The following is a 55,536-nucleotide window of genomic DNA, read 5'->3' on the forward strand; positions in this document are numbered from 1 at the left end:
CACAAGATGAAATACACTTGGATGAAAGCAAAGCGTCGGGATAAAGTGGTTCTTGAACAGGATGTCGCTGAAATTCTCGATGGATTTGGCAAAAAATATAAGTTTGAATTTTAAGTATTTAACTTATTTGAAATTGCTTAACGTCGACTTGCCAATTGCCTGGAATCGATGGCACACGCGGGCAATAAAGGAATCGGCACAGCAACTCCATGGAGCCGAAAAGTGGCTACGTGAACAACCTTCTCGCGTTTTCATGGATGCGAAGTGTGAAAGTGCATTCCCTCTGGCCATCGGACCAACCAATCTCCTTCGCTTCCATCTAGTCGCCGTAACAAAGAACTCGGCAATACCAGCTCAACGATATTTCAACGGCCAGAGTTCAGGCTCATTGATGCTGGTGCCTCATCTTGCAGACAGCGACGTTAGCAAACTGCCCTTTGTAATAAATGATATCGATCCTCGGAAGACATTTGTCCACGTTCTGGATGAGCTGACGCTTAGCCTGCTCCTTGAAGAACTCGACACAACGGCAGATTTCGTCAAGTACCTGAGCGCGAAGGAAGCCTTCATTAGGTCCGGGATCTTGCAATCGTCACCTGGAGAAGAGGAACTTCTAGCCCATTACATTCTGAGCGGAGGCCTGATCGTAGATGATCCCCTCCGTCTCCCGCTTCGAATACCGAAAGATATTGAGCAAATTGCACTGAGCGAAGGCTTGTGGAACGACTACGCATCCTCCCCGCAGAGGATGAAAATGCGAGAGGCGAACAAAGTTAGCTACTTCTGGGACAAACTCATTGAGAATTTTGCGGAGCATATCGCTGCTGGTACGGTCGCCCTTGAGCAAGATCAGCCCACTGCAAATCACGAACGGGTGGTCAGGTTGCTAGCGAAGGAAAACCGCTTTGGTCGCCGAATACTTGCCGAGCAATTCATCGAGAAGCTCCGGACAACGCCAGCGGCCGCGCGCAGCTCCAGAATGTGCCCCTCTCCGCTAAACGACGGTTCGGTCTTTGTTCTCGTTCTCTTTCCGCGCGAGAAGGACCAAGACTACTCAGAGTATCGAAGTCAGCGTGTGAATCTTCTGCATGCCTATGCGGCGGTTATTCAGTACCGGCACCCAAATTTCAAGATGATCATTTTGATTGGAATGGAGCCGCAAGATTGTGAGGGCCGCTCGGAAGACATTCTCGCGATTGAATGCGGAGAACTCACCGAGGAGGAACGCATACACGCTCAAGAACTTATTAGTGAGGGCCGAATTCTCGCAGATGTAACCAGTATTCAGCACCACTCCAGCCTCGCTCCCCGAAAGCAACGCCCGAATGGCATAACGGCCCCGGCTCTTTCAAAAACAAAGATGGGCAGAAATAATCCTTGTACGTGTGGGTCCGGACTGAAGTGGAAAAAGTGTTGCATGCCAGCGCATAGGAATGCCTAACTCGAATGTTGGATAGCGAAGATCATCCGCAAGCACGCCGCCACGAATGGCCCCAGGACTGCCTCGAACTGGCTGGGCGTTTTGCCGACTTTCCCTTGCGCGAAGACAGCGCAGCGCCTCTGCCCGCCGATGTGAGCCTGCCGGGCTTGCAGTGGCTCAACTGGCACAACACCGCATGACGCCGAGGAACACCCCGGCTCGCATCAACGCAGCGTCACCGCCGGCGCCGTCAACCGCTGCATCCCCTCGCCCACCGTCACCGCCCCCCGCCCGAACAGCGCCTCATGCGCCCCCAGCACCGGCGTGACACAACAATCCGCGCCCGCGAACCGCTCGACCCACACCGCCAGCGGCCGGCTGCCAATCAGCGCCCCCAGCTCGTCGATCAGCGCCCGCGCCGCCTCGCTGCCCGGCGCTTCCCCGAGGCTCCAGTGCCGCGCGGCCCAGTCCTCACGCCCGACCACCGCGCACACGCCCTGCCAGAACTTCAGCTCCAGCGCCCCGACCGCCAGCCAGCGGTTGTCGGCGCAGCGGTAGAGGTTGTAGCAAGGCACGCCACCGTTGAGCAACGACGCGCCCGGTGCGGGGGACTCGCCGTCGGCCAGCGCGTCGGTGCCGAGGATCACCTGGTGCTGGCGCACCGCGTCGGTCATCGACACATCGACCCAGCGCCCCTGCCCCGTCCACTGCGCGCCGAGCACGGCGGCCAGCGTGCCGATCGCCGCGGTCTGCGCGCCGCCGAGCTGGTCGGCGATCTGCAGGTGGCTGAAGACCGGGCGGCCGTCGGGCGTGCGCGTCTGGTCGACCACGCCGGCCAGCGACAGGTAGTTCAGGTCGTGCCCGGCCGCCAGCCGCAGCGGCCCCTCCTGCCCGTAGCCGCTGATGCTGGTCAGCACGATGGCGGGGTTGATCGCCCGCAGCGCCTCGTAGCCCAGGCCGAGCCGCTCCATCACGCCGGGCCGGAAGCCTTCGACAACCGCGTGCGCCTCGGCGACCAGCGCGCGCAGCGTGGCGAGCTGCTCCGGTTGCTTCAGGTCGAGCACGAGGCGGCGCTTGCCGTGGTTGACGACGCGGTAGAAGTGCGAGACGCCGTCTTCGCCCGGGCCCATGTAGGCCGCGTCATCGCCCGGCAAGCCGGGTCGGCCGGGCAGCGGCGGCTCGACCTTGAGCACCTGCGCGCCCAGGTCCGCCAGATGCTTGCAGGCCATCGGGCCGGGCAGCAGGCGCGACAGGTCGAGCACGCGCAGCGGCGCGAGCGGGTGCTGGCGTTCATCGGCAGCAGGCGCTGCGTGGGCCTGGATGGGCTCGGCGGCGGACCAGTGGGCAGACCAGATGGCGGACATGGGCGAACCTTTGTGTCGGATCAGCGGATCAGCGGGCGAGTTCGGTGCGCATCGCGTCGATCACGCGGGCGTAGTCGGGCGTGTTGAAGATGGCGCTGCCGGCGACGAAGGTGTCGGCGCCCGCATCGGCGACGCGGCGGATGTTGTCGATCTTGATGCCGCCGTCCACTTCCAGCCGGATGTCGCGGCCGCTGGCGTCGATGATCTTGCGGGCCTTCTCGATCTTGCGCAGCGCGCTGTCGATGAAGCTCTGGCCGCCGAAACCGGGGTTCACGCTCATGATCAGGATCAGGTCCACCCGGTCGATCACCCACTCCAGCACGTCCAGCGGCTCGGCCGGGTTGAACACCAGACCCGCTTTCACGCCCTCGGCCTGGATGAGCTGCAGCGTGCGGTCCACGTGCGCCGAGGCGTCGGGGTGGAAGCTCACCAGATCGGCGCCGGCCTTGCAGAAGGCTTGGGCCAGTGCGTCGACGGGCGACACCATCAGGTGCACGTCGATCGGGGCGGGCGTGCCGTCGGGCTTGACCGAGTGCTTCTTGAGCGCCTGGCAGACCATCGGCCCGAAGGTCAGGTTGGGCACGTAATGGTTGTCCATCACGTCGAAGTGGATCCAGTCGGCGCCGGCGGCGAGCACGTGTTTCACCTCGTCGCCCAGACGGGCGAAGTCGGCGGACAGGATGGAGGGGGCGATGCGGTAGGTGGGGGTCGTCATGCCCCGGATTCTAGGGAACAGACGGGTTACAGCGTGGCCGCAAGGGCTGTTTCAGGCGCCCGGAGCGGCGGGTTCGCGCCACTGTTTCAGATGCTGACCGGCATCGACGAAGACCGTCTGTGCCGTGACGCGCCGCGCGTCCAGCAGCCACGCGACCGCGTCGGCCACCTCCTCGGGCGCCACCGCGCCTTGCAGCGGTGTCGCCCGCGCCGCCGCCTCGAACGCAGCCAGGTCCGCGTCCGGCAGCGGCAGTGTCGGCCCCGGTGCCACCGCGTTGACACGGAACGGCGCCAGCGACAGCGCCAGCCGTGGCAGCGCCGCGTGCATCGCGCCCTTGGACAGGCAGTAGCTCAGGAACTGGTCGTGCAGGTTGGCGACGTTCTGGTCGAGCACCATCAGCGCCTGCCCGCGGGGAAAGCGCCGCGCCGCCGCCAGCGTCAGCAGCAGCGGCACCTCGTAGTGCACCGCGTGGTGCATCCGGAAACGCGCCAGCGTCACCGAGTCGCGGTCGTCGTTCTCGAAGGCGCTGGCGTTGTGGACCAGCGCCAGCTCGGCCTCGGCGGGCAGCGTGACCAGCAGGGTCTCGAACGAGGCGAGCGTCGCGGCGGTGTCGGAGAAATCGGCCTGCCAGACGCCCATCGGCCCGTGCGGCGGCGGGTTGAGCAACTGGTCGAGCGCCTCGGCACGGGCGGTGCCGCGGAAGGCGTGCAGCAGCACGCGCCAGCCGCGGGCGGCCAGCGCCTCGGAGATCGCCCGGCCGACGCGCGCATGCCCGCCAGTGACGAGGGCGATGCGCACCGGCCCCGCGCTCACGCGAGCGCCCGGGCAGTGGCGTCCACCTTCATCAGCAGGTCGCGGTCGACCGGTGTGAAGAAACCGATGCTCTCGACGCCGTCGTAGCGCTCGGTCTTGCGCACGCGCACGTCCACGCGCTCGACATGCTCGCTGGCCAGCACGCGGCGACCGATCTTCAGCGCCAGCGATTCCTGCAGGATGTGGTGCCCCTCGGCCAGCGTGGTGGCGATGGCGTCCACCGCGGCCATGTAGTCGTAGGGCATGGCGTAGCGGTCGAGGTAGAGCGCCGGGTTGAAGAACAGGTGCACGCGCAGGTCGATCACCACGCCCTGCGCCACGCCATGCTCGTCCGGCGCGCAGCCGATCTGCGCGCGGGCCTGGTAGCCGTTGATCTCGAAGTAGGGAGCGGTCGGGGAGGCGGACATGTCAGGCGGTCACCTCGAAGCCCGCGTCCTCGACCGCGGTGGCGAGCTGGGCGGACGAGACCTGCGCCTCGTCGTAGCGCACCTGCGCCTGGCCGGGCGTCAGCGTGACGTTGACGGATTCGACGCCGGGCAGCGCCTGCAGCACGGCGGTGACGCTGCGCACGCAGCCGCCGCAGGTCATGCCGGTGATGGGGAGGGTGAGGTCGGTCATGGTCGGGCCTGTCGGATCGGGGTCGATTCGGGATGGAATCGGATCGGAAATCAGTATAGGACGCACCGCAGCAGGCCCTCGCCGCCACGGGATTTCGCGCCCTTGTCCTACAGCAAGGCGAAGTCGGGGCTGACGTGGACCAGGCACTCCGCCACCCAGGATGGACCCAGGCACCGCCGCGTCCGGTGGGGCCCGGAATCCCGCCCCTGTTGCCCACCGCCTTGTCCCCGATGCCCGCCATGCCACCCCTCGCACACGCCAAGGCCGATCCCGCGGCGCCCCCCACCCCCGGGTGGTCGTGCTGGATCCTGCTGGGGCGCCGCGCGGTCGAGGCCTGGATCGACGACCGCGCGGCCAGCATGGGCGCGGCGCTGGCCTACTACACGCTGTTCTCGCTGGCGCCGCTGCTGCTCATCGTCATCTCGGTGGCCGGGCTGGTGTTCGGACCGGAAGCCGCCCGCGGCGAGATCGAGTCCCAGATGCGCGGCCTCATCGGCGAGGCCGGCGCGGTCTCGCTGCAGGCGCTGCTGGCCAGCGTGAACCGCCCGACCGACGGCCTGGTGGCCACGCTGTTCGGCCTCGGCCTGATGCTGGTGGGCGCCACCACCGTGTTCGCCGAGCTGCAGGACACGCTCGACCACATCTGGCGCGCGCCCGCACGGCCGGCCAGCGGCCTGTGGAGCCTGCTGCGGGCACGGGTGCTGTCCTTCGGGCTGATCCTGGGGGTGGGTTTCCTGCTGGTCGTGTCGCTGCTGCTCAACACCGTGCTGGCGGTCGTGCAGCACTGGTGGGCACCGGGATTGAGCGAGGCCTTTGCCGGCGTGGCGGGGCAGGTCGCCAGCTTCGCGCTGATGACGCTGCTGTTCGCGATGATCTACAAGATCATGCCGCGCGCCCGCATCGACTGGACCGACGTCTGGATCGGCGCACTGGTGACCGCGGGCCTGCTCACCGCGGGTCGCCATGTCATCGGCCTGCTGATCGCCACCAGCGGCGCCGCAGCGGGTTATGGCGCGGCCGGCTCGCTGGTGGTGCTGCTGCTGTGGGTCTACTACTCGGCGCAGATCTTCCTGCTGGGGGCGGAGTTCACCTGGGTCTATGCCCACGCGCTCGGCTCCTACCGCGGCATGGTGGCGGAGCGGGCATGACCCCGCGCTGGCGCCCCGGCCGCCCCCTGCTCGGCGGGCTGGGCCTGCTCGCGCTGCTCGGCATCGGCTTCGCCTGGGGCGAGTGGGCGGGCTGGCCGTGGCTGGCGCCGCCCCTGGCGCGTGTCCTGAGCGACCGGCTCGGGCGCACGGTGCAGTTCGGCGCGGACGGAACCAGCCGGCTGCAGCTCCATCTGCTCGGCGGAGTGCGGCTCCAGGCCGACCGGCTGCAGGTGGCGCCACCCGCCTGGGCCGCCAGCCGCCCGCCCACGCTGGACGCGCAGACGGTGCAGCTCGACCTGCGCTACCGCGATCTGCTGACCGGCTGGCGTGGCGGCGATCTGGTCGTGCAGCGCCTGCAGGCGGGGAGTCTGGCGCTGGACCTGCTGCGCGACCAGGACGGCCGCGCCACCTGGCAGATCGGCAACGGGGCGCCCGACACGGACGTGCCGCCGCCACCGGTGCAGGTGCGCACGCTGGCCGTGCAGAACGGCACCGCGCAGTTGCAGGACGACACCCGGCAGCTGAAGCTGGCGCTGGACTTTTCGCTGGCGCAAGGGGCGGCCGGCCCGGGCATCCAGGCCAGCGCCACTGGCCGCTTGCGCAAGGAGGCCCTCACCGCGGCGCTGCACACCGAGGGTCCGCTGCCCTGGGTGTCGGGGGCGGATCCCGTGGAGACCGGGCTGACGTTCAACCTGCAGGTCGGTCAGGCCGCGCTGGCCTTCGACGGGCGGGCCGGGAGCCTGTCGACGCTGGAGGGCCTGCGCGGCACCTTCGGCATCGGCGGGCTGTCGCTGGCGCCGGTCGGCCGGGCGCTCGACCTGACACTGCCGGCCACCCATCCCTTTGCCGCGGCCGGCAGCGTGGCGCACCACGCGAACCGCTGGGATCTGGACATCGTGCTCGCCACCGTGGGCCGCAGCAGCGTCCACGGGCAGGTGCACCACGACACCGTCGGCGGGCGGGGCCGGGTGACCGGGTCGCTCGTCAGCCCGCTGTTCCAGCTGCGCGATCTGGCGCCCGCGATCGGCGCAGCCCCCGCCGGCACCCCCGCCCCGGCCGGACGCCGCCACCGCACCCTGCCGGACCGCCCCTTCGACCTGGCCGCGCTGCGGGCGATGGACGCCGATGTGCAGCTGTCCGTGGCGCGGCTCGACCTCGGCACCCCGGCGCTGCAGGCCGTGCAGGCACTCGATACCCGGCTGCGGCTGGACGCCGGCGTGCTGGTGCTGGACGCGCTGACCGCCCGACTGGCCGATGGCCGGGTGACTGGCCGCCTCCAGCTCGACGGCCGGCAGACCCCCGCCCGCTGGGACACCACCCTGCAGGTGCGCGACCTGCGGCTCGAACACTGGGTCCGCGCCGTGAACCGACCGGGCCAGCCGCCCTATGCCAGCGGGAAGCTCGGCATGACCCTGCAGGTGGCCGGGCGCGGACGCTCGACGGCCGAGCTGCTGGCCACGGCCAACGGGCGCGCGGTGCTGCTGTGGACGCAGGGCACCATTTCGCACCTGCTGGTCGAAGTGGCTGGACTGGACCTGGCGCAGGGGCTGGGGGTGCTGCTGGTCGGCGACGATGTGCTGCCGGTCACCTGCGGCGCGGCCGATCTCCGGATCCACGACGGACAACTGACCCCGACCCTCCTGATGGTGGACACCCGCGACTCCACGCTCTGGGTGGAAGGCCAGTCCTCGTTCGTCAACGAAACGCTGGCGCTGACGGCGCGGGTGCATCCGAAGGATTTCAGCCCGCTGAGCCTGCGCTCGCCGCTGCGGGTGGAGGGCACGTTTGCCGCACCCCGGGTCCAGCTCGAACGCGGCGCGCTGCTCGCCCGGCTCGGGCCGGCGGCGCTGCTGGCGCTGGTCACGCCGCTGGCGGGGCTGCTGCCGCTGCTGGACATGGGGGGCGACAGCGGGGCGCCCGCGGTCGCTGGTTGCACCCGGCTGGTGCACGGGCAGGCCGGGAAGGCGGTACCGACACCAGCCAAGCGGCGCTGAACTGGACGCGGGTCCGCTGTCGGACGGCGCCGACACGGCGGCGGCACGCTGGCCGATGGTGCGCAGGCCATCCGGCGCCTACGCTGAGGCCATGCATTGCCAACGACTGAAAGGACTTCCCATGGACTCCACCCGCACCTCCACCACTCCCGTCGCCACCGCCTCGTCTACCCGTCTGCGCTGGGCCGTGCTGGCCGCAGCCTCGTCCCTGGTGCTGCTGGCCGCCTGCGGCAAGCAGGACGACCGCACCGTCGGCCAGAAGGTCGATGCCGCGGTGAACTCCGCCGAACAGAAGACCGACGCCGCTGCCGAAAAGATGCGCCAGGAAACGGCCGATCTGAAAGCACGTACCGGGGAAGCGCTCGACAAGGCCGCCGACAAGACCTCCAATGCAGCCGATGCGGCGGTCCAGAAGGCCCAGGACGCCGCCATCACCACGTCCGTGAACGCCGAGCTGGCCAAGGACCCGACGCTGAGCGCCCTGTCGATCAACGTCGACACCACCGCTGGCGCCGTGACCTTGCGGGGCACCGCACCGAGCACGGTGGCACGCGAGCGGGCCACGGCACTGGCCAAGGCCGTCAAGGGCGTGCACAGCGTCGACAACCAGCTGCTGATCAAGGGCTGACCATCCTCCATCGATAACCGCGTCACCGGCAGGGGTCCGGGAGCGCCATGCGGCTGCAGAAACAGCATGCGCCGCATGATCTTGTTTGCACCACAGGAGATCGCACCATGGACAGCCTCTTCCATTCGATGAAGGAACTCTTCGCCCAGCTGGGCCTGGACGACGATCCCGCCGCCATCCGCGCCTTCATCGCGCAGCACCGGCCGCTGCCACTGGAGACCCGGCTGTTCGACGCGCCGTTCTGGTCGCCCTCGCAGAGCGCGCTGATCCGTGAGAAGCTGCAGGAGGACGGCGACTGGTCCGTCCTGATCGACACCCTCAACACCCAGTTGCGCGCCAGCCCGGCCTGAGCCCGGAATCCAGATGAAGAAGGTCGCCATATGCCCATGTCACGACGTCCCGCTGTCCGCCTCCCCTTGGCCCTGGGCTTGGCGGTGCTGGCCCTCACCGGCCTGAGCGCCTGCGGTGAAACCGCGCGGCTCACCGTGCGCGACGGCACCGGCCCGAATCCGGTGCTGCCGCCCCCGGTGCGCACGCTGCTGCCGACGGCGGTGATCGCCCCGGCGGTCGGCTGGCCAGCAGGTCAGATGCCCACACCCGCGCCCGGTCTGGCGGTGCAGGCCTTCGCCGAGGGGCTTGACCACCCGCGCTGGCTCTACCGCCTGCCCAACGGCGACATCCTCGTCGCCGAGACCAACGCCCCCGCCAAGCCCGCCGAGACGGGGCTGCGCGCCTGGGTGACCCGCTACCTGATGGGCCGGGCCGGCGCCCGCGCACCCAGCGCCGACCGCCTGCTGCTGCTGCGGGACGCCGATGGCAATGGCCAGGCCGAGACGCGGCACGTCTTCCTCGCCGGGCTGCATTCCCCGTTCGGCATGGCGCTGGTCGACGGCCGGCTGTACGTGGCCAATACCGACGCCGTGGTGTCGGTGCCCTACCGCGACGGTGACGTGCAGGCCAGCGAGGCGCCGACCCGGCTGGTCGGCCTGCCCGGCGGCCCGCGCAACCACCACTGGACCAAGAGTCTGATCGCCAGCCCCGATGGCCGCCACCTCTACGTCGGCGTCGGCTCGAACAGCAACGTCGCCGAGAACGGCCTCGCCGAAGAAGCCGGACGGGCCGCGGTCCACGAGATCGACCTGCCCGGCGGCGCATCGCGCATCTTCGCCAGCGGCCTGCGTAACCCCGTCGGTCTGGCCTGGACGCCAGGCGCCGCGCCCCGTCTGTGGACCGTGGTCAACGAGCGCGACGAACTCGGCAGCGACCTCGTGCCCGACTACCTCACCGCGGTCGAGCCCGGCGCCTTCTACGGCTGGCCCTGGAGCTACTACGGCGACCACGTCGACACCCGCGTCCAGCCGCCCAACCCGGCCGCCGTCGCCCGCGCACGCCGCCCCGACTACGCGCTCGGCCCGCACACCGCCTCGCTCGGCCTGGCGTGGCTCGACCAGGGACCGCTGCAGGCCGTGCTCGGCACCGGCATGGTCGTCGGGCAGCATGGCTCGTGGAACCGCCAACCGCCCTCGGGCTACCAGGTGGTCCACGTGCCCTTTGTCGACGGCCGGCCGAGCGGCTGGCCCCGCACCGTGCTGGACGGCTTCCTGGACGAGACCGGGCGGGCCCGCGGCCGGCCGGTCGGTGTGACGCAGGACGCCAGTGGTGCGCTGCTCGTGGCCGATGACGTGGGCAATGTGGTCTGGCGCGTCACGCACCAACCGTGACACGCGCCGGAAACCTTGCGTCTATCATCCGCCCATGCCGCATCCCCAGTTCACCTGCACCGTCCTCCCCGCCTACCTCGCCGAACACTCGGACACGTCGAAAGGGATCTACGCCTTCTCGTACACCATCACGGTGGTCAACACCGGCGACACCGTGGCGCAACTGATCGGACGCCACTGGGTCATCACCGATGTCGCCGGCCACACCGAGGAAGTGCGCGGACTGGGCGTCGTCGGCCACCAGCCGGTGCTCAAGCCGGGCGAGCGTTTCGAGTACACGAGCTGGACCCGGCTCGCCACACCGCGCGGCCAGATGCGCGGCACCTTCTTCTGCATGACCGAAGACGCGCAGCCCTTCGACACCCCCGTCCCCGCCTTCGAGCTATCGCAAGCTCACGCACTGCATTGACGGGGCTGCTGCACCGCCTCCGCTCGGCCTGGGCCGCACGCCCGGCCGCCGATCTGCCCACCCTGCTCGACACCGCCGACCCCGGCGCCCCGCGCGCCGACCGCCACCTCTGGCTGATCGCGCTGGTCGATGCCCTGCGCCCCGCCGATACCGCGGCCGCTGGCACGGCTGGGCCACCTGCTCGACCTGCTGGACGCAGACCCCCTGCTGGCCCAGCGCTGCCGCGTGCTGCTGCGCTCGGTCTTCGCCACCGCGGACGCCGGCACGCTGCTGGCGGACTTCGGCTTCTCGCCACGCTCGGGCTTTGGCGCCGAGCTGATCGACCGGCTGCGCCTGCTCACCCTGCCCGGCACGCCCGACACCGGCGACCTCGGCCAGCTCTTCCAGATGGTCTTCCACGACCCCGACGACGCCGACTGGCTCGCCGCCATCGATGTCCCGACGCTGGCGCGCATCGAGCGCCTGCTGGTCGATGACCATGTGCGCGGACACTGGCACCGGGCGCTGATCGACTCGGTGCAGATGCTGGCCAGCCAGGTGCGGGCGGTCGGGCTGTCGGCCTCGATCCGGCCGCGCATCGATCCCACGCTGCTGGCCGACCGGCCCTTCCACCAGCTGGCCCAGGCCGCTGCGCTGCTCTCCGACGCCAGCGAGACCGTGGACACCGCCGCACCACACGAACAGCAGCAGCAGATCAATTACCTGCGCGTGCTGCTCGACGCGTGCCGAACAGCCGCGGCCAGCGTGCGCGAACACCTCGACGCCTGGGGCGTGTCGGTGGACGTGGTGTTCCAGATCGAGCAGCTCCACGAGCGCATCGCCCGCATCGAGGCCCTGCTGAACTGCCTGGCCGCCGCCGAGCCGGCGCGCGAGTGGCAGCTGCTCACGGTGGCCTTTGCGCGCAGCGTGCAGACGCGGCGCAGCGTCGGCGCGCTGTTCTCGCACCACTACGCCATGCTCGCCCGCAAGGTCGCCGAGCGCAGCGCCGCCACCGGCGAGCACTACATCACCCGCACCCGGGACGAATACTTCGACATGCTGCGCCGCGCCTGCGGCGGCGGGCTGGTGATCGCGGGCACGACCTTCCTGAAGTTCGCCATCGGCGCGCTGACGCTCTCGGCGTTCTGGGCCGGTTTCTGGACCGGCACCAACTACGCGGCCAGCTTCGTGCTGATCCACCTGCTGCACTGGACCGTGGCCACCAAGCAGCCGGCGATGACGGCCCCCGCCATGGCCGCCAAGCTCGAAGGCGTGGTCGACAGCGACGCCGCCACCGAGGACTTCGTCGACGAGGTCACCCACCTGATCCGCACGCAGATCGCCGGCATCCTGGGCAATGTGCTGGTGGTGGCGCCGGTGGTGCTGCTGATGCAGCTCGCCGCCTGGCAACTGCAGGACGCGCCGCTGATCGACGCCCAGACCGCCCACCACGTGCTGGACAAGCTCACGCTGCTCGGGCCGACCCTGCTCTACGCGGCCTTCACCGGCGTGCTGCTGTTCCTGTCGAGCCTGATCGCGGGCTGGTGGGAGAACTGGTTCGTCTTCCACCGGCTGGACAGCGCCATCGCGCACAACCCGCGCATCGTGCGCTGGCTGGGCAGCGAGCGGGCGCAGCGCTGGTCACGCTGGTGGCGCGAGAACATCTCGGGGCTGGCCGCCAACTGCTCGCTGGGGATGATGCTCGGACTGGTGCCGACACTGGCCGCCTTCTTCGGGCTTCCGATCGAGGTGCGCCACGTCACACTGTCGGCGGGCCAGATCGCGGCCGCGCTGGGCACGCTGGGGGTGCCGGTGCTGCACGATCCGGCCTTCTGGTGGTGTGTGGCGGCCATTCCGCTGACGGGCGCGCTCAACGTGCTGGTGAGCTTCACGCTGGCCTTCCGGCTGGCGCTGCGCTCGCGGGGGCTGAAGGTGCGCGACCGCGGGCGGCTCTATGCGGCGCTGCGGCAGCGGGTGCGTTCGGCACCGGGCAGCTTTCTGCGCCCGGCCTGAGGTCGGCAGGCGCTACAGTCGCCGGTCGTCCGGGCCGTCCGTCTTGTCCGGGGTGTCCTCGATGCGCTCGCCACCGCGGCGCCCCGAGAACATGGTCCACCAGACGATTCCCACCAGCAGCAATCCGGCCCCCAGTGCTTCCAGAATGATCAGCGTCATGCCCTTGTTCCTTTCGATCGGCGCCGACAGCGCGCACCGCGTGCGCCAGCGGGTCGGCGCCACCTTGGTGGCCGCGATTCTAGGCACGCTGGCCGGCTGCGGCAGCGGCCCGCGCCAGCCACCTGCGCCGCCGCTGGACATCCCCCCCTCGGTGCAGACCGCGCCGCCCGCCGCCGCCGATGCCGAGATCCGCACGACGCCCCGCGGACGCTGGGTGCGCGGCGAGTGGTCGGACCTGCCGGGCTGGGACGCGGACCAGACGCTGATGGCCTGGCCCGCGCTGCAGCGCAGCTGCGACAAGGCCATCACCGCCGCCAACGGCGGCAACACCAGCGGCCGTGGCCTGGCGGCGGCCGGCATCGCCACCGGCACGGTCAGTTTCAGCCCCTTCGCCTTCGCCTCCGAGTGGAACGCGGTCTGCCGCGAGGTGCGCCGCCTCGGCCCCGGCCCGAACGAGGCCCAGGTGCGCCAGCTGCTCCAGTCGCGGCTGCAGCCCTGGCGCGTGGAAAGCGCCGAGGGCAAGCCCGACGGCCTGCTGACCGGCTACTTCGAGCCGCTGCTGGAGGCCAGCCGCGTGCGCACCGAGCGCCACACCGTGCCGGTGTACGGGCTACCGGCCGACCACGGCGTGCGCAAACCCTGGTTCACCCGCGGCGAGATCGACACCCAGCCCGCCGCGCAGGCGGCGCTGAAGGGCCGCGAGATCGCCTGGCTGGCCGATCCGATGGACCTGCTGCTGGTGCAGATCCAGGGCTCCGGCCGGCTGACCTTCACCGAGCCGGGCGGTGTGCGGCGCATGGTGCGGCTGGCGTTCGCGGGACACAACGACCAGCCTTACCAGTCGATCGGCCGCTGGCTGGTCGACCAGGGCGCCTTCACGCTGGAACAGGCGAGCTGGCCGGCGATCCGCCAGTGGGCGCGCCAGAACCCGCAGCGCGTCAAGGAGATGCTGGCCGTCAACACACGCTATGTCTTCTTCCGCGAGGAGCCGCTGGCCGATCCAGCGATCGGCGCAGTGGGGGCGCAGGGCGTGCCGCTGACGCCGGGCCGCTCGATCGCGGTTGACAAGGACAGCATCCCCTACGGCACGCCGGTCTGGATGGCCAGCACCGAGCCGCAGGTCTGGAGCGCCAACCCGGCCACGCCGCGCCCGCTGCAGCGCCTCGTGCTGGCGCAGGACACCGGCAGCGCGATCACCGGCGCGGTGCGCGCCGACTACTTCTGGGGCTGGGGCGACGGCGTGGAAGAACGCGCCGGGCGCACCAAGCAGCCGCTGAAGCTGTGGGTGCTGTGGCCGAAGTGACGTCGATCCGCAGGATCAGTAGGTCTTGTACGGCAGGAACTTGCCCGACATCGTGATGCTGACCCGGTCGCCCTTCGGATCGGGCTCGCGCTGCAGGTCCATCTTGAAATCGATCGCGCTCATGATGCCGTCGCCGAACTCCTCGTGGATCAGTTCCTTGAAGGTCGTGCCGTAGACGCTCACCAGCTCGTAGAACCGGTAGATCAGCGGGTCGGTGGGCACCGAGGTCGGCAGCGAGCCCTTGTACGGCACCACCTGCAGCCAGCGCACCGCCTCCTCGGGCAGCGCGAACAGCTCGCCGATCACCGCAGCCTGTTCCGCCGTGAAGGTCATCTGGCCGAGGCAGCCGGCGGTGACCCATTCCTTGCTCAGCCCCACCCGCTCGGCGACCTGCGCCCAGGTAATGCCCTGGCGGACCTTGGTCTCGATGATCAGCTCGGTGACGTCGTTGCGGTTCATGGGGTCTCCTGCAGGTGGTTCAGGTGGTCGCACCGGTTCAGTGCACCTCCAGCCCCCCATGCGAGAACCGCACCAGCCCGTGCGTGGCCCGTGCTCAGCTCGACTCGGTCCGGTCGCGCCCGGCTTCCTTGGCGCGGTACATCGCCTGATCGGCGCGCTCGATCGCGCTGTCGATGTCGCCCTGTCCGAGGCAGCCGGTGACGCCGGCCGAGAAGGTGAGCAGCAGGCCCGGCGCCACCTCGTCGAACGGCGTGGAGCGCAGCCGGTCGCGCAGCCGCCCCAGACACTGCTGCGCCGCCTCGATCGAGGTGTCGGGCAGCATCAGCAGGAACTCCTCGCCGCCCCAGCGCGCCATCACGTCGCCACCGCGCAGCTCGGACTCGACCCGGTGCGCAAAACCGCGCAGCACCTGGTCGCCGCCGGCGTGGCCGTGGGCGTCGTTGATGCGCTTGAAGTGGTCCAGATCGATCAGCGCGATCGCCAGCGGCAGCTTCTTGCGGGCGTGGCGGGCGGTTTCGGTGGCGAGCTGGTCGAGGATGGCGCGGCGGTTGGGCAGACCGGTCAACTCGTCGCGGGTGGCCAGTTCGCTGATGCGGGTCAGCGCCTGCTGCAGCTCGGCCCGCTGCCGATGGTGCTGCTCGCGCAGCTGCGACACCCGCATCGCCAGCAGCACGACCCCTGCCAGCACGGCGGTGGTGTAAGCCAGGTGCACCGATTCGACATCAGCCGGAAAGTGGAAGGAGTCCGTCAGCGTCAGCCAGCGCGACGCCGCTCCGAGCAGTAGCAGCGCCCCCGCCGCCAGCCCCAGCGCCTCGCGCGGACCCAGCCGGAACATCGCGAACACGACCACCAGCACCGGCATCCCCATCGCCGCACCGCGTGTCGGCCCCGCGACCATGTAGACCCACACGGCCCCCAGCAGCCCGGCGATCGATTGGGCCAGCGTCAGCGAGGGCTCCCAGCCAAAACGCCGGTGCAGCGCCAGATTCAGCCCGCTGCGCATCACGGCCACGAAGCCCAGCCCGCAGCCCAGTACCGCCAGCGCCAGCGGCAGCGCTGCACGGGTGCGGATCAGGTCCAGGCGCCACTGCCAGGCCAGCACCAGCACCAGCACGGCATACGCCCCCAGCGCCAGCAGGCTCTGGGTGACACGCCAGCGTTGTGGCCCCGCGGGGCCGAGCAGCCAGTCGGCCACGGGGGTGATGGAACTGTTCACGGAATGGTCAATGCGCTTGGGAATATCGAGCCCGATCTTCACTGATTCCGTGCAATTTTCCCACCCCTCAGGCCCGCCCGCCTGAATGCATGAGGTGCGACAGCGGCCAGGCTGCGCCCGCTTTCACTTCGCCCAGCGAGAAGCTGGTGTGCATGTCCTTGACGTTGGGCACCTTGAACAGCGTGTCGCGCGCCCAGCGCGAGTAAGCGTCGAGGTCGGTGGTCACCACCTGCAGCTCGAAGGTGCCGGTGCCGCTGATGTAGTGGCAGGACACGACCTCGGGCATCGCGCGCAGGCCGTCCTCCAGCGCGCGGGTCGCCTCGGCGTTGTTGCGCTCGGCGTCCACGCGCACGAAGGCGAGCACGCCCAGGCCGATCTTGCGGCGGTCGATCTCGGCGCGGTAGCCGGTGATGTAGCCCTCGTCCTCCAGCCACTTGACGCGCCGCCAGGTGGGCGCTGCCGACAGCCCGATCCGGCTGGCCAGTTCGGCATTCGACAGCCGCGCATCGCGCTGCAGTTCGGCCAGGATGGCGATGTCGTAGCGGTCGAGTCCGCCCTCCGCAGAACCACGGGTTTTCCCTGAATCAGATATTTCTGGCAATCCTGTTTCTTTCATGACCGCTCCTGAATGCAATGCTTGCTTGGCACAGTGTATTCAGGGCATGAAAAGAAAACACCTGTCGGGCGTGGATGCCTACACTTTCCGGCATTGGCCGCCCCGTCCGGCAGCCCGCGCTGGAGCCCTTCGATGAACGCCCCTCTGCCTGATGCGGTCCGCCGCGCACTCGATGCGGTCACGCTCGACGACAAGTACACGCTCGACCACGGCCGCGCCTTCATGAGCGGCGTGCAGGCGCTGGTCCGGCTACCAATGCTGCAGCAGGCGCGCGACAAGGCCGCCGGCCTGGACACCGCCGGCTTCATCAGCGGCTACCGCGGCTCGCCGCTGGGCACCTACGACCAGTCGCTCTGGGCCGCGCAGAAACACCTCGCCGCGCAGGACATCGTCTTCCAGCCCGGCGTGAACGAGGAACTCGCCGCCACCGCGGTCTGGGGCACGCAGCAGCTCGACCTGTTCCCGCAGACGAAAAAGCACGACGGCGTCTTCGGCCTCTGGTACGGCAAGGGGCCGGGCGTGGACCGCTGCGCCGACGTCTTCAAGCACGCCAACATGGCCGGCACGGCGCGCCACGGCGGTGTGCTGGCCATCGCCGGCGACGACCACGTCGCGAAAAGCAGCACCGCCGCGCACCAGAGCGACCACATCTTCAAGGCCTGCGGCATCCCGGTGTTCTTCCCGAGCACGGTGCAGGAGATCCTCGACATGGGGCTGCACGCGCTGGCGCTCAGCCGCTACTCGGGCGTCTGGGCGGGGATGAAGACGATCCAGGAAGTCGTGGAGTCCTCGTCGTCCGTCAGCGTCGAGCCGGACCGCGTCAACATCCTGCTGCCCGAGGATTTCCAGATGCCCCCCGGCGGCCTGCACATCCGCTGGCCCGACACCGCGCTGGAGCAGGAAGCCCGGCTGATGGACCACAAGTGGTACGCCGCGCTCGCCTACATCCGCGCCAACCGGCTGAACTACAACGTGGTCGCGACGCCCAACGACCGCTTCGGCCTGATCGCCAGCGGCAAGGCCTACAACGACATGCGCCAGGCGCTGGTCGACCTCGGGCTGGACGACGACACCTGCCGCGCGCTCGGCATCCGCATCCACAAGGTCAACGTGGTCTGGCCGCTGGAGGCGACGATCACGCGCGACTTCGCCCAGGGGCTGCAGGAGATCCTCGTCGTCGAGGAGAAGCGCCAGGTCATCGAGTACCAGGTCAAGGAGGAGCTGTACAACTGGCGCAGCGACGTGCGGCCGAACGTGCTCGGCAAGTTCGACGAGCCGGATGGGGACCAGACCGGCGGCGAGTGGTCGATGCCGAACCCGAGCCAGAACTGGCTGCTGCGCGCCAAGGCGGACCTGACGCCCGCGATCATCGCCAAGGCCATCGCCAAGCGGCTGAAGCGGCTGGGCGTGCCGGCCGACATCGCGGCGCGCATGGACCAGCGGCTCGACGTGATCGCTGCGAAGGAGCGGGCGCTGGCGACACCGGTGGCGGCGGTCGGGGATCGGACGCCGTGGTTCTGCAGCGGCTGTCCGCACAACACCAGCACCCGCGTCCCCGAAGGCTCGCGCGCGCTGGCCGGCATCGGCTGCCACTACATGGCGACCTGGATGGACCGCAGCACCATCACCTTCAGCCAGATGGGCGGCGAGGGCGTGGCCTGGGTCGGGCAGGCGCCGTTCACCACCGACACGCATGTGTTCGCCAACCTCGGCGACGGCACGTATTTCCACAGCGGCCTGCTCGCCATCCGGCAAAGCATCGCCTCGGGCGTGAACATCACCTACAAGCTGCTCTACAACGACGCCGTGGCGATGACCGGCGGCCAGCGTGTCGGCGAGCGGCCGGAGGGGCACTCGGTGCTGCAGATCATGCAGAGCCTGCTCGCCGAGGGTGTGGCGAAGCTGGTCATCGTCACCGACGAGCCGGCGAAGTACGCAGGGGTCGCGCTGTCGCCGGGGGTGACGGTGCACCACCGCGATGAACTCGACGCGGTCCAGCAGCAGTTCCGCGAGCTGAAGGGCACGACGGCGATCATCTACGACCAGACCTGTGCGACCGAGAAGCGGCGCCGCAGGAAGCGCGGCACGATGGCCGACCCGGAGAAGCGCGTCGTCATCAACGAGCTGGTCTGCGAAGGTTGTGGCGATTGTTCGGCGCAGAGCAACTGCCTGAGCGTCGAGCCGGTCGAGACCGAGTTCGGCCGCAAGCGGCGCATCAACCAGAACTCGTGCAACAAGGATTTTTCCTGCGTGAAGGGCTTCTGCCCGAGCTTCGTCACGGTCGAGGGCGGGCAGCTCAAGAAGCCGAAGAAGGAGCAACGCGGTGACCTGAGCGCCCTGCCGCCGCTGCCGGAGCCGGTGCTGCCGGTGGCGGAGAGCGCCTGGGGCATCGTCGTCGCGGGCGTCGGTGGCACGGGCGTGATCACGATCGGGCAGGTGCTGGGCATGGCCGCGCACCTCGAAGGCAAGGGTGTCGTCACGCAGGACGCGGGCGGCCTCGCGCAGAAAGGCGGCGCGACCTGGAGCCACATCCAGATCGCCAACCGCCCGGACGCGATCTACACCACCAAGGTGGACATCGCCCGCGCCGACCTGGTGATCGCCTGCGACCCGATCGTCGGCGCGAACAAGGCGACGCTGGCCACGATGCAGACCGGGCGCACGTTTGTCGCGCTGAACAGCCACGGGGCGCCGACGGCGGGGTTTGTCCACAACCCGGACTGGCAGTTCCCGGCCGGCAACTGCGACACCGCGTTGACGGCGGCGGTCGGCGCGGACGGGCTGGGCGCGTTCGACGCGGAGCAGGCCGCCTCGCAACTGCTCGGCGACTCGATCTACGCCAACCCGCTGCTGATGGGCTTCGCGTGGCAGAAGGGCCGCATCCCGCTGAGCCGGGCGGCGATCCTGAAGGCGATGGAGCTGAACGGCGTGCAGGTGGCGAACAACCAGGCGGCGTTCGACTGGGGCCGCCGCTGCGCGCATGACCTGGCGGGGGTGCGCAGCCTGTTCGCGGCGCAGCAGGTGATCCAGATCGTCAAGCGCCCGTCGCTCGACGAGGTGATCACCAAGCGGGTCGAATTCCTCACCGGCTACCAGAACGCGGCTTATGCGGACGAGTACCGCGCGTTTGTCGCCAAGGTGCGCACGGCCGAGGCGCCGCTGTCGAGCACGAAGCTGACCGAGGCGGTGGCGCGCTACCTGTTCAAGCTGATGGCCTACAAGGACGAGTACGAGGTCGCCCGGCTGCACAGCGACCCGGCGTTTGCGGCGCAGATCGGGGCGATGTTCGAAGGTGAATTCAAGCTCGTCCACCACCTCGCGCCGCCGCTGCTAGGCAAGACCGACGCGCAAGGGAACGCGGTCAAACAGGCGTTCGGGCCGTGGATGCACAAGGCCATGCCGTGGCTGGCGAAGCTGAAGGGGCTGCGCGGCACAGCGTTCGACCCGTTCGGCCGGACCGAGGAGCGGCGCACCGAGCGGGCGCTGGTCGGCGAGTACCGGGCAGCAATCGAGGAGGTGCTGGGGCGCTTGTCAGCGGAGCGGCTGGGGGCGGCGGTGGAGATTGCGCGGGTGCCGGAGGAGATTCGGGGGTATGGGCGGGTGAAGGCTGCGGCGCTGGAGAAGGTGCGGGGCAAGTGGGCGGGGTTGATGGTGGCTTGGCGGAAAGATTGACCGACCGGGGTCTGCGGTCTGGCTACCTCCCCCAGCGGGGGAGGGCTGGGGTGGGGGCTCGCGCTGGGCCAACCTCCCCCGAAGCGCCACAGAAAGCGGCGCAGGATCGAGGCGTAGGCTGACCCCGAAGCCCCCCTCCCGACCTCCCCCTCCGGGGGGAGGAGTTCAGGCGCTGGTCTGCCTTACTGGTCAGCAAGCCCTCGGGCCAGACGGAAGCCGATGATGCGGCCGAAGATGTCGTCACGGCCATCCGGCCCGAGCGCGTTGCGGTCGGCGGAGCGGCAGTCCCTGCCGAGGTCGAACCAGCTCCCGCCGCGAAGCACCCGCCGGCGACTTTCTTTTTTGTCTTGATGGATAACTGGGTCTTTCACCTCTCCCGCCTGATACGGCGCATACCAATCCCCAGTCCACTCATACACGTTCCCGTGCATGTCGCTCAACCCGAAATTGTTCGCCGCATACCGTCCAACGGCCACTGTTTTTCCGGGCGCCCCCTCGCCACAGTTCGCTTTCGATGCGCTCAGCGTAGCCCCGAACGAATACGCCGTCGTCGTCCCCGCCCTCGCCGCGTACTCCCATTCCGCTTCGCTTGGTAGCCGGTATGACTTCCCCGTCTTCGCGTTCAATTTTTTGACGAACTCCTGCGCTTCGTTCCAACTGACCTGCTCGACTGGGCATTCATCACCGCAGTCCTTGAAGCGGCTCGGGTTGCTGCCCATCAACGCCCGCCACTGCCCCTGCGTCACCTCGTACTGCCCCATCGCGAACTTGCTGATGCTCACGCGGTGCTGCGGGCCTTCGTCGTCGTACCGCCCAGGCTCGTTGGCAGGCGACCCCATCATGAAACTCCCCGCAGGCACCACCACCATCCACGGACACGCCGCGTCCTCGCAATCGCGGAAGCGTTTGCCGGGTGGGTATGGATCGGCGGGGGGCGGGGCGCTGCGGGTTTCGGCCTGGGCAACCGGAGGTTCAGACGGTCGCACGGGCACTGGCACCACCGCCCCCGGTACCTGAAACACGATGTCCCCGAACGACAGCTTCGAGTCCTTGATCACGTCCGAATGCGGGTTCTGTCCGGCGTTGTACTTGGGCAGCGTCTGCTCCAGCCACATCCCGAGTTCCTTGCCCGTCACGTAGCCGTCACCCACCCGCGACCCACGACCGCCCAACGCTTCGATGAGCAACGGCACGAACTGGCTCTGCGCTGGCAGCAGTTCGTCCGGCCCGCCTGCGGCGATGAATTGACGCACCGGCTTGGCCGCCTGCCCGGTCAGGAAACGCCACCGGTCGGACACCGACTTGCCACGCGGATCGGGCCGCGTCGGGGCCGACTTGGTCATGAAGATGCTGCCCGAAAAGCAACTGTCGAACAGGAACACCGCGTGCCGGGCGCTGATCTCGTAGGCGGCGGTCTCCAGCGTCTTGATCGACATGGCCTTGGCGTAGAACCCTTCCGTCGTCACCCTGGGATCTAGTGCATCAGTCGGCACCAGATAACCCATGCTGGTGGCCGGATTGGTGTAGCCGTGCCCGGAGAAGAACACCAGCAGGCGGTGATCGGGGTCATGCCCGTAGGCAGCCAGAAAATCCTTGATCGCGGTCTGAAGTTCGACCCCGTTTGGATCGGACACACGCCGCACCCGGAAGCCGTGAGGACGCAATGCCTCGGCAACCAAGTCCAACTCCTTGCCGGTTTCACGCAGCGGTGACCAACCCTTGCGTCCCACCCCAAGGTAATCGGAGACGCTGATCAGCAGCGCGTGGCTCTGCTTGTACAGCTCCCGCCGCACGCCCTTTTCGTCGATCACGCTCGGCTGCGGCCCGGTCGGCTCGTAGTCCTTGACCACGAGTGCCTGCGCCGCCCCACAGGACACCCACAGCGCCAGCGCGATCCAGCCCGCGCGACGACGCCACGCCGGCGTCATTTCTTGTCCCCACCAGCCCCAGCCACCTCGGCCGCCGCATCGGTCAGGATCTTCTGCCACTGCACACCGTCGATAGCCCGCCGACCCTCATGCGTCGTCACCGTGCCGTTTCGGTGCCGCACGATCAGCAGGTCGGCCGAGCCTTTCGGGTCGTGCGTGATCTTCAGCGTCTTGCCGCTGGCATCGACGATCGTCATGCCATAGGCAAAGTCCTTGTAGACCGACACCAGCCCCTGCGCCAGCGCCGGCAGCGCCATCAGACCCACCAGCAGGTACAGCAGCGGCAGCCCTTTGGTGTCTTCCACCGACGCCTCGTCCGCCTCGACCCGGTCGCGCGGAAACCCGCTCGTCTCGACCGCCTGCGACAGCCGAGACGCCGGCACCTGCCACGTCACCTCGACGCCGTCCGCCGCCCAAACCGGGCCGCCCAGCCCCGCCACCCCGGCGGCCACCGCCACCACCTGAAGAAGAACCCCGCGCCGCTGCACCATGTCCGCTCCCGAAAACTGCTTGGTAACTGGAAAAACCGGTGCATTTCATCCGAATTCGGGAGGTTCGTCCATCCGGTGATGGTTCGATCCGTTCGGCCGCACCGAGCGGGCGCTTGTAAGCGGAAAGGCTTGGCGTGGATAGCATTTCGTTTATTTCGAATATCATAGACCCAACCGTCAACCCGACGCAAAGGTTCCCATGCCCGCCACCGCCATCCCCAGGACGCTGCCCACCGAAGAAGACATCGCGCTGGCCCGAGAGTCGGGGCGTGCGCTGTCGGCCGTGCTCCAGTCCCACGCCGACATCCGGCAGCTTGATTTCCATAACGACACGGGCGCGGTGTGTGCCGTGCGCCTGCCGACATCGGCCTTGCGTCTGCTGCTGGACGTGCTGACCGAGATCGGCCAAGGCAACGCCGTGTCGATCCTGCCGATCCACGCCGAATTGACGACGCAGGAAGCGGCCGACGTACTCAACGTCTCGCGGCCCTTCCTGGTGCAATTGCTAGAGAAGGGCGACATGCCGTTTCACAAGGTCGGCACGCACCGCCGGGTGCGTTATCAGGACGTGATCGCGTACAAGACGCGCATCGATGCGCAGCGGCATCAGGCGCTGGACGAACTGGCCGCGCAGGCGCAGGAACTCGGGATGGGGTACTGAATTTGAAATCGCAAAAGGATTGCCAGAAAATGCAGCAAACTATCTTGAATAGTCGCCTTGTGCTCCCTTGTGCTTCAAACTTTTGAACGGGTTGTCCAACAGATCCTTCTCAGTGAGCGACTTTGTCCTAAGAGTTGGCGTATCAAAAATAGATGCTGGCAATCCAAACGGTCTCATTCCCGTAGGTACTGCACCCGGCACCTGAAACACCAAGTCTCCAAACGACAACTGCGGAACCTTGATCACACCTGAGTACGGATTCTGGTGCGGGTTGTACATCGGCAGCGTCTGCTCCAGCCACAGCCCGAGTTCTTTACCCGTCACGTAGCCGTCGCCCACCCTCGATCCCCGCCCACCCAGCGCCTCGATGAACAGCGGCACGAATAGGCTCTGTGCAGGCAACACCTCCTCCGGCCCACCAGCCGCAATGAACTGCCGCACCGGCTGAGCGGCCTTCCCTGTCAGGAAACGAAACCGCTCCGACACCGACGCACCACGCGACTCCGATTGGGTCAAAGCTTCCTTGCTCATGAAGATACTTCCCGAGAAACAACTGTCAAACAGGAACACCGCGTGTCGCGCCCGGATCGACTTCGCCGAGGTTTGCAGCGACTCGATCGGCAGCGCCTTGGAGAGAAACCCCTGCAGATTCAGGTTCGGGTCCAGCGCATCTGTCGGCACCAGATAGCCCATCTCGGTCTCGCGGTCGGTGTGGCCGTGCCCGGAGAAAAACACTAGCAGCCGGTGGTTCTCGTCGCGTCCGTATTCGGCCAGAAAGCTCTGGATCGCCGACTGCAACTCCACCCCTTTCGGATCGGACACCCGCCGCACCCGAAAACCGTGCGGGCGCAGCGCTTCGGCCACATGATCCATCTCGCGTCCGGTTTGTTTCAGCGGCTTCCAGCCCTTGCGACTCACCCCAAGATAGTCGGAGACGCTGATCAGCAGCGCGTGGCTTTGCTGATACAAGGGCAGACGCTCGCCTTTCTCATCGACCACGCTCGGCTGTGGCCCGGTCGGCTCGTAGTCCTTGACCACCATTGCCTGCGCCGCCCCACAGGACATCCACAGCGCCAGCGCAACCCAGCCAGCGCGGCGACGCCATACCCGCGTCATTTCTTATCCCCACTAGCTGCCGTTTCGCTCGACGCACCCGCCAGGATCTTCGCGCCATACGCATAGTCCTTGTAGACCGACACTAACCCCTGCGCCAACGCCGGAAAGGCGAGCACGCCCGCCACGATGTAGAGCAGCGGCAGCCCCTTTGTATCGTCAACCGACGCCGCATCTGCCTCGACCCGATCACGCAGGAAGCCTGTCGTCTTCACCGCTTGCGAAAGCCGAGGCGCCGGCACCTGCCACGTCACATCTAGGCCGTCCGCCGCACAAACCGGGCCGCCAAGCCCTGCAACCCCGGCGGCCACCACCACCTGAAGAAGAACCCCGCGCCGTTGCACCATGTCCGCTCCCGAAAACTGCTTTGCAACTGGAAAACCGGTGCATTTCAACCGAATCCGGTCGCGGCGTCCACCCTGCGTTGCGCCATGCCCGGCAAGGGGTGGGAACCGTGCTCAGCCGGCCAGCAGCCGCTCCACCAGCCCCACCTGCTCATGCTCGAACGCCGGCTCCACATCACACAGATCCCGCTCGGTCATCCCTACCGCCGCAGAACGCGCCAGCCCCTTCCAGCCCCGCACGGCCCGATGCACCTCCGCCAGGATCTCCAGCGCCGCCAGCCGGGTCAGCCGGAAATGCCCCGCTGCCTCGACCACCTCGGCCACCGAATCGGTCGGGCCGGTGGCTTCGGTCAGCCAGGTCTTGAGTTCGCGGTCCTTGTCGGGGAACGGGTTGAGGTCGAACGCGGGCGCCAGACGCCATTGCCCCCGCCCGGCGTACAGGAAGCCGTGGTTCTGCAGGTGGTCATCCACGTTGGTGATCAGCAGGTTGAAGACGATGCGGCGCCACAGTTGCGCCAGATCGCGGGCCGGATCGGCGCAGGTGGCCACGATCGCGTCGGCAATCTCGGTGTAGGCGTGGTCCTCGTGCCGTGACGCCTGGAGCATCGACGCGGCGGACAGGTACGGCACCCGCGCGCCCGTGCTGGTGCGGTCGAAACGCCGGATCAGCGCCACCGGCATCTCCTCGCACAACACGATGCGCGACGCCGCCGTGTCAATGCCCGCCGCTGCCGCCAGGTGCAGCGCCAGCACCTCGCCGCGCGTGACGCTGCGGTCGTCGGCCACGCTCGGGAACTTGCCGATCGCGAGCCACCCGGTGTCGTCGATGACGGTGCATTTCGGCCGCATGCCGCCCAGCGAGGTGCCACGGCCGCGCAGGTAGCGCAGGTCCGCCTCGGTGTCGGTGCCAGTCTCGACCGCCCGGCTCGCCCCGAGCAGATGCCCGAGTTCGAGCAGCGGCGGCACGCCGCGGCCCGTGTCCTGCGCCACCCTCAGGAAGCGGCCCTGGTCATCGCACAGCCGCAGTGCCCCGATGCGGCTGATGTCATCGACGCCGAGCAGGTAGTCCAGTTCGGTCAGCGCCACCGCAGCCAGCGGCTCGCCCGTGGCCGCCCGCTCGCGACGGCGCTTGGCGTGGTCGCGGGCAATGACGCGGCGTCCCCAGCCGTCGGGCGCGGTGTCGGCCAGGGCGAAGTGGAAGACCGAGTCGTCCCGTGACGCCGCCTTGCGGAACTGCCGGCCCTCGACCAGCGGCAGATCGGGCGACACGGCAAAACGGTCCGGTGACTGCAGCCATGCGCGGTCGTAGGCAAACGAGGTGCTTTCACGCGGGCCGCTCTTGTGGTGGTCCAACTGGCCGACCACCTGCGCCGACGCGCCCAGCGCCACGGTAATCTGGCGCTGCAAGGCGGACTTGGGTGCCACGCGGCTCACAGCGCCCCCGACTCCGGCGTGATGCGCCGCCGGCGGATGCGCTGCGGCAACTGCTCGTCCATCAGGCTCAGCCCGATGGTGTCGGTCGCGGTGTCGAGCAGCCCGCCCAGGCGCTCGATCTCGCCGAGCACGAACAGCGCCCGGGCGACGGTGCCGACCGCCACGCTCGGATCGCCGCGCTCCAGCCGCCGCAGCGTCGCCACCGAGGTGCCGATGCGCTCGGCCATCGATTCCTGGGAGAAATGGCGGCGGCGACGGGCGAGTGACAGGTCTCGACCGAGTCGGGTCAGGGCGCGGGCGACAGGCAGGGGGTCTGGGAATTCATTTCCGCTCATATAAAACACTTTATACGCTTCTTCCGCTACTTTGTAAGCGACAAAGCCAGTGCCTCAAACTTGTGCCCAGTTCTCCAGCCGCAACCCCGGCACCCGCTCGAACTCCCGCGTGTTGTTCGTCACCAGCGTGCAGCCCAGCGCCAGCGCGTGCGCCGCAATCAGCATGTCCAGCGACCCGATCGGCCGACCCTGTCGCTCCAGTTCGCTGCGCAGCGGGCCGTAGCGGCGCATGGCGCCCTCGTCGAACGGCAGGATGTCCAGCGGCGCGAGGAACTTGTCCATCGCTTCCTGGTTGCGGGTCGAACCACTCTTGGCAACCCCGAAGGACAGTTCCGCCCCGGTGATCGAGGAAATGGCGATCTCGCCGATCTGCCGGCCGACGAAGTGGTCGAAGACATGCGGCGGGCGCCGGTTGATGATGTAGACGCAGATGTTGGTGTCGAGCAGGTAGCGCGGTGTCACCACGGCGGTGGCGCTCATGGCAGCAGATCTTCCCGGCTCGCCTGCTCAGGCTGTTCGCGCTGCAGCTCGAATCCCGGCTCGAACTCGTCCAGCGCCTCGCGCATCAGCGCCCACGGCGCCTCGGCCGGCAGCAGCAGCACGCCATTGCCGAACCGACGGGCGATCACCTCGGTGCCCTCGAAACGCAGGGACTTGGGCAATCGGACGGCCTGGCTGCGGCCGGACATGAAGAGCTTGGCAGTGTTGGCGGTGGGTTGGGTCATGACCAATGGTAGATCTCGCCAGAAACACCGTCAAACCAGCTTCACTCGACCCCGCCCAGCGGATCCCCATCATCCGCCTCAGCCTCCGGCCACAACGCCGGAAAGTAGAACCGCAGTGCATGCAACGGCAACCCGAAACGCACCCGCCCTTGCGGCGTGTCACTGCCCAGCAAACCCCGCTGCAACATCGCCCGCAACAGCGACCCCGCCGTGCGCTCGCCCAGGCCGGTCATCTGCTTGAACTCGCCGCGCTCCAGTGCCCCATCGGTGACAAACAGGTAATGCAGCGGTCGCAACGCCGCCATCCGGACGCCCGAGCGCAGCGTCTGCTCCTCGAAGGCGAGGCAGGCGGCGATGCGGCGTTCCATGTCGCCCAGGCGCAGCAGCCCGAACATGAACGCCACCTGATCCTGGCAGACCGACAGCACGTAGCCGATCCAGTCCACCAGCGCCCGCTGGCTCAGGTTGCCCCGGCCGTCCAGATCACCGCGGCGCGATTCGTCGGCCGCCGCCAGCAGCGCGTAGTAGCGGTCGGTGCTGCGTGCAAAACCCCGCAGCGGCGACCACAGCCCTCCGGTGTAGCCCAGCGCCGCCAGCATCGTGTGCGTGTGCAGCCGCATCACCCGGCCATTGCCATCGACGAACGGGTGGATCCAGCCCAGCCGCTGGTGCGCAGCGGCCAGGGCCAGCAAGGCGGCTTCACCGCGGCGGGTGTTGCCGTACACCTCGGCCCAGCGGGTCAGGAAGGTCGGCACCGCCTGCCACGCCGGGGCGATGTGGCGGCCGACGCTGACCTCGCGGGTGCGCAGGGCGCCCGGCTCGACCGCGGGGCTGGCGTCGGGATGCAGGTCTTCGGGCGGCAGACGGCTGAACAGTTCGCGGTGGATGTCCTGCACGGCCTCGGCGCTGTAGAGCCGCCGCGCACCGTCGGCACCGGTGTAGTGCGACTCCAGCACCCCCTCGGTCTCGATGTGCGCCACCGCCAACCGCTGTCGGGCGGCCAGTTCGCGGTTGCTGGAGAAATCGCGCCGCAGCGCCTGCTCGATCTCGAACGGGCGCGTGTGCTGGCCCTCGATGCTGTTGGAGTAGTACGAGTTCATGCTGCGCAGCAGGCGGCGCAGCTCGGTCGGCACGGCTGAACCCGCCAGCCCCAGCGCCGACCGCGCCAGGTCATGGGCTTGTGACAGCAGCGGCGACTGCGCGGCGTCGGACGGCAGCAGTGGCTCGAACTGGTGGATGGAGTCGTAGAGCGTGCCCATGGTTTGCCAACATCATGGCATGCTCAACTGATTGTCAATCAAGCAGTTTTTTACTTTCATGCCAAGTGTCTTGCCAACTTGAATGCCAGGCACTACGAATTTGCCGGAACCATTCGATCAGCCGGTCACCACCCCCCGCATGAACCGCCCCACCTGCTCCCGCATCCCCTGCGTGACCGCCTCCCAGACCCCGCCCGACAGGTCCGCCGGCCGCAGCCCCTGCACCACCGCAATCGCCGAGTCCACCCCCTCGACCAGCGCCACCATCTCCGCCCACAAGGCTTCGCCGCCGACGGACAGCGCCAGCGCCTGCCAGTGCCGCGTCTGGATCTCGCGCAGCCGGTGGTGGGCATTGCGCGTGCGCACGGCCATCGCGAGCCGCGCCCGGCGCGGCGAGAGCCGGTCAGCGCCCTCGCCGATGATCGGCCACGCCGACAGCACGTCGTAGAGCGGCGTCAACCGGAAACCGCCGCCGCGCTGGTGGAACAGGGAGAAGTTCTTGGCGTGGCCATCGGTCGCGGCCAGTAGCCAGAACGCGAGCTGCGTGCACAGGAAATGGCCGCGATCCGCCAGCGCCTGCGTGCTGCCGGACAGCAGACCGAGGCAGGTCGCCATCGTCGGGCCGCCGTCGGTTTCGTACTTGCGGTCGGGTGGTGTGCCGGTCGCCTGGCAGAAGTCTTCCTGCGGCAGCCGGGCAATCCAGGCATCCGCCCCCTGCCCGATCGAGGTCTCCGCCACCGACAACCCCAGCGCCTGCAGCAGTTGCGCGCACAGCCATTCGTTGTCCACCGAGTCCCGCATGTCCGCGCGCAGATTGCCGACCAACCCGAGCGGCAGCTTCAGGATGTGCGTCGTCGGGGTTGCGCCATGCGGGCGGCGCCAGTGGCCGTCGTGCCAGAGCAGCGCTGTCTTTTCCTGCGCACCGGCGATCGAAAGCCGGAACTCGTCGGCGTCATCGTCCGGCGCGGCGGGTGCCGTCACGGCGGACAGCAGGCGCGCGACGTGATGCCGAAGCGCGCACGCAGCCGGGCGCGGATCGTCTCGCTGTCGGGCAGCAGGTTGTCAAAGTAGTGCGTGACCACCGGGCCGCGGATCTCGGACAGGCCCGGCGTGATCGGCAGGGACAGCGACAGCGCCCGCCCGTTCGGGGAGTGCGCCCACGCCGCGTCATAGCGGAACATGGCAGCGCCGCGCACGTCCGTCCACAGCCCGACGGACTCGCCATTCATCCACACCCGCAGCGCGGTCGCCATGGCCACCCCGCTCACCACTCGGCGTCAGACGCAGCCGCCGCGCCTTCGCCGGTCGGCCGCAACACCAGTTGCACCCCGAGCACCGCCAGCACCTGGCACAACTGCGCGACGCTGATCGCCGTCGGATCGCGCTCGATGCGTGCCACACGGCTCTGTCCGACGCCGAGGCGCTGACCGAGTTGCGCCTGGCTCCAGCCCTTCGACTGGCGCAGGTCACGCAGGTGGAGGGAGAGCTGGCTGGGCGTCTGGAGGAGGTAATCCATGCGGCACACGATATGCCTCATGGAGCATAAAGGCAATTCATGCCGAATCAGGCATACCCTGCAGACTCACCTCATACCGCCACGACCTTCCGGTTCCCCACCCCCGGCAGCACCCGCAGCGCCTTGTCCGACACCACCGCGTACGTCCGCGACGTCACCGTGCTGACGTAGACCCAGTCGGCGCGGCACTCGGCCGGCGTGGCGGTCACCACGAGGTAGCCGCGGCGCGCCGTGTCCGCGTAGACCAGCGGCCCGATCAGCTCGGTCAGGCTGGCGGCGAGCACGGCGGGGTTCTCGTTCGGCAGCACGGTCTCGAAGCCGGGTGAGGTCACCGAGCTGGTCGCGAACTCGACGCCGACCGCGTTGCCGCTGGCGTCCTGCAGGTCGCTGGCCCAGGCGTTGTGCGTGTCGCCGGCCAGCACGACGAGGTTCTTGTTCTGCGCCCGCGCGAGGCCCAGCACCTGCTCGCGCGCCACCGGGTAGCCGTCCCACGCATCCAGGTTGTACGGCACGCTCGGCTGCATGAGGACCGCCTGTTCGGTCGCGGTGAGCGTGGCCGGGGCGGTGCGGGCCTTGTTGACGATCGCCGCGTAGGCCGAGACGCTGACGCCCGCGCCGGGGACCAGCGCGTCCAGCAGGATCGGCGCCGGGATGTTCATGCGGCCCATCAGCACCTGCTGGCCCAGCACCTGCCACGTCGCGGACGAGGCGCTCATCTGCCCCTGCAGCCACGCGGTCTGCGTCGCTCCCATGAGCTGGCGCGCCGGGTCGGAGATCGCGGTGGTGAAGGCGGCGGCGTTCAGGCCGGTGGCGGTGAGGTAGCTGGCGTAGTCGAGCTGCTGGTCGCGGGCGAGCACGCGGGTGTCGAGCATGTGCAGCGCCAGCAGGTCGCCGAAGGCAAAGCTGCGGTAGATCGACAGCCGGTCCGCGCCCGTGCGCACGGGCAGCCACTCGTGCCACGCTTGCACGGCGGCGGCGCGGCGGTCGGCGAAGGCGCCTTCGGTGGCCGCGGAGTGGTTGTCGGCGCCGTTGCGCCAGGTGTCGTTGGCGACTTCGTGGTCGTCCCACACGGCGATCATCGGCACGGCAGCGTGCAGGGCCTGCAGGTCAGCGTCGGCGCGGACCTGGGCGTAGCGCTGGCGGTAGTCGGCCAGCGTCAGCAGCTCGGTCGCCGGCAGGACGAGGCGGCCGAGCGCGGCGGCCTGTTCGTTGGCGTAGCCGTCGCGGCCGTATTCGTAGAGGTAGTCGCCGAGGTGCAGCGCCGCGTCCAGGTCGTCGCGCTGCGCGGCGGCGGCGTAGACGTTGAAGTAGCCGGCCGCGAAGTGCGCGCAGGAGAACACCGCCAGCCGCACCTGGCTGACCGCGCCGACCGGCAGCGTGCGGGCGCGGCCGACGAGCGAGACCTGCGTGCCGACCTTGAAGCGGTACCAGTGGCGCGTGGCGGGCTGCAGGCCGGCGGCGTCGACCTTGACGGTCCAGTCGCGGCTGGCGTCGGTGGTGGTGGTGCCGCTGGCGACGAGGGTGGTGAAGGCGGCGGTGGTGGACACTTCCCAGGCGACGGTGACGGATTCCACGGCCACCAAAGTCTGGGCGAGGGTGAGGCGGGTCCAGAGGATCACGCGGTCGGACAGCGGATCGCCGCTGGCGACGCCGTGGGCGTAGGCGACGGTGGGCGTGGCGACGGCGGGCGTGGGGGCCGGTGTGTCACTGCCACCACCGCCGCAGGCGCTCAGGCCAAGCGTGCCGAGCGCGAGGCCGCCGAGGGCGAGGTCGCGGACGAAAGAGCGGCGGTCGTTGGACGGCGGGTCAGCGTGGTGCATGGCGGTCTTTGGCGGGAAGAAGGATGCCCGGACGCTAACCGACTGGCGTGATGGCCGCGTGACGGTGGGTTACGCACCAAGGTGTGCGAAGCCACTCAGTGCCCCGGCATCCGCCGCAGCGACGCCGCCATCCGCACCAGCCCCTGCGTCACCGATTCGAACACGCGCGCCGAAAACCCGATCGGCAGTCGTGCACCGACCCGCTCCACCACGTCATCCGTCGCCGCCAGCACCCGCTCGATCAGGGCCTCGGCATCGCGCCCGTGCCCGCAGTGCTGCGCCATCGCGTTGAAATGCCGCCGCTGCACCTCCTTGAAGTGGTAGTGCCGGCGCTTGCCCACCACCGCCATCGCCAACCGGGCCTTGTGCCACGACCACTGGTTCGGCCCTGCACCCTCAACAGGCCAGATCGACATCACGTCGTACAGCGGCGCCAGCCGGTAACGCCCGCCAGGCAACAGGTGCAGGCTGAAGTTCTTGGCGTGGCCATCCGGCGCGGCGAGCAGCCAGAACAGGAGCTGCGCCGTGAGCAGCGTCTCGGTGTCGCGCGCCGCCTCGTCGGACTGGCGCAGGATCTGCGCGAGGTCACGCACGCCGGGGCCACCGTCTGATTCGTATTTCAGGTGCGGTGGCAAGCCCAGCGCCTGGCAGAAATCCTCCTGCGGCAGCCGCAGCCACCATTGCCCTGACGGGTGCAGCCGCCGGTCGAACCGCTCGACGCTCAGCACACGCCGTGCCCCGAACGTCAGGATCTCGCACGACGGCACCGGCAAGCCGTATTCGCGCAGCAGGTTCAGGCACAGCCATTCGTTCTCGACCGACGACGACAGGTCCACCCGGCTGTTGCCCACCAGCCCGAGCGGGAGTTTCAGGATGTGGGTGGTCGGCGTGGCGCCGTGCGGACGCAGCCACTGGCCCTGGTGCCGCAGCAGCGCGGTTTTCTCCTGCGCCCCTGCGAGCGACAGCCGGAAGTCGTCTTCGTCGGCATCGTGCATCCCCAAAGCCACAGGCGCCACGACGCGGCTCAGGTACTGCTCGACCGCCTCGTCATCCAGGACCGTGCCCTCGATCCGGTCGAAACCGCTCGGCGTGTCGTCCTCGGGCAGCAACTGCACCGCGCCGACGCAGTCCCGCCCGATGGCCTGCAGCAGGTCGAACGCGCCAATCGATGCCGTCCTGAACTTGCTCGCCAGACGCCTGCGGATCTCGTCGCTGTCGGGCAGCAGGTTCTCGAAGTAATGGCCGACCTGCTCGCCGACATGCGGCGCGTCATCCGCCCGGAACGGCAGGGACAGCGAAAGCGGCCGGCCCTGGGGCGAGGCCATCCAGGCAGCGTCGTAGCGGAGTTCCATCGGGCCGCTCGCCGGCAGGTGCCAGGTGCCCACCCGCTCGCCGTTGGACCAGATCGACAGTGCCTGGGACTTGGATCGGCGGGCCATGCGTTACCTCGTCTCGACCCGCTCACCACTCGGCCGGGGTCGCCGGCTCGTCCGTTCCACGCACCTGCAGCGTCAGGTCCAGCCCGAGGCTCCCGCACAGCGCCAGCAGTTGCTCGACCGTCATCGACCCCGGGTTCTGCTCCAGCTTCGACAGCCGTGACTGGCTCAGGTTGACGCGCACGGCCAGTTCGGTCTGCGACCAGCCGGCGCGCTTGCGGGCCGATTGCAGCAACTGGCCGATCTGGTAGGTGGTGCGCAGGAGGTGCTTCATGGGGGCATTTTATTCTTTATTGGAATAAAACGGGTTTATTCCTAATGGGAATATTCAGTTCCTTGTGCGACCTTCGAGCAGGGTGAGTGCTGCGTCAATGCCTGCAGCCCCGCGGGGCATCAGGACGTCGGCGATCCATCCCAGGATGGTGTCCGCCTTCTTCTGGATGTCGTCGATGGCCCAGAGTCGCAGACGGGTCAGATCGCCGACCTGGGCCATCTTCACCTTGGCGAGTTTGGCCTCCAGCTTCTCGTGTTCGCCTTGCCAGTGCAGGGTGCAATCGAGTCGGTCACACGGGTCCGCGATGTTGACTTCGTCCAGCGGGATGGCGATGACCTTGCCATGGAACCGCGCCCGATCACCCAGCACCTGGGCGTGCAGGTGGACCAGCTCCTGCATGCAGTAGATCGACTCCAGATACCGCTTGCTCAGGACGACGATGACACGATCGGCATTCGCGATCTCGCGTTCGAAATCCGAAATCCAATGTCCGGGACGCATCTCGCGGTTGTCACGGCGCAGCACGTAGCCATTGGCGGCGAGCTTGGCTTCCAAGCCGTCGACTAGCTGTTCGCTCTCGCCGCGCCAAGCATAGGACACATACACCGGCAGCGGTTCGCCCTCGGCTAGCGGCAGCGGCCCCGGCTGTAACGCAGCGAACGGCGCAGCCTCACTCGGCACATCTCGCATGCCTCGCGGCTCAGCGAGTGCCTCGTCACGCCAGACCACGTCCGGCTTGGCACCAATGTTGATTCGCTCGATTGAATCGACAACCTCACGCGCCAGCGCCGCCGCATTCGCCCCGGTCGTCTCGACCGAAATCCACCCGCCGCCCTGCCCGCTCGGGTCCGGCAATTCGCTGCGGATGCACACGACGCCTGCGGCCTTCTGGTCGTAGAAACACACGCCGTAGCGCCAGTAAACGGCCTGCACGCCTGCGCGTGCGCCGATGCCGCACAGCAGCGCCCGCAGCACGCCTTCGTGCAGAAAGGCGTAATGCAGTTTCACCTCGGCTTTGGCTTCGGCGCCTTGCCAGATGCCAGCGATCTGCCACGCCACCGCGTTTTCTAGCGGCAGCAGCGCCGGGGCGACATACGTGTCCGCTGCGATCTTGAAACACGTCTGGCACTTTTCCATCATCGACAGGAAGAGCTTGCGTTCTTCTTCGGTGCGGTTCTGCCAGACCAGCAGCGCCAGCAGTTGCGGCGTGAACCGCCCGTGCTGCTGGCGGATCAGCGGCAGCGCCGAATCCCGGTGCAGCACCGCATACATCCCGTCCAGCGCCCACGCCTGATCCAGAACGACCTGATCGCCGAACACGCCCTCTTTCCAGAAAACCTGCCCGCTGCGGTGCAGATACTCCAGCACGACGCCCGGCACGGCGGTCTGGTGCTGCTCGACGCACAGGCGCTCGAATGCGTCGCGGGGCAGCGTCCGAATCCCCTGCTCGTCGCGCATCCGGCGCAGGTCATCGCCGACCGCGACCCAGTTAGCCGGCAGTTGCACCTCGCCGTACCGTTCCAGTTGATACCGCGCCGCAGATTTCAGCTCCAGCATCAGCCGCGCCATGCCATCGCCACGCTTGGCGCTGCAATCGGCAACGCGCAGCCGCTCGAAGCCATGGTCGGCCGGTATCGGCGGCGCGCTGCTCACATCGCGTTCGCGATCGCACTGCGTCTGCACGACGATCACCGGTGCGCTTGGTCCAGCCAGCGAGCGCACATATTCCAGCCAGTACCGCAGCGGCCGATTGCGCATCGGCACGCCGTTTTCCTCGAACTCGTCGGTGTTCTCGTGGCTTGGCGTCCACGCGATCACGTACACCGCACGGTCGTCGAGGAACAGCGCGTGCGTGCCCAGATAGACATCCTGGCCGCCGAAGTCCCAGAAGCGGAGATCGACGGTTTGCTCGGGTGGATCGGCCTCGGTGTCGCCGTCAATCAGACGGGTTTGGCCGAGGCTGATCCCATGCGTGGACGAGATAGACGCATCGAATCCCTCGCCTTTCAGTCGGCGGCAGATCTGCGTCTTGCCGACGCGGCCGTTGCCGAGGACGAAGAGTTTCAGGTCGGCGTTGGGGGCGATGCCGGCGGCGAGGTCGCGGTGCCAAGCACTGACACGGGGGAAGCAGTTGTCGCTGTACTGACTCTCTGAACCCAACTCGACCGGGGCGCCAGTCAGCCGATTCGCATACAGTTTCTCCAGCGCCGGCCAACACGTCAGTGGCAAATCTCGGATGCCAACGGGTAACGGCACGGAGCCGTACACATTGAGCTCTTGCAGGTCCGCCAAGGTACTGAGCACGCTCACGTCCGTCAGTTGGTCGCACCAACCCAGGTCGAGCTGCTGCAGGCCCGTCAGGGTGCTGAGCACGCTCACGTCCGTCAGTTGGTAGCACCCATTCAGGTTGAGTTGCTGCAGGCCCGTCAGGGTGCTGAGCACGCTCACGTCCGTCAGTTGGCCGCACCCACTCAGGTCGAGTTGCTGCAGGCCCGTCAGGGTGCTAAGCACGCTCACGTCCGTCAGTTGGCCGCACCCGCTCAGGTTGAGCTGCTGCAAGCCCGGCAGGCTGCTCAGCACGCTCACATCCGTCAGTTGGCGGCACCAGATCAGGTCGAGCTGCTGCAAGCCCGTCAGGCTGCTCAGCCCGCTCACATCCGTCAGTTGGCTGCACTGGCTCAGGTTGAGCTGCTGCAAGCCCGTCAGGCTGCTCAGCCCGCTCACATCCGTCAGTTGGCGGCACCAGCTCAGGTCGAGCTGCTGCAAGCCCGTCAGGCTGCTCAGCCCGCTCACATCCGTCAGTTGGCTGCACTCGCGCAGGTCGAGCTGCTGCAAGCCCGTCAGGCTGCTCAGCACGCTCACATCCGTCAGTTGGCTGCACCCGCTCAGGTCGAGCTGCTGCAAGCCCGTCAGGCTGCTCAGCTCGCTCACATCCGTCAGTTGGCTGCACTCGCGCAGGTCGAGCTGCTGCAGGCCCGTCAGGCTGCTCAGCACGCTCACATCCGTCAGTTGGCTGCACCCGCGCAGGTAGAGCTGCTGCAAGCCCGTCAGGCCAGACAACGGTTTGATGTCGAACAGAGGAAATGATTGGTCCCACCAATCCTCTGCACCTCTATCCGGACCACAAAGCAAAGTTTTTAGCCCGATGAGCTGCGCCAGTACCCGGATATCAGTCAGCTTCTGGCACCCGCGCAGATCCAGGGTTTCCAGATCAGTCAACGCCCCGAGATCGTCTGGCAGCCTCTCAATGTCGAGCCCTCTCAGCAAAAGCTCACTGGCTCCACTGGCCTTCGCCTCGGCAATCCGCCGCTCCGCCTCTTCGTAGTCACCCGCCATCGCCCGCCCCCTGTTTTATCGCGCCCACAAACCAACAAGCCGCAGATGGTAAGTCTGCGGCTCGTGCGGCGGGAAGAGGCGGAGAGGTCATCCGGCCAGCATCTCCATCGGCACCGAGAACCGTGCCGCCAGCGCCTGCACTTGCCGCAGATTGAGCCGCCGCTTGCCGGCCAGCACCTCGGAGACGACACCTTGCGAGCCGATCTCGGGCAGGTCGGATTGCCGCAGCCCGTGCTCTTCCATCAGGCTGGCGAGCACGCTGGCCGGCGTGCTGGTGTCGGGCCATGGATGGACGCGGTGTTCGTACTCACGGATGCGGTCGGCCAGGATCTCGACTAACCCACCCAGCGGGTGCGCCGGATCGGCAGCCACGGCATCGAAAAGCTGGTCCACGACCGCGAGCATCTGTTCGTAGTGCGCTTCATCGGCGATCGGGGTGCCCAAGCCGAGCGCCTCATGCAGCGCGACCCAGTGCGTCGAGATATCGGAGAGGTTCATTTCCAGGCTCCTTTGTCGTATTCGGTGTGTGTGAGCACCGCCTTGATCCACACCGTGCGCCGAGCAAAATCCACGCCCGCGATCAGCCGGTACTTGTTGCCGCCAATGTTGAACACGTAGCGTTCACCCACCTTGTCCACCGCCGGGAACACCGCTCGCAACTGCGAGAAGTTCTCGTAGTCGCCCTTCTCGATCTTGCGGCGGTAGTCCTGCAAGGGCTGGTGCGCGTCGGGGTGTTCTTCCGCGAACTCGCGCAGCGCCTTGTTGGAGATGAGCTTCATCGGCATAGGGCGACTATATCTCAAATTGAGATTAAATCACAGCTGTGCGTGGATACCCGCGTGCGCGGGCATGACGGTAGGGGTAGCGACGTGCTGGCGTCAGGCCGCGGGGAACAGCCCTTCCACCGTCCGGTACAACGCCTTGAACCGCTTGTGGCGCCCGCCCAGCATCTCCGCTTCGGCGACATCTGGCTGAAAGGTCGCGGCGATTTCGGGAGCAGGACAAACCTCCTCCACCGCACCACCATCCGCCAGCCACGCCAGCCGCGCCGCCCCCAGCGCCCCGCCGGCCTCGCCCCCCCGCCGCGTCACCATCGGCACCCCGATCGCGCTCGCCAGCAGTTGCGCCCACAGCGCGCTGCGCGCCCCGCCGCCGACCAGCGACAGGCTCGCCACCTCCCCCGGCTGCACGCCCAGGCTGTGCCACCCATCCAGCAGCCCGAAGGTCACACCCTCGACCACCGCATACCCGAGCGCCGCCACATCGTGGTCATTCGTCAGCCCGAAGAAGCAGCCCTGCGCGTGCGGGTTGTTGTGCGGCGTGCGCTCGCCGTTGAGGTAGGGCAGGAACAGCGGGGCGCGTTCGCGCTGCTGCGGCGTCATCTGCGCGACCTGTTCGAGCAGCGCCGCCTCGCTCGCCGCGCCGACGAGGTGCGTGACCCAGCGCAGGCCGTTGGCGGCGCTGAGCATCACGCTCATCTGGTGCCAGGTGCCGGGCAGCGCGTGGCAGAAGGCGTGCATCGCGCTGGCCGGGTTCGGGCGGAAACGGTCGCTGGTCAGGAAGATCACGCCCGACGTGCCCAGCGAGACAAAGCCCTCGCCCGGCCGCACCGCGCCGATGCCGACCGCGCTCGCCGCGTTGTCACCACCACCGCCCGCGATCACCACACCCGCCGGCAAGCCCCAGCGCTCGGCCAGCTCCGCCTTGAGCACGCCCGACACCTCGCTGCCCTCGACGAGCCGCGGCATCTGCGCCTCGGTCATGCCACACGCGGCCAGCACATCGGCCGACCAGCGCCGCTCGGCGACATCGAGCCACAGCGTCCCCGCCGCGTCGCTCATCTCGCCGACGCGCTCGCCGGTGAGCATGAAGCGCAGCCAGTCCTTGGGCAGCAGCACGGTCGCCGTGCGGGCGAAGAGTTCCGGCTCATGCTTGCGCACCCACAGCAGCTTCGGCGCCGTGAAGCCGGGCATCGCCAGGTTGCCAGCGATGTCGTGCAGCCGCGGACACGCCACCTCCAGCTCCACACACTCGGCCCCGCTGCGCCCGTCGTTCCACAGGATCGCCGGCCGCAGCACCTCGCCCGCCGCGTCCATCAACACCGCGCCGTGCATCTGCCCGGACAGCCCGATCGCACGCACCTGCGCGAGCGCCACCCCATGTTCCGCCTTCAGCCGCTGCATCGCCCGCTCGGTCGCCGCCCACCACTCGCCGGGCACCTGCTCGCTCCACAGCGGCTGCGGGCGCTGCACGGTCAGCGGCTCGCCGACGACGGCGTGGATCTGGTGCTGCGCGTCGAGCAGCAGGAACTTGACTTCGGACGTGCCGAGGTCGATGCCGAGGTACATGTACATGTCAGTGCTCACAAGGAAGTCCGCAAAGAGGAGGTGTGTGTCCTGGTGTCCACAAGGTGCTGGGTTACACGAAGATGACGCCCCAGAATGGATGGAACCGTTTCCAGCGCACGCTCGCCATCCCTTCGCCACCATGAACACCCACACCCGCCCGCGCCTGAACGCCATCGCCGGCCCCATCCTCGGTGAATTCCTGGTCGGCATGAGCGTGGCGATGGCCGGGCTGTGGCTGGCGTCGCAGACCTCGGACGTGGCAGCCGGCGCCTTCGGCATGACCAACCAGGTGATGGAGACACTGTTCGTGCTGTTCCGCGTGCTGGCGATCGGCGTCGGTGCGGGCATCACGCAGGCGGTGGGCGGCCAGCGGCCCGAGGCGGCGCGGCGCACGGCGCTGGTCGGGCTGGGGGCGAGCACCTGGGCGGGGGCGTTCGTGGCGGGGTGGATGCTGCTGGCCAACGGGTGGACGCTGGATGTGCTGAACGCGCCGCTCGGCGTCAGCCTGCTGGCGGCGCCCTACATGCAGGTGCTGGCGCTGGCGATGGTGCTGGAGGCCTACAACCTGACGATGGCCGCCATCCTGCGCGCCCATCTGCACGCCCGCGACACGCTCACCGTGATGCTGGTGATGCACAGCGTCCACCTGGCGCTGGCCTTCGTGCTGATGCGCGGCGTGGGCAGCTGGGACGGGCTGGGGCTCTACGGCTATGCGGTCGGGCTGATCGTGAGCCGGGTGGTCGGGCTGTTCATGCACCTGCGCTTCTGGCGCCTGCGGCTGAAGCTGGTGCCGCACCGCCGCGACTGGTGGGTCTGCCCCGTGCGCTCGCTGATGCCGGTGCTGCGCACGGGTGTGCCGGCGGCGTCGCTGGAGCTGGTCTACCGGATCGGTTTCATGATGTCGCTGGCGGCGGCGGCCAAGCTGGGTGTGCCGGCGCTGGCGGCGCAGGCCTACACGCTGCAGACGCTGAAGTACGTCGTCCTGGTGAGCCTGTCGATCGGCTGGGCCTGCGAGATCATGGTCGGCCACCTCGTCGGCGCCGGCGAGTTCCGCACCGCGCACCAGCTCGTGCGCAAGGGCCTGCGCAACGGCATGCTGGCGTCCGGCGCGCTCGCGCTGCTGGCGGCGGCCAGCGCGCCGTGGCTGATGCGCGCCTTCACCCGCGACCCGAACATCATCGAGGCAGCGCAGACCCTGCTGTGGATCGCCTTCGCGCTGGAGACCGGCCGCGTCGCCAACATCGTCGTGCTGGGCGCACTGCGGGCCACCGGCGACGTGGTGTATCCGGTGGCGGCGAGCATGGCCTCGCTGATCCTGGTGCTCGGTGTCGGCTCGGTGGTGCTGAGCCGCTACTTTGGCCTGCCCGGCATTTTCATCGCCTACGCCGCCGACGAGTGGATCCGCGGCAGCATCCTCTACCACCGCTGGACCACCCACGGCTGGGTGCAGCACGCCCGCGAGATCTACCAGCGGATGCGCACGCCGGGGGCGGAAACCCGGTTCTGAGCCCGGTGCAGCGCAGGCGGCTTCAGACCACCCGCACGCGGATCTCGCCCAGCCCGTCGATGCCGCCGTGCATCACCTGCCCATGCTCCACCGGGCCGACGCCTTCGGGCGTGCCGGTGTAGATCAAGTCACCAGGCTGCAACTCGAAGTAGGTCGAGAGGTTGGCGATCACCTCGGGCACCGACCAGATCAGCGCATTGATGTCGCTGCGCTGGCGGTCGGCGCCGTCGATCTGCAGCCAGATCGCGGCCGACGCCGGGTGACCGATGTCGGCGGCGGCATGGATCAGGCCGATCGGCGCCGAGTGGTCGAAGGCCTTGCCGAGTTCCCATGGGCGGCCCTTGTCGCGCATCTTGAACTGCAGGTCGCGCCGGGTCATGTCCAGCCCGACCGCGTAGCCGAACACATGCTGCAGCGCCTGATCGACCGGGATGTCGCGCCCGCCCTGCCCGATCGCCACGACCAGCTCGATCTCGTGGTGGACGTTGACCGACTGCGGCGGGTAGGGGAAGTCCACCGTCTGCCCCGGCGCCGCGACGACGATGCTGTTGTCGGGCTTGCAGAAGAAGAAGGGTGGCTCGCGGTCCGGGTCGAAGCCCATCTCGCGGGCGTGCGCGGCGTAGTTGCGGCCGACGCAGTAGAGCCGGCGCACCGGGAACAGCGTGTCGCGGCCGACGACCGGAACGGCCACCTGGGGTTCGGGAGGGAAGGCGTAGAGGCTCATCGAATCAGCTCCTTGAGGCGCCGATGATGTCAGTTCTGCAGCGCCCAGACCAGCCGCACCGGCAGTTCGGTGCGCTTGAGCACGTCGCCCCGCGCCTCGCCCGTCGCCAGATTGACGGCCCAACCATGGAGAAACGACAGCTGGGTGGTGTTCTCGTCGGTGCGGCCGCGCTGGATGTTGGCGTAGTTGTACTGGTTGACCGGCATCATGTTCGTGTCGATGCTGGCGGTCATCGCCCAGTGGCTCTCGGCGGGTGCGGCGGGAAACAGCGCCGGCTCCAGCCCCGGCGGTGGTCCCGACCGGTGCACCAGCCGCTCCAGCTCGTTGACCCGCGGCAGCCGCCAGGCGAATCCGTCCACCCCCTTGCGCGCAGCCGCCAGGGCCAGCGCCTGCGCATGGTTGACGCGCACCGGGCGCCCGGTGCAGGTCCGGCCATTCCAGCGCATGCCCTCCACGCAGCGCGACCACGCCAGACCCGTGTAGGGATCGAGGATCTGCGCGCCGTGGTCGGCGGGAACGAGGACCGGTGCATCGGCCGGAATGGGCGGCCCCGCCTGTGCCATGGTCGCGAACAGGACGAGCGTCAGCACGCACAGCGGCCGGCAGTGGAGCGGGAGGGTCGACATGGCCACTTCTTCGACCGATCCCCCGGAAAGCTGAACCGCACGGCCGATCAGGTCCATACTGGGTCACGCCTCCACCACACAAGGAACTGCCATGTCCAAGAGTCAGAACGGCAACAAGGAGGTCAAGAAGCCCAAGAAGGTGCAGCCGAAACCGCTGCCCGCCGGCGCCGCGCCCCCGACCATCACGGCGGCCGCTCCCCCGGTGCGCCGCAAGAAGTGACGTGTCCTGAACCAATGGGCGCCCTCCCCGGGCGTCCTGCCGCGGATCTGGCGTCCAATGGCGCCATGGAACATCCGCAGCAGCAGCCCCCGCACCACGCCCTCGACCAGCGCCTGACCGATCTCGAGATCAAGGCCAGCTTCACCGAGGACCTGGTCGACCACCTGAACCAGATCATCATCCGCCAGCAGCAGCAGCTCGACGCGCTCGCCCGCGAGGTCAGCCAGTTGCGCCAGCAGAACAGTGCCGACAGCGGCGTGCCCGTCTTCCGCAGTCTGCGCGACGAACTGCCGCCGCATTACTGATCCGACCGGAATAGCCTCGGACACGGGGACCATTTCCACCCAACAGGACCCGGCGACCGCGGCTACGCTGTGGCCCAACTGACGGGTCGAAAATGAAGCAAGATCAAGCTGCTCAAGGGGTGTTCGGTGACTACTTTCGCTACCACGGGTGGATGTCACCCGGGGTACGCTGGTTTCGCCAGTCCAGTTTCAAGGCCAAGGCGGCGGTGATCGCACTGGTCTTCCTGATTCCGCTGATCTACGCCCTCGCGATGCTCTGGAACGCCAGTGGCCAGTCGATCGCAGTGGCCCAGTCCGAACGCCAGGGGCTGGTGTATCTGCGTCCTGTCTTCGCCTTCATCCAGGAGGCCCAGGCCCGGCGCCATGCCGCCGTCCTGAGTCCGGCCAACCTCCCCGGGCTGCAGCAGCGGCTGAACGCCGCCGCCGAGCAGATCGAGCGCCAGCACCGCGCGTCCGGCGCCCGCTTCAGCGACCAGAAGGCCTACGAGGCCTTCCGGCAACAGCAGCAGTCCCTGCAACAGACGCCGGTCGCTGCTTCGCAGGACGCCACCTTCCAGGCCCACAACGACATGCTCGATGCGGCGCTGAAGCTGGCCTCCACCATCACCGACGGATCGCAGCTCAGCCTCGATCCGGATCTGGACACCTTCCACATGATGAATGTGGCGGTGCTGCGCGGCCCCCGGCAGGCCGAGAACACCGCCAGGATCAACGCGATGGGCCAGCTGATGCTGACCAACGACGATGCGCGCACCGCGCGGCACGAACAGATCGCGCAGTGGACCGCCGTGCAGCGCTTCCTCGATGACGACGTCGAGGCCTCCTACCAGGCCGGCATCCGCATCGACCCGCAGACCGACCGCCTGTTCGACATGAAGGGCACGGACGAAGCCTTTGACGCCTTTCTGTCGGCCGTCCGCCAGCAGATCATGGCAGGGCAAGCCCAAGGGGAAGTCTCGGCCTACGCCCGGCTGGGCGATGCGATCGTGGCCAAGCAGAACACGCTGAACGGGCAGATCCTGGAGGAACTCGACCGCCGCCTCCAGGCACGCATCGACCGGCTGGTGCGCGAACGGGCCCTGGAGCTGGGCGTCAGCATCCTGTTCGTGGCGATCGCGCTGTACCTGATGCTGGCGTTCTACCGGGTGATGACGGGGGGTCTCAACGAAGTGGCCGGCCATCTGAAGGAAATCAGCCTGGGCAACCTGACCACCGCGCCGCGCCCCTGGGGCAACGACGAGGCCGGACAGCTGATGATGAACCTGCGCGAGATGCAGGCCAGCCTGCGGCGAACCGTGGGTATCGTGATCGACAGCGCCACGCAGGTGCAGGCATCGAGCGACAACATCGCCTCGGCCGCGGCCGACCTGTCGGTCCGCACCGAGCAGTCCGCCGTCAGCCTGCAGCAGACCGCCGCGACGATGAGCCACATCGCCAGCACGGCCGACACAGCCGCCAGAACCGTGGAAGCCGCGACCACCAGCGTCCATGAAAATGCCAAGGTGGCCGAGCGCGGCGGGCAGGTCATCGCCGAAGTGGTCCGGACCATGGAGGACATCCGCGTCGCCTCGGTGCGGATCAGCGAGATCATCGGCACCATCGACGGCATCGCCTTCCAGACCAACATCCTGGCGCTCAACGCGGCCGTCGAGGCCTCGCGGGCCGGCGACCATGGTCGCGGCTTCGCAGTCGTGGCTTCCGAGGTGCGGGCGCTGTCCGGGCGTTCGGCGTCCGCAGCCAGGGAAATCAAGTCGCTGGTCCACTCCAGCCTCACCCAGGTCCACAACGGCACCACGGTCGTGACCGACGCGGGCCAGATCATGAAGAACATCGTCGGCAATGCCGACAAGGTCTCCCGCCTGATCAGCGACATCGCCGAAACGGCCCGCCACCAGCGCCACAGCCTGCAGCAGATCAGCACCGCCGTGAGCGAACTCGACCAGGCCACCCAGCAGAACGCGACACTGGTCGAGCAGAGCAGCAATGCCTCCGGCGAACTGGCCGAGCAGGCCCGGCAGCTCAGCAGCGAGGTCAGCCAGTTCCGTCTGGCAACGAACTGACCTGGCCGACAGGCATTCAAGTTGGCCCTCGCCGGGACGATAGTCCCCACAGTGACCATGTGCACCCAGGGATACCGACCACCATGCGCGACCACTTGCACCGCAGAACCTTCTGTCTGGCCCTGACCTGCGGCTGGGCCCTGCCCCGCGCGGGATCAGCCCAATCGCCGGACCGCCCGCTGGAGATCGGCGTGCTGCCGAACATCAGCGCCCGCGTGCTGCTGGCCCAGTACCAGCCGATGCGCGAATACCTGGCCCGCGAAACCGGCCGCGCGGTGCAGATCTCGACCGCGCCCAGCTGGCAGGCCTTCCACCAGAGCACCCTCGCGCTGGGCTACGACGTGGTCGTCACCGGCGCGCACCTGGCCCGGCTGGCGCAGCTCGACCGCGGCTACGTGCCGCTGCTGTCCTACCTGCCGAACATGAAGGGCCTGCTCGCCTACGCCGGCAGCCGGCCGATCCAGCGCATCAACGAACTGGGCGGGCAGACGCTGGTGCTGTCCAACCCGCAGTCGCTGGTCACCTTCCGCGGTCTGCAGTGGCTGGCCGAGAACGGCCTGCAGCGCGAACGCGACTACCGCACCATCAACACCCCCACCGACGACAGCGTCGGCAACGTCGTGCTGCGCGGGGACGCGACGGCGGCGATGCTCAGCGGCGGCGAGTTCCGGGCGATGCCGGAAGCGGTGCGCGCGCAACTGCAGATCCTCACCACCTTCGCCGAGGTGCCCGGCTTCATCGTGATGGCCAGCCCGCGCCTGCCGGCCGCCGACACGCAGGCGATCCGCCAGCACCTGCTGCGCTTCGCCACCAGCAGCGACGAAGGCCGCCAGTTCTTCGAGAAGAGCGGGTTCACGGCCATCCGCGAGCCGGCGCCCGGCCTGATGGAATCGATGGACCCCTACGTCAGCGCCACCCGGCGCGCGCTCACGCCAGCGGGATGACACGCCGGTTCTGGTCCGGCTGGTCGCTGCGCACGAAGCTGATCACCGCGGGCGGACTGGTCCAGCTGGCCGCGGCGGCCGTGCTGCAGCTCGGCAGCATCGGGCTGCTGGAACGCACCTTGAGCGCGCAAGCCGCCGACCAGACCCGCCAGGTCGGCACCTTGCTCGACCAGGCCATCGCCGCACCGCTGGCCCAGCGCGACTACGCCACGCTGCAGCAGACGCTCGACCTCGTGCGCAACGACGATCCGATCCGCTATCTGGTGCTGCTGGACCACCGCGGCAAGCTGGTGGTCGCCTCGGGCTGGGAGCCGAACCGGCCACTGCCCCCGCGTGACCAGGGCCGGATCGACCTCGACCGCGCCGACACGACGCTGCATCTGGAAGTGCCGATCGTGCTGGCCGACCAGCCGCTGGGCCGGATCGAACTGGGCCTGTCGACCGAGCGCCTGCGCGAGGCGCGCCATGCCTTTCTGCGCCATAGCATGGGCATCGCGGCGGCGGCGCTCGCGCTGTCGATGGCGGTGTTCGCCGCCATCGCGTTCGCGATCACCCGCCACCTGGCGCGGCTGGCCAGGGCGAGCCAGCAGGTGGCCGCTGGCGACTTCGACGTCAGCGTGCCGGTCGTCACGCAAGACGAGATCGGCCGGCTCGGCGCCAGTTTCAACACCATGGCCGCGACGATCAAGCAGCGCGTGGCCGCGCTCGAAGACAGCGAACACCGCCAGCACCTGCACCTGATCGCCGCCCGCGAGGAGCAGGCCCGGCTCACCACGCTGCTCGGCGCGATGCGCCACGGCATCCTCTTCGTCGATGCGCAGCAGCAGATCCTCTACGCCAACGCCGCGTTCTCGCAGCTCTGGGCCGTGCCGGGCGTGCTGGCCGGGCAGCGGCTGGACGATCTGGTGCCGCTGCTGCACCACCGGGTCATTGCCGCGGATGCCCTCCACCTGGACGCGATGCGCCAGACCACCGGCCGCAGAGACGCCACCGTGCGGGAACTGCGCACCGTGGACGGCCGCCTGCTCGTCCAGCGCTGCCAGTCGGTCACCGAAGGCAATGCCGCGAGCGGCTGCCTCTGGTTCCACGAGGACGTGACCCTCGAGCGCCAGGCGCAGCAGCACGCCTGGGAGGCCGTGCACGATGCGCTGACCGGACTGCTGAACCGGCGCGGACTGCACGAGGCGCTGGAGCGCACGCTGTCGCTCGCCGCACGGGACAGGGCGCCGGTCGCGCTGATGTTCATCGACCTGGACGATTTCAAGCGCGCCAACGACCTCGGCGGCCACCGCACCGGCGACGAGATCCTGGTCGCCGTCGCCCGCGCGCTGTCCGCGCAAACCCGGCCGGGCGACACCACCGCGCGGCTGGGCGGCGATGAGTTCGCCGTGCTGTGCCCCGGTCTGCCGGCCGAACCGGCGGGCCACCTGGCCGGGCGCCTCGTGGCCGCGGTCGAGCACCTGCGCTTCACGACGGCGTCCGGGCTGGTGCTGCAGGTGGGCTGCAGCATCGGCATCGCGCTGAGTCCGCTGCACGCCCGGTCCGGCGAAGAGCTGGTGGCCTGCGCCGACGGGGCGATGTACCGCGCCAAGCAGCGCGGCAAGAATGGCTGGGTGCTCTGCGGCGATGAACCGACTCAGACCCGCTCGACGATCAGCGCGATCCCCTGACCCACCCCGATGCACATCGTGCACAGCGCATAGCGCCCGCCAATGCGGTGCAGCTGGTTCACCGCCGTCGTCACCAGCCGCGCACCGCTAGCGCCCAGTGGGTGTCCCAACGCGATCGCGCCACCGTTCGGATTCACCCGCGCGTCGTCATCCGCCAGCCCCAGGTCGCGCAGCACCGCCAGCCCCTGCGCCGCGAAGGCCTCGTTCAGCTCGATCACGTCCATCTGGTCGAGCGTCAGCCCGGTCAGTGCCAGCACCTTGCGGGTCGCGGGCGCCGGGCCGAAGCCCATGATGCGCGGTGCGAGTCCCGCCGTCGCCATGCCGACCACGCGGGCACGCGGCGTCAGGCCGTAGCGGGCGGCGCTGCCCTCGCTGGCCAGCAGCAGCGCGCACGATCCGTCGTTCACCCCCGACGCATTGCCCGCCGTCACCGTGCCGTCCGGCCGCACCACGCCCTTGAGCCTGGCCAGCGATTCGAGGCTAGTCTCGCGCGGGTGCTCGTCCTTGGTGACGAGGACCGGATCGCCCTTCTTCTGCGCGATGCTGACCGGGGTGATCTCGCTGTCGAAGACACCCGCCTGCTGCGCCTTCACCGCGTTCTGCTGCGAGCGCAGCGCCATGCGGTCCTGCGCCTCACGCTCGATCTTGAAGTCGGTAGCGACGTTCTCGGCCGTCTCGGGCATCGAGTCCACGCCGTACTGCGCCTTCATCAGCTTGTTGACGAAACGCCAGCCAATCGTGGTGTCGTAGACCGCGTTGTTGCGGCTGAAAGCGGATTCGGCCTTGGGCATGACGAAGGGGGCGCGGCTCATGCTCTCCACGCCGCCGGCGATCATCAGGCCCGCTTCGCCCGCCCGGATCGCCCGCGCCGCAGAGCCGACCGCGTCCATGCCCGAGCCGCAGAGCCGGTTGATCGTGGCGCCTGGCACCTCCATCGGCAGCCCAGCCAGCAGCGCCGACATGCGCGCCACGTTGCGGTTGTCCTCGCCGGCCTGGTTGGCGCAGCCGTAGAGCACGTCGGTGACCACGGCCCAGTCGACGTTCGGGTTGCGCGCCATCAGCGCACGGATGGGCACCGCGCCCAGGTCGTCGGCGCGGACGCTCGACAAGGCACCGCCGTAGCGGCCGAAAGGGGTGCGGATGGCGTCGCAGATGTAGGCGTGGGTCATGGTGGTGTGTCCGGATCAGGTCAGGTGCGGTTGAGGTCGAACAGGCTGGTGGCTTCGAGGTCGAGCACCTCGGTGTCCGCCTGGTTGAAGAGCTGCCAGCGCCAGCGCAGGATGCCCAGGTGTGGCTGGCTCGCCGAGCGGCGCGTCTCCAGCACCGTGGCGCGCACGTGCAGCGCATCGCCCGGGCGGACCGGCTGTTTCCACTTCAGGTAGGCCAGCCCCGGCGAGGCGAAGGATTCCGAGCCGGCCAGCGCCGCGTCCGCCACCAGCCGCATCGCGATGCCGCAGGTGTGCCAGCCGCTGGCGATCAGGCCGCCAAAGGGGCCTTGCGCCGCGGCATCCGGGTCGGTGTGGAACCACTGCGGGTCGTAGGCACCAGCGAACTGCAGCACCTCGGCCTCGGTGACGTGGTACGGGCCGGCCTCGATGACCTGCCCGGGGAAGAATTCGGCGTATTTCATGCTGTTTGGGTGCGGCGCAGCCAGGGGCTGACGCGGTAGCGTTCACCCCGGTACTGTGCGTCCAGCGCCTCCAGCAGCGCGATCACCTCGGCGACGCGCCAGCGCGCCAGCCACTCGAACGGCCCCGCCGGGTAGTTGACGCCGAGCTTCATCGCCGCATCGGCGCCGGCGGTCGAGCACACGCCCTGCAGCACCGCGTCCGCGGCTTCGTTGACCAGCATCGCCACCGTGCGCGCGACGACCAGCCCCGGCGCATCCGCCAGCGCCAGCGGTGTGAAACCCAGTGCCGCCAGCCACGCCGCAGCCTGCCCGCGCCACGCCGCAGACGCCCCCCCAGCCACCGCATAGGCCAGCGCCGCACCCGCCGCCACCGGCAGCACCATCGGCCGGTCGAACACCGCCACGTCGCGGCAGCCCGTGTCGGCGGCGACCTGCGCGGCGCAGCGGCCGTCGGTCAGCATCAGCCGGGCGCCATCGATCTCCAGGCCGGTCCAGCCGCTGTCGGTCACCCGCGCCGGCCCCCAGCCTTGCGCCGACAGCGCGGCGGTGGCCGACTGCTCCAGCGCATCAGCGATCGGGCCCGTGCCGTGCACCGTGACCTCGCCCGCCGTGTTCGGCGCCTCGTGCACGGCGACGGGCAGCGCCGTGCCGTCGTTCGGGTAGGCATAGAAGCCGCGGCCCGACTTGCGTCCCAGCAAGCCGCCATCGACCATCTCGCGCTGCACCAGCGAGGGCACGAAGCGCTTGTCGAAGAAGTTCGCCTCGTACACCGACTGCGTCACCGAGAAGTTGGTGTCGTGGCCGATCAGGTCCATCAGCTCGCACGGACCCATGCGGAAGCCCGCCGCGCGCAGGCAGGCGTCCAGCACCGCGGGGGTGGCCGCCTGTTCGAGCAGCAGCGCCAGCGTCTCGGCGTAATACGGCCGGGCGATGCGGTTGACGATGAAACCGGGCGTGGACTTGGCGTGCACCGGCGTCTTGCCCCACACCTTCGACAGATCGAAGATCGCCTCGGCGACGGCCGGCGCGGTCTGCAGCCCGCTGACGACCTCGACCAGCTTCATCAGCGGCACCGGGTTGAAGAAGTGCATGCCGACCAGGCGCTCCGGGTGCGCCAGCCCGTTGGCGATGGCGGTGACCGAGATCGACGAGGTGTTGGTCGCCAGCACGCAGTCGGCAGCGACGATGCCCTCCAACTGCCTGAACAGCGCGCGCTTCACATCGAGCTTCTCGACGATGGCCTCGACCACCAGCCGCACCGGCGCCGCTTCCTCGATCGCCGTGACGGGCGTGATGCGCAGGAGCGTCTGCGCGACCGCCTCGGCCGTCAGCTTGCCCTTGGCGACGAGCGTGTCGAGGCTCTTGGAAAGCTTGGCCTTGGCTTCGATGGCGGCGCCTTCGCGGGCGTCGTGCAGCAGCACCGGGTGGCCGGCCTGCGCCGCCACCTGGGCGATGCCGGCGCCCATGATGCCGGCGCCGATGACCAGCATCGGAGCGAGGCTCAAAGGAGGAATCGAGGTCATCGTCGTGGTCGTGGTCGTCATTGGGGAATCCAGTTGGCGGGCCGCTTGCCCAGGAATGCCGCAAAGCCTTCGCGGGCCTCGTCGGTGCCGCGCACGCGGGCGATGGTCTGCGCGGTGAGTTCGCGCACCTCGGGCGTGATCGGGCCGACCTCCAATTGGCCGAACAGCGTCTTGATCTCGCGCTGCGCGTTCGGGCCGCCGGCAAGCAGCTCCTTCACGGTGGCGTTCACCATGGCGTCGAGCGCGTCGAGCGTTGTCACCTGCTGCACCAGCCCGATGGCAAGCGCCTCGGCGGCGGCGATGCGCGTGGTGGTCAGCGCCAGCCGCAGCGCGTGGCGCTTGCCGACCGCGTTGGTGACATAGGGGCCGATGACCGAGGGCAGGATGCCGAACCTGGCCTCGCTGACCGAGAAGCTGGCGTTGTCGGCCGCGATGGCGATGTCGCACGCGCACGCCAGCCCCACGCCGCCGCCCAGCGCCGCGCCCTGCACCCGCGCCACCGTCGGCTTCGGGCAGGCTTCGATGCGCGCCAGCATCCCGGCGAACTTGCGGGCATCAGCAACGTTCCACTCGACCGAGGCGGTGCTGGCGCGCTGCATCCACTGCAGGTCGGCACCCGCGCTGAAGTGCTTGCCCTCACCCGCCAGCACGACCACGCGCACGCTGTCGTCAGCGGCGAGCCGGGTGAAGGCGGCGTCCAGCTCGGCGATCATCTGCTCGTCGAAGGCATTGAACACGGCCGGGCGGGCCATCGTGACTTGGGCGACGCCGGGTTGGCGGGAGGTGATGGACAGGGTGGTCACACGAATTCCTTGTGGTCAATCGGTCAGTCAGGCGATCAGTTACTCGGCATCACCGCCGATGTCCGGCAGCCGCTCGATCTCTGCGGCCAGCACCTCGATGCTCGGCAACGCCTGCGCCACGGCATCCGGCAGCGCGGTGCGGTAGGTCGATACCCCCATCGGCGTCTGCACGCCCCGCAGGGCGTACTCGACCATCGTCTTCTTCTTGCTCTTGCAGAGGATGAGTCCGATGGTCGGGGCATCGTGCGCGGGGTCGCGCACGAGGTCGTCCACCGCCGCAAGGTAGCCATTGAGCTGGCCGGTGTACTCGAACTTGAACTCGGTGTTCTTGAGTTCGATGACGACGTAGCAGTGCAGTTTGAGGTGGTAGAACAGCAGGTCGATGTAGAACTCGTCGCCCTCGATGTCGAGCTTGTACTGGCTGCCCACGAACGCGAAGCCGACGCCCAGCTCGATCAGGAAATCCCGCAGGTGCTGGATCAGTCCCTTTTCGATGGCGCGCTCATTGGTGGCGTCCGTGAGTCCGAGAAAGTCGAAGGCGTAGGGATCCTTGAGCAGGTCGCGGGCCAGATCCGATTGCGGCGCCGGGAGCGTGCGCTCGAAGTTCGTCTGTGCAGCGCCGAACCGTCGGTGCGCCTGGGACTCGATCTGCATCTCCAGGATCGAGCGGCTCCAGCCATGCTCCGTGGTCTTCTTGATGTACCACTCGCGGGTGGGCCGGTCCTTGATCTTCTCAATCAGGAGGCAGTTGTGCTTCCATGGAATTTGGTCACCAGGCTGGTGACCAATTGAGCCATCCGGCCACGCCTCTGCGTACATGGCCATGTACTTGAGGTTCGTGAGCGACAAGCCCTTCATGTCCGGGAACTCGGACCGCAGGTCTTTCGCCAGTTGCTCCAGCACCTTGGTGCCCCAGTGCTGGGTGGCACGTCGGGCAACGATCTCCGAGCCGATCCGCCAGTACAGGCGAATCAGCTCGCTGTTGACCGCCAGACTCGCCTTGATGCGGGCTGTGCGGATCTGCTCCTTGAGCGACTGGAGCCATTGGACATAGTCCGGGGGAGCCATGGAGTGCATATCGGAGCGCGGAGCAGGACCAGAAAGGGCGTATTGTCGACCGATCGGTCGGCCAATCAATACGGGATTTGCCGCAGATCAGTAGGTTTCCAGGTGCAGCCGCCCCTGCGCCTTGAGCGCCGCGCCGACCGTGTCCCAGTTCATCCCCGCCTGCGTCGCCAGATCACGCAGCGCCAGCACGACGCCCTCCTCCATCGCCTTCAGCCCGCAGACGTAGAAGTACGCGTTCGGATCGCTCAGCAGCGGCGCCAGATCCGCGGCGCGCTCGCGCAGTGCGTCCTGCACGTAGCGTTTGGGCTTGCCGGCTTCGCGCGAGAAGGTGAAGTTGATGTCGATGAAGTCCTTGGGCAGGGTCTGCAGCGGGCCGAAGTACGGCAGCTCCGCCTGGGTGCGGGCGCCGAAGAACAGCACCAGCTTGCCGCCCTCGAACTTGCCGCTCGCCCGCAGCCGGCGCCGCCATTCGGTCATCGCGCGCATCGGGGCCGAGCCGGTGCCGGTGCAGATCATCACGAGGTGCGACTTCGGGTGGTTCGGCATCAGGAAGCTGGTGCCGAAGGGGCCGATCACCTGCACCTTGTCGCCGACCTGCAGGTCGCACATGTAGTTGCTGCCCACGCCGCGCACCGGACGGCCCTGGTGGTCCTCCAGCACGCGCTTGATGGTCAGCGAGACGTTGTTGTAGCCGGGGCGCTCGCCGTTGCGCGGGCTGGCGATGGAGTACTGGCGGGCGTGGTGCGGCTTGCCGTTGGCGTCGACGCCGGGTGGGACGATGCCGATCGACTGGCCTTCCAGCACCGGGAAGGGCATCGCGCCGAAGTCGAGCACGACGTGGTGCGTGTCGTAGTCGCTGCCGGCGTGCTGGCCGACCTCGGTGACGCGCACATTGCCGACCACGGTCGCGGTGACCGACTTCTCGGGCGCCTTCGGGCCGTAGAGGTTGGTGTAGGCGTGGGCCGCGGACCAGGGCGGCAGGGTGGCGCCGTACTGGGCGCTGTTGAACGCGGTCGAACCATCCGCCGCCGCGGGCAGCGAGACGGTGGCCGGCGCCACATCGGCCGTGGCGCCATCAGCCACGCCCGCTTCGGCGAGCTGCTCGGGGCTCAGCTCGGCGGGCAGCTCATCCCACTCAAGCTGCACCTCGGGCGTGTAGGCCAGCACACGCGGCATCACCCGCCAGTTGTCGATCGAGCCGGTCGGGCATGGCGAGATGCAGTCCATGCACAGGTTGCATTTGCCCGCATCGACCACGTAATTGCGGTCATCGTGCGTGATCGCGCCCACCGGGCAGATCGCCTCGCAGGTGTTGCAGCGGATGCAGATCTCGGGGTCGATGAGGTGCTGGCGAATGACTGCGGTGTCGGCCATGTCCATGGGGGTGTCTCCAGATCGTGAAGAAGGGCCCCGCGGGGCCCTGTCAGCATGTGCAATGCCTTGTACGCAGCCAGTATCGCCGGCCGCGTCGGGCTTGAGGATCAGTTGAAACGCACGTAGTCGAAGTCCACCGGCTGGCGGTTGATGCCCATGACCGGCGGGGCGATCCAGTTGGCGAACTTGCCCGGCTCGGCGACACGGCCCATCAGGCTGGCCACGAAGGCCCGGTCACCGCCCGAGGGCAGCCACTGGTCGACCATGGCATTCCACTCGGCGTCCGACACCACGCGGCCGTCCGGCGCGACCTTCACGCCCGACAGCGAGCCGATGTTGCGGTGGAAGGCCTTGTGCGGCACGGTCAGGCGGGTCGGGATGCCCGCCTTCTCCAGCACCTTGTTCCAGCGGCCAACGCCGGCCATCGAGTCCTTGATGTAGTCGTCGCGCAGCACTTCGTTGAGCGCGTTGAGCATCGGGACTTCCTTCTCGACGAGCTGCCCGCCGCGCACTTCCAGCACCTTGTAGGTCTGGCCGCGCAGCTGGTGGTCGTCGACGCGCTTGCCTTCTTCGTAGCGGCCCTTCAGACCGGTGCTGTAGAAGGTCGCGGCGTTGCTCGACTCGTCGGCACCGAACAGGTCGATGGTGACGCTGTAGTGGAAGTTGATGTAGCGCTGGATGGTCGGCAGGTCGATCACGCCGGCCGCACGCAGCTTGCCCACGTCGTCGGTCTTCAGCTCGTTCATCACCTGCGCCGTGCGGTTGAGGACGCGGCTGATGCCGGACTCGCCCACGAACATGTGGTGCGCTTCCTCGGTCAGCATGAACTTGGTCGTGCGGGCCAGCGGATCGAAGGCGGACTCGGCCAGCGCGCAGAGCTGGAACTTGCCGTCGCGGTCGGTGAAGTAGGTGAACATGAAGAAGGACAGCCAGTCCGGCGTCGCTTCATTGAAGGCACCCAGGATGCGCGGGTTGTTCTCGTCGCCCGAGCGGCGCTCCAGCAGCGCCTCGGCTTCTTCGCGGCCGTCGCGGCCGAAGTGCTTGTGCAGCAGGTAGACCATCGCCCACAGGTGGCGGCCTTCCTCGACGTTGATCTGGTACAGGTTGCGCAGGTCGTACATGCTCGGTGCGGTCAGGCCGAGGTGGCGCTGCTGCTCGACCGAGGCCGGCTCGGTGTCGCCCTGCGTGACGATGATGCGGCGCAGGTTGGCGCGGTACTCGCCGGGCACGTCCTGCCAGGCCTTCTCGCCCTTGTGGTCGCCGAAGTGGATGGTGCGGTCGGTTTCACCGGGGTTCAGGAAGATGCCCCAGCGGTAGTCGCGCATCTTGACGTGGCCGAACTGCGCCCAGCCCTGCGGGTCGACGCTGACGGCGGTGCGCAGGTAGACCTCGCTGTTGGTCGAGCCTTCCGGGCCGATGTCGTCCCACCAGTTGATGAAGTTCGGCTGCCACTGCTCCAGCGCGCGCTGCAGGGTGCGGTCTTCGCTCAGGTTGACGTTGTTGGGGATCTTCTGGCTGTAGTCGATGCTGCTCATGTCGGTTCCTTGAAGTCGTTCCGAAAGTGGTGCCGATTCAGACGCGGTTCCAGTCGAAGGCGGCCTTGTCGCCCTTGCCGTAGACCTTCAGTGCGCCCTTTTCGCCGACGGCGTTGGGACGCTGGAAGATCCAGTTCTGCCACGCGGTCAGGCGGCCGAAGACGCGCGTGAACATGTTCTCGGGGCCATTGAAGCGCAGGTTGGCTTCCAGGCCGGTGAGCGCGTCCGGGGACATCGACACGCGCTCCTCGATGGCGATGCGGACCTCGTCGGCCCAGTC

General features: G+C 68.4%; 53 protein-coding genes and 1 pseudogene (1 of these 54 only partly in view). 17 read left to right on the forward strand and 37 right to left on the reverse strand.

Annotated features, from left to right (window positions below; translation table 11 throughout):
- The first annotated feature begins 61 nt into the window (after positions 1-61).
- Complete coding sequence (locus AABN02_RS17135; RefSeq protein ID WP_338416122.1) at positions 62-1,441, forward strand: SEC-C domain-containing protein; 1,380 nt, start codon at positions 62-64, stop codon at positions 1,439-1,441.
- Between the two features lie 203 nt (positions 1,442-1,644).
- Here the strand turns inward: AABN02_RS17135 and AABN02_RS17140 are convergent, their stop codons facing one another.
- The 5 genes from AABN02_RS17140 to AABN02_RS17160 are packed head-to-tail and all read right to left on the reverse strand — an operon-like array spanning position 1,645 to position 4,930.
- A complete protein-coding gene (locus AABN02_RS17140) occupies positions 1,645-2,784 on the reverse strand; it encodes a CaiB/BaiF CoA-transferase family protein (RefSeq protein WP_338416123.1) in 1,140 nt (379 codons plus the stop codon).
- 28 nt (positions 2,785-2,812) lie between these two features.
- On the reverse strand, positions 2,813-3,499 hold the full coding sequence (gene rpe, locus AABN02_RS17145; protein WP_338416124.1) for a ribulose-phosphate 3-epimerase: 687 nt from the start codon (positions 3,497-3,499) through the stop codon (positions 2,813-2,815).
- 51 nt (positions 3,500-3,550) lie between these two features.
- A complete protein-coding gene (locus AABN02_RS17150) occupies positions 3,551-4,312 on the reverse strand; it encodes an SDR family oxidoreductase (RefSeq protein WP_338416125.1) in 762 nt (253 codons plus the stop codon).
- The gene (locus AABN02_RS17155; protein WP_179633292.1) at positions 4,309-4,719 is read right to left on the reverse strand and encodes a dihydroneopterin aldolase; all 411 of its coding nucleotides are present in this window, start codon (positions 4,717-4,719) and stop codon (positions 4,309-4,311) included. The genes AABN02_RS17150 and AABN02_RS17155 overlap by 4 nt, the downstream gene beginning before the upstream one ends.
- A 1-nt stretch (position 4,720) precedes the next feature.
- Positions 4,721-4,930 carry a cation transporter gene (locus AABN02_RS17160; protein ID WP_338416126.1) on the reverse strand — a complete coding sequence of 70 codons (210 nt, stop codon included), beginning with the start codon at positions 4,928-4,930 and terminating at the stop codon, positions 4,721-4,723.
- A 239-nt stretch (positions 4,931-5,169) separates the two neighbouring features.
- Between AABN02_RS17160 and AABN02_RS17165 the strand changes: the two genes are divergently transcribed.
- The 7 genes from AABN02_RS17165 (at position 5,170) to AABN02_RS17195 (ending at position 12,822) form a co-directional block, all read left to right on the forward strand.
- Complete coding sequence (locus AABN02_RS17165) at positions 5,170-6,078, forward strand: YihY/virulence factor BrkB family protein (RefSeq protein ID WP_338416127.1); 909 nt, start codon at positions 5,170-5,172, stop codon at positions 6,076-6,078.
- The gene (locus AABN02_RS17170; protein WP_338416128.1) at positions 6,075-8,072 is read left to right on the forward strand and encodes an AsmA family protein; all 1,998 of its coding nucleotides are present in this window, start codon (positions 6,075-6,077) and stop codon (positions 8,070-8,072) included. Before AABN02_RS17165 ends, AABN02_RS17170 begins: the two co-directional genes overlap by 4 nt.
- 121 nt (positions 8,073-8,193) lie before the next feature.
- Complete coding sequence (locus tag AABN02_RS17175) at positions 8,194-8,700, forward strand: BON domain-containing protein (protein ID WP_338416129.1); 507 nt, start codon at positions 8,194-8,196, stop codon at positions 8,698-8,700.
- A 107-nt stretch (positions 8,701-8,807) separates the two neighbouring features.
- On the forward strand, positions 8,808-9,050 hold the full coding sequence (locus AABN02_RS17180) for a DUF2789 domain-containing protein (protein ID WP_338416130.1): 243 nt from the start codon (positions 8,808-8,810) through the stop codon (positions 9,048-9,050).
- 36 nt (positions 9,051-9,086) lie between these two features.
- Positions 9,087-10,421 (forward strand): sorbosone dehydrogenase family protein, encoded by a 1,335-nt coding sequence (locus AABN02_RS17185; protein ID WP_338416131.1) that lies wholly within the window; start codon positions 9,087-9,089, stop codon positions 10,419-10,421.
- Positions 10,422-10,455: 34 nt separating this feature from the next.
- Positions 10,456-10,830: a Co2+/Mg2+ efflux protein ApaG gene (gene apaG, locus AABN02_RS17190; RefSeq protein ID WP_338416132.1), complete on the forward strand. Its 375-nt coding sequence runs from the start codon at positions 10,456-10,458 to the stop codon at positions 10,828-10,830.
- A gap of 129 nt (positions 10,831-10,959) precedes the next feature.
- Complete coding sequence (locus AABN02_RS17195; protein WP_338416133.1) at positions 10,960-12,822, forward strand: site-specific recombinase; 1,863 nt, start codon at positions 10,960-10,962, stop codon at positions 12,820-12,822.
- Positions 12,823-12,834: 12 nt separating this feature from the next.
- On the opposite strand, the gene AABN02_RS17200 is transcribed toward AABN02_RS17195, so the two are convergent.
- A complete protein-coding gene (locus tag AABN02_RS17200) occupies positions 12,835-12,981 on the reverse strand; it encodes a hypothetical protein (protein WP_338416134.1) in 147 nt (48 codons plus the stop codon).
- Between AABN02_RS17200 and AABN02_RS17205 the strand changes: the two genes are divergently transcribed.
- The gene (locus tag AABN02_RS17205; protein ID WP_338416135.1) at positions 12,980-14,284 is read left to right on the forward strand and encodes an MltA domain-containing protein; all 1,305 of its coding nucleotides are present in this window, start codon (positions 12,980-12,982) and stop codon (positions 14,282-14,284) included. The two genes, AABN02_RS17200 and AABN02_RS17205, sit on opposite strands and share 2 nt — an antisense overlap.
- 15 nt (positions 14,285-14,299) lie before the next feature.
- Here the strand turns inward: AABN02_RS17205 and cynS are convergent, their stop codons facing one another.
- From cynS to AABN02_RS17220, 3 genes are all read right to left on the reverse strand, one after another.
- On the reverse strand, positions 14,300-14,743 hold the full coding sequence (gene cynS, locus AABN02_RS17210) for a cyanase (protein WP_338416136.1): 444 nt from the start codon (positions 14,741-14,743) through the stop codon (positions 14,300-14,302).
- A 94-nt stretch (positions 14,744-14,837) separates the two neighbouring features.
- A complete protein-coding gene (locus AABN02_RS17215; RefSeq protein WP_338416137.1) occupies positions 14,838-15,959 on the reverse strand; it encodes a GGDEF domain-containing protein in 1,122 nt (373 codons plus the stop codon).
- Between the two features lie 67 nt (positions 15,960-16,026).
- The gene (locus tag AABN02_RS17220; RefSeq protein ID WP_338416138.1) at positions 16,027-16,575 is read right to left on the reverse strand and encodes an Lrp/AsnC family transcriptional regulator; all 549 of its coding nucleotides are present in this window, start codon (positions 16,573-16,575) and stop codon (positions 16,027-16,029) included.
- A 132-nt stretch (positions 16,576-16,707) separates the two neighbouring features.
- On the opposite strand from AABN02_RS17220, the gene AABN02_RS17225 reads away from it, so the two are divergent.
- The gene (locus AABN02_RS17225; RefSeq protein ID WP_338416139.1) at positions 16,708-20,247 is read left to right on the forward strand and encodes an indolepyruvate ferredoxin oxidoreductase family protein; all 3,540 of its coding nucleotides are present in this window, start codon (positions 16,708-16,710) and stop codon (positions 20,245-20,247) included.
- 182 nt (positions 20,248-20,429) lie between these two features.
- Here the strand turns inward: AABN02_RS17225 and AABN02_RS17230 are convergent, their stop codons facing one another.
- Both AABN02_RS17230 and AABN02_RS17235 read right to left on the reverse strand, forming a co-directional pair.
- Positions 20,430-22,175, reverse strand: a complete 1,746-nt coding sequence (locus AABN02_RS17230; protein ID WP_338416140.1) for an SUMF1/EgtB/PvdO family nonheme iron enzyme — start codon at positions 22,173-22,175, stop codon at positions 20,430-20,432.
- Positions 22,172-22,666, reverse strand: a complete 495-nt coding sequence (locus AABN02_RS17235) for a hypothetical protein (protein WP_338416141.1) — start codon at positions 22,664-22,666, stop codon at positions 22,172-22,174. Before AABN02_RS17235 ends, AABN02_RS17230 begins: the two co-directional genes overlap by 4 nt.
- Positions 22,667-22,865: 199 nt before the next feature.
- Here AABN02_RS17235 and AABN02_RS17240 point away from each other — a divergent pair, with 199 nt between their 5' ends.
- A complete protein-coding gene (locus AABN02_RS17240; protein ID WP_338416142.1) occupies positions 22,866-23,327 on the forward strand; it encodes a helix-turn-helix domain-containing protein in 462 nt (153 codons plus the stop codon).
- Positions 23,328-23,366: 39 nt separating this feature from the next.
- Here the strand turns inward: AABN02_RS17240 and AABN02_RS17245 are convergent, their stop codons facing one another.
- The 16 genes and pseudogenes from AABN02_RS17245 to xylB form a co-directional block, all read right to left on the reverse strand.
- Positions 23,367-24,443, reverse strand: a complete 1,077-nt coding sequence (locus AABN02_RS17245; protein WP_338416143.1) for a caspase family protein — start codon at positions 24,441-24,443, stop codon at positions 23,367-23,369.
- Entirely contained in the window at positions 24,440-24,787 is a 348-nt protein-coding gene (locus AABN02_RS17250) for a hypothetical protein (RefSeq protein WP_338416144.1), read from the reverse strand. The genes AABN02_RS17245 and AABN02_RS17250 overlap by 4 nt, the downstream gene beginning before the upstream one ends.
- Before the next feature lie 111 nt (positions 24,788-24,898).
- Positions 24,899-26,209: a type II toxin-antitoxin system HipA family toxin gene (locus tag AABN02_RS17255; RefSeq protein ID WP_338416145.1), complete on the reverse strand. Its 1,311-nt coding sequence runs from the start codon at positions 26,207-26,209 to the stop codon at positions 24,899-24,901.
- Between the two features lie 5 nt (positions 26,210-26,214).
- Complete coding sequence (locus tag AABN02_RS17260; protein ID WP_338416146.1) at positions 26,215-26,553, reverse strand: helix-turn-helix transcriptional regulator; 339 nt, start codon at positions 26,551-26,553, stop codon at positions 26,215-26,217.
- Positions 26,554-26,607: 54 nt separating this feature from the next.
- The gene (locus tag AABN02_RS17265; RefSeq protein ID WP_338416147.1) at positions 26,608-27,033 is read right to left on the reverse strand and encodes a type II toxin-antitoxin system VapC family toxin; all 426 of its coding nucleotides are present in this window, start codon (positions 27,031-27,033) and stop codon (positions 26,608-26,610) included.
- Complete coding sequence (gene vapB, locus AABN02_RS17270) at positions 27,030-27,278, reverse strand: type II toxin-antitoxin system VapB family antitoxin (RefSeq protein ID WP_338416148.1); 249 nt, start codon at positions 27,276-27,278, stop codon at positions 27,030-27,032. Before vapB ends, AABN02_RS17265 begins: the two co-directional genes overlap by 4 nt.
- A 41-nt stretch (positions 27,279-27,319) precedes the next feature.
- Complete coding sequence (locus AABN02_RS17275; RefSeq protein WP_338416149.1) at positions 27,320-28,537, reverse strand: Fic family protein; 1,218 nt, start codon at positions 28,535-28,537, stop codon at positions 27,320-27,322.
- A gap of 117 nt (positions 28,538-28,654) precedes the next feature.
- Positions 28,655-29,790: pseudogene (locus tag AABN02_RS17280) on the reverse strand (HipA domain-containing protein).
- 11 nt (positions 29,791-29,801) lie between these two features.
- A complete protein-coding gene (locus tag AABN02_RS17285) occupies positions 29,802-30,053 on the reverse strand; it encodes a helix-turn-helix transcriptional regulator (protein ID WP_338416150.1) in 252 nt (83 codons plus the stop codon).
- 71 nt (positions 30,054-30,124) lie between these two features.
- Positions 30,125-31,873, reverse strand: coding sequence for an alkaline phosphatase D family protein (locus AABN02_RS17290; protein WP_338416151.1), 1,749 nt, complete (start codon positions 31,871-31,873; stop codon positions 30,125-30,127).
- Between the two features lie 95 nt (positions 31,874-31,968).
- Positions 31,969-33,312: a type II toxin-antitoxin system HipA family toxin gene (locus tag AABN02_RS17295; RefSeq protein WP_338416152.1), complete on the reverse strand. Its 1,344-nt coding sequence runs from the start codon at positions 33,310-33,312 to the stop codon at positions 31,969-31,971.
- A 22-nt stretch (positions 33,313-33,334) separates the two neighbouring features.
- Entirely contained in the window at positions 33,335-33,583 is a 249-nt protein-coding gene (locus tag AABN02_RS17300; protein ID WP_338416153.1) for a helix-turn-helix transcriptional regulator, read from the reverse strand.
- 54 nt (positions 33,584-33,637) lie between these two features.
- Positions 33,638-36,919, reverse strand: coding sequence for a leucine-rich repeat domain-containing protein (locus tag AABN02_RS17305; protein ID WP_338416154.1), 3,282 nt, complete (start codon positions 36,917-36,919; stop codon positions 33,638-33,640).
- Positions 36,920-37,006: 87 nt separating this feature from the next.
- Positions 37,007-37,417 (reverse strand): transcriptional regulator, encoded by a 411-nt coding sequence (locus tag AABN02_RS17310; RefSeq protein WP_338416155.1) that lies wholly within the window; start codon positions 37,415-37,417, stop codon positions 37,007-37,009.
- Positions 37,414-37,704: a type II toxin-antitoxin system HigB family toxin gene (locus AABN02_RS17315; RefSeq protein WP_338416156.1), complete on the reverse strand. Its 291-nt coding sequence runs from the start codon at positions 37,702-37,704 to the stop codon at positions 37,414-37,416. Before AABN02_RS17315 ends, AABN02_RS17310 begins: the two co-directional genes overlap by 4 nt.
- A gap of 93 nt (positions 37,705-37,797) precedes the next feature.
- Entirely contained in the window at positions 37,798-39,267 is a 1,470-nt protein-coding gene (gene xylB, locus AABN02_RS17320) for a xylulokinase (RefSeq protein ID WP_338416192.1), read from the reverse strand.
- A gap of 139 nt (positions 39,268-39,406) precedes the next feature.
- On the opposite strand from xylB, the gene AABN02_RS17325 reads away from it, so the two are divergent.
- Positions 39,407-40,774: an MATE family efflux transporter gene (locus AABN02_RS17325; RefSeq protein WP_338416157.1), complete on the forward strand. Its 1,368-nt coding sequence runs from the start codon at positions 39,407-39,409 to the stop codon at positions 40,772-40,774.
- A gap of 22 nt (positions 40,775-40,796) precedes the next feature.
- On the opposite strand, the gene AABN02_RS17330 is transcribed toward AABN02_RS17325, so the two are convergent.
- Complete coding sequence (locus AABN02_RS17330) at positions 40,797-41,498, reverse strand: fumarylacetoacetate hydrolase family protein (protein WP_338416158.1); 702 nt, start codon at positions 41,496-41,498, stop codon at positions 40,797-40,799.
- 29 nt (positions 41,499-41,527) lie between these two features.
- The gene (locus AABN02_RS17335; RefSeq protein WP_338416159.1) at positions 41,528-42,124 is read right to left on the reverse strand and encodes a DUF1566 domain-containing protein; all 597 of its coding nucleotides are present in this window, start codon (positions 42,122-42,124) and stop codon (positions 41,528-41,530) included.
- Between the two features lie 91 nt (positions 42,125-42,215).
- Between AABN02_RS17335 and AABN02_RS17340 the strand changes: the two genes are divergently transcribed.
- The 5 genes from AABN02_RS17340 (at position 42,216) to AABN02_RS17360 (ending at position 47,323) form a co-directional block, all read left to right on the forward strand.
- On the forward strand, positions 42,216-42,344 hold the full coding sequence (locus tag AABN02_RS17340; protein WP_338416160.1) for a hypothetical protein: 129 nt from the start codon (positions 42,216-42,218) through the stop codon (positions 42,342-42,344).
- A 65-nt stretch (positions 42,345-42,409) separates the two neighbouring features.
- Positions 42,410-42,649 (forward strand): SlyX family protein, encoded by a 240-nt coding sequence (locus AABN02_RS17345; protein ID WP_338416161.1) that lies wholly within the window; start codon positions 42,410-42,412, stop codon positions 42,647-42,649.
- A gap of 152 nt (positions 42,650-42,801) precedes the next feature.
- Positions 42,802-44,709, forward strand: coding sequence for a methyl-accepting chemotaxis protein (locus AABN02_RS17350; RefSeq protein WP_338416162.1), 1,908 nt, complete (start codon positions 42,802-42,804; stop codon positions 44,707-44,709).
- Between the two features lie 83 nt (positions 44,710-44,792).
- Positions 44,793-45,653, forward strand: a complete 861-nt coding sequence (locus AABN02_RS17355) for a PhnD/SsuA/transferrin family substrate-binding protein (protein ID WP_338416163.1) — start codon at positions 44,793-44,795, stop codon at positions 45,651-45,653.
- On the forward strand, positions 45,650-47,323 hold the full coding sequence (locus AABN02_RS17360) for a diguanylate cyclase (protein ID WP_338416164.1): 1,674 nt from the start codon (positions 45,650-45,652) through the stop codon (positions 47,321-47,323). The genes AABN02_RS17355 and AABN02_RS17360 overlap by 4 nt, the downstream gene beginning before the upstream one ends.
- On the opposite strand, the gene pcaF is transcribed toward AABN02_RS17360, so the two are convergent.
- From pcaF to boxC, 8 genes are all read right to left on the reverse strand, one after another.
- Positions 47,290-48,492, reverse strand: a complete 1,203-nt coding sequence (gene pcaF, locus AABN02_RS17365) for a 3-oxoadipyl-CoA thiolase (RefSeq protein WP_338416165.1) — start codon at positions 48,490-48,492, stop codon at positions 47,290-47,292. The two genes, AABN02_RS17360 and pcaF, sit on opposite strands and share 34 nt — an antisense overlap.
- A 20-nt stretch (positions 48,493-48,512) precedes the next feature.
- Positions 48,513-48,953 (reverse strand): MaoC family dehydratase, encoded by a 441-nt coding sequence (locus AABN02_RS17370; protein ID WP_338416166.1) that lies wholly within the window; start codon positions 48,951-48,953, stop codon positions 48,513-48,515.
- Complete coding sequence (locus tag AABN02_RS17375; protein WP_338416167.1) at positions 48,950-50,497, reverse strand: 3-hydroxyacyl-CoA dehydrogenase; 1,548 nt, start codon at positions 50,495-50,497, stop codon at positions 48,950-48,952. The genes AABN02_RS17370 and AABN02_RS17375 overlap by 4 nt, the downstream gene beginning before the upstream one ends.
- Positions 50,494-51,285, reverse strand: coding sequence for an enoyl-CoA hydratase-related protein (locus AABN02_RS17380; RefSeq protein WP_338416193.1), 792 nt, complete (start codon positions 51,283-51,285; stop codon positions 50,494-50,496). Before AABN02_RS17380 ends, AABN02_RS17375 begins: the two co-directional genes overlap by 4 nt.
- A gap of 33 nt (positions 51,286-51,318) precedes the next feature.
- Complete coding sequence (locus AABN02_RS17385) at positions 51,319-52,347, reverse strand: PDDEXK nuclease domain-containing protein (protein WP_338416168.1); 1,029 nt, start codon at positions 52,345-52,347, stop codon at positions 51,319-51,321.
- A gap of 87 nt (positions 52,348-52,434) precedes the next feature.
- Positions 52,435-53,727: a benzoyl-CoA 2,3-epoxidase subunit BoxA gene (gene boxA / locus AABN02_RS17390; protein ID WP_338416169.1), complete on the reverse strand. Its 1,293-nt coding sequence runs from the start codon at positions 53,725-53,727 to the stop codon at positions 52,435-52,437.
- A 101-nt stretch (positions 53,728-53,828) separates the two neighbouring features.
- Positions 53,829-55,256 (reverse strand): benzoyl-CoA 2,3-epoxidase subunit BoxB, encoded by a 1,428-nt coding sequence (gene boxB / locus AABN02_RS17395; protein WP_338416170.1) that lies wholly within the window; start codon positions 55,254-55,256, stop codon positions 53,829-53,831.
- Positions 55,257-55,293: 37 nt separating this feature from the next.
- Positions 55,294-55,536, reverse strand: partial view of a 2,3-epoxybenzoyl-CoA dihydrolase gene (gene boxC / locus AABN02_RS17400; RefSeq protein WP_338416171.1) — the 3' portion only. 1,434 nt of this gene lie beyond the right edge of the window; 243 of the gene's 1,677 nt are visible here — the last part of the coding sequence; its start codon lies off the right edge, out of view; it ends in the stop codon at positions 55,294-55,296.

The sequence above is a fragment of the uncultured Sphaerotilus sp. genome (genome assembly GCF_963924895.1).
GTDB lineage: Bacteria > Pseudomonadota > Gammaproteobacteria > Burkholderiales > Burkholderiaceae_C > Sphaerotilus.

Bases quoted from the DNA above. Each gene is read 5' to 3' on its own strand.
- AABN02_RS17155 (WP_179633292.1), bottom strand. From the start codon at position 4,719: ATGTCCGCCTCCCCGACCGCTCCCTACTTCGAGATCAACGGCTACCAG.
- AABN02_RS17160 (WP_338416126.1), bottom strand. From the start codon at position 4,930: ATGACCGACCTCACCCTCCCCATCACCGGCATGACCTGCGGCGGCTGC.
- AABN02_RS17180 (WP_338416130.1), top strand. From the start codon at position 8,808: ATGGACAGCCTCTTCCATTCGATGAAGGAACTCTTCGCCCAGCTGGGC.
- pcaF (WP_338416165.1), bottom strand. From the start codon at position 48,492: ATGACCCACGCCTACATCTGCGACGCCATCCGCACCCCTTTCGGCCGC.
- AABN02_RS17260 (WP_338416146.1), bottom strand. From the start codon at position 26,553: ATGAGCGGAAATGAATTCCCAGACCCCCTGCCTGTCGCCCGCGCCCTG.
- AABN02_RS17310 (WP_338416155.1), bottom strand. From the start codon at position 37,417: ATGAACCTCTCCGATATCTCGACGCACTGGGTCGCGCTGCATGAGGCG.
- vapB (WP_338416148.1), bottom strand. From the start codon at position 27,278: ATGACCCAACCCACCGCCAACACTGCCAAGCTCTTCATGTCCGGCCGC.
- rpe (WP_338416124.1), bottom strand. From the start codon at position 3,499: ATGACGACCCCCACCTACCGCATCGCCCCCTCCATCCTGTCCGCCGAC.
- AABN02_RS17230 (WP_338416140.1), bottom strand. From the start codon at position 22,175: ATGACGCCGGCGTGGCGTCGTCGCGCGGGCTGGATCGCGCTGGCGCTG.
- AABN02_RS17295 (WP_338416152.1), bottom strand. From the start codon at position 33,312: ATGGCCCGCCGATCCAAGTCCCAGGCACTGTCGATCTGGTCCAACGGC.
- AABN02_RS17225 (WP_338416139.1), top strand. From the start codon at position 16,708: ATGAACGCCCCTCTGCCTGATGCGGTCCGCCGCGCACTCGATGCGGTC.
- AABN02_RS17305 (WP_338416154.1), bottom strand. From the start codon at position 36,919: ATGGCGGGTGACTACGAAGAGGCGGAGCGGCGGATTGCCGAGGCGAAG.
- AABN02_RS17300 (WP_338416153.1), bottom strand. From the start codon at position 33,583: ATGAAGCACCTCCTGCGCACCACCTACCAGATCGGCCAGTTGCTGCAA.
- AABN02_RS17355 (WP_338416163.1), top strand. From the start codon at position 44,793: ATGCGCGACCACTTGCACCGCAGAACCTTCTGTCTGGCCCTGACCTGC.
- boxA (WP_338416169.1), bottom strand. From the start codon at position 53,727: ATGGACATGGCCGACACCGCAGTCATTCGCCAGCACCTCATCGACCCC.
- xylB (WP_338416192.1), bottom strand. From the start codon at position 39,267: ATGTACCTCGGCATCGACCTCGGCACGTCCGAAGTCAAGTTCCTGCTG.
- AABN02_RS17325 (WP_338416157.1), top strand. From the start codon at position 39,407: ATGAACACCCACACCCGCCCGCGCCTGAACGCCATCGCCGGCCCCATC.
- AABN02_RS17135 (WP_338416122.1), top strand. From the start codon at position 62: ATGTCGCTGAAATTCTCGATGGATTTGGCAAAAAATATAAGTTTGAAT.
- AABN02_RS17175 (WP_338416129.1), top strand. From the start codon at position 8,194: ATGGACTCCACCCGCACCTCCACCACTCCCGTCGCCACCGCCTCGTCT.
- AABN02_RS17370 (WP_338416166.1), bottom strand. From the start codon at position 48,953: ATGAAATACGCCGAATTCTTCCCCGGGCAGGTCATCGAGGCCGGCCCG.
- AABN02_RS17205 (WP_338416135.1), top strand. From the start codon at position 12,980: ATGCCCTTGTTCCTTTCGATCGGCGCCGACAGCGCGCACCGCGTGCGC.
- AABN02_RS17335 (WP_338416159.1), bottom strand. From the start codon at position 42,124: ATGTCGACCCTCCCGCTCCACTGCCGGCCGCTGTGCGTGCTGACGCTC.
- AABN02_RS17330 (WP_338416158.1), bottom strand. From the start codon at position 41,498: ATGAGCCTCTACGCCTTCCCTCCCGAACCCCAGGTGGCCGTTCCGGTC.
- AABN02_RS17345 (WP_338416161.1), top strand. From the start codon at position 42,410: ATGGAACATCCGCAGCAGCAGCCCCCGCACCACGCCCTCGACCAGCGC.
- AABN02_RS17285 (WP_338416150.1), bottom strand. From the start codon at position 30,053: ATGGATTACCTCCTCCAGACGCCCAGCCAGCTCTCCCTCCACCTGCGT.
- AABN02_RS17275 (WP_338416149.1), bottom strand. From the start codon at position 28,537: ATGGGCACGCTCTACGACTCCATCCACCAGTTCGAGCCACTGCTGCCG.
- AABN02_RS17240 (WP_338416142.1), top strand. From the start codon at position 22,866: ATGCCCGCCACCGCCATCCCCAGGACGCTGCCCACCGAAGAAGACATC.
- AABN02_RS17195 (WP_338416133.1), top strand. From the start codon at position 10,960: ATGCCCTGCGCCCCGCCGATACCGCGGCCGCTGGCACGGCTGGGCCAC.
- AABN02_RS17185 (WP_338416131.1), top strand. From the start codon at position 9,087: ATGTCACGACGTCCCGCTGTCCGCCTCCCCTTGGCCCTGGGCTTGGCG.
- boxB (WP_338416170.1), bottom strand. From the start codon at position 55,256: ATGAGCAGCATCGACTACAGCCAGAAGATCCCCAACAACGTCAACCTG.
- AABN02_RS17265 (WP_338416147.1), bottom strand. From the start codon at position 27,033: ATGAGCGCCACCGCCGTGGTGACACCGCGCTACCTGCTCGACACCAAC.
- AABN02_RS17340 (WP_338416160.1), top strand. From the start codon at position 42,216: ATGTCCAAGAGTCAGAACGGCAACAAGGAGGTCAAGAAGCCCAAGAAG.
- AABN02_RS17290 (WP_338416151.1), bottom strand. From the start codon at position 31,873: ATGCACCACGCTGACCCGCCGTCCAACGACCGCCGCTCTTTCGTCCGC.
- AABN02_RS17140 (WP_338416123.1), bottom strand. From the start codon at position 2,784: ATGTCCGCCATCTGGTCTGCCCACTGGTCCGCCGCCGAGCCCATCCAG.
- cynS (WP_338416136.1), bottom strand. From the start codon at position 14,743: ATGAACCGCAACGACGTCACCGAGCTGATCATCGAGACCAAGGTCCGC.
- AABN02_RS17315 (WP_338416156.1), bottom strand. From the start codon at position 37,704: ATGCCGATGAAGCTCATCTCCAACAAGGCGCTGCGCGAGTTCGCGGAA.
- AABN02_RS17220 (WP_338416138.1), bottom strand. From the start codon at position 16,575: ATGAAAGAAACAGGATTGCCAGAAATATCTGATTCAGGGAAAACCCGT.
- AABN02_RS17350 (WP_338416162.1), top strand. From the start codon at position 42,802: ATGTCACCCGGGGTACGCTGGTTTCGCCAGTCCAGTTTCAAGGCCAAG.
- AABN02_RS17235 (WP_338416141.1), bottom strand. From the start codon at position 22,666: ATGGTGCAGCGGCGCGGGGTTCTTCTTCAGGTGGTGGCGGTGGCCGCC.
- AABN02_RS17360 (WP_338416164.1), top strand. From the start codon at position 45,650: ATGACACGCCGGTTCTGGTCCGGCTGGTCGCTGCGCACGAAGCTGATC.
- apaG (WP_338416132.1), top strand. From the start codon at position 10,456: ATGCCGCATCCCCAGTTCACCTGCACCGTCCTCCCCGCCTACCTCGCC.
- AABN02_RS17200 (WP_338416134.1), bottom strand. From the start codon at position 12,981: ATGACGCTGATCATTCTGGAAGCACTGGGGGCCGGATTGCTGCTGGTG.
- AABN02_RS17385 (WP_338416168.1), bottom strand. From the start codon at position 52,347: ATGGCTCCCCCGGACTATGTCCAATGGCTCCAGTCGCTCAAGGAGCAG.
- AABN02_RS17245 (WP_338416143.1), bottom strand. From the start codon at position 24,443: ATGACGCGGGTATGGCGTCGCCGCGCTGGCTGGGTTGCGCTGGCGCTG.
- AABN02_RS17165 (WP_338416127.1), top strand. From the start codon at position 5,170: ATGCCACCCCTCGCACACGCCAAGGCCGATCCCGCGGCGCCCCCCACC.
- AABN02_RS17170 (WP_338416128.1), top strand. From the start codon at position 6,075: ATGACCCCGCGCTGGCGCCCCGGCCGCCCCCTGCTCGGCGGGCTGGGC.
- AABN02_RS17375 (WP_338416167.1), bottom strand. From the start codon at position 50,497: ATGACGACCACGACCACGACGATGACCTCGATTCCTCCTTTGAGCCTC.
- AABN02_RS17250 (WP_338416144.1), bottom strand. From the start codon at position 24,787: ATGGTGCAACGGCGCGGGGTTCTTCTTCAGGTGGTGGTGGCCGCCGGG.